Annotated in this window: 50 protein-coding genes and 1 pseudogene; 23 read left to right on the top strand and 28 right to left on the bottom strand. The window is 61.4% G+C overall.

Annotation, left to right across the window (positions count from 1 at the left end; translation table 11 throughout):
* From E8F12_RS11325 to E8F12_RS11305, 5 genes are all read left to right on the top strand, one after another.
* On the top strand, positions 1–1,353 hold a 1,353-nt coding region (locus E8F12_RS11325), incomplete at its 5' end, for a CoA-acylating methylmalonate-semialdehyde dehydrogenase (protein ID WP_280324638.1).
* Positions 1,354–1,401: 48 nt separating this feature from the next.
* Positions 1,402–2,175 (top strand): enoyl-CoA hydratase, encoded by a 774-nt coding sequence (locus tag E8F12_RS11320; protein WP_280325327.1) that lies wholly within the window; start codon positions 1,402–1,404, stop codon positions 2,173–2,175.
* Positions 2,176–2,209: 34 nt separating this feature from the next.
* Positions 2,210–3,100 (top strand): 3-hydroxyisobutyrate dehydrogenase, encoded by an 891-nt coding sequence (gene mmsB / locus E8F12_RS11315; RefSeq protein WP_280325326.1) that lies wholly within the window; start codon positions 2,210–2,212, stop codon positions 3,098–3,100.
* 2 nt (positions 3,101–3,102) lie between these two features.
* Positions 3,103–4,197, top strand: coding sequence for an enoyl-CoA hydratase/isomerase family protein (locus tag E8F12_RS11310; protein ID WP_280325325.1), 1,095 nt, complete (start codon positions 3,103–3,105; stop codon positions 4,195–4,197).
* Between the two features lie 28 nt (positions 4,198–4,225).
* A complete protein-coding gene (locus E8F12_RS11305) occupies positions 4,226–5,377 on the top strand; it encodes an acyl-CoA dehydrogenase family protein (RefSeq protein ID WP_280325324.1) in 1,152 nt (383 codons plus the stop codon).
* A gap of 611 nt (positions 5,378–5,988) precedes the next feature.
* Here E8F12_RS11305 and E8F12_RS11300 read toward each other — a convergent pair.
* Positions 5,989–6,600, bottom strand: coding sequence for a TetR/AcrR family transcriptional regulator (locus E8F12_RS11300; protein WP_280325323.1), 612 nt, complete (start codon positions 6,598–6,600; stop codon positions 5,989–5,991).
* A gap of 280 nt (positions 6,601–6,880) precedes the next feature.
* On the opposite strand from E8F12_RS11300, the gene camD reads away from it, so the two are divergent.
* The 5 genes from camD (at position 6,881) to E8F12_RS11275 (ending at position 11,200) form a co-directional block, all read left to right on the top strand.
* Positions 6,881–7,966 carry a 5-exo-hydroxycamphor dehydrogenase gene (gene camD, locus E8F12_RS11295; RefSeq protein ID WP_280325322.1) on the top strand — a complete coding sequence of 362 codons (1,086 nt, stop codon included), beginning with the start codon at positions 6,881–6,883 and terminating at the stop codon, positions 7,964–7,966.
* A 25-nt stretch (positions 7,967–7,991) separates the two neighbouring features.
* Complete coding sequence (locus E8F12_RS11290; RefSeq protein WP_280325321.1) at positions 7,992–9,239, top strand: cytochrome P450; 1,248 nt, start codon at positions 7,992–7,994, stop codon at positions 9,237–9,239.
* 19 nt (positions 9,240–9,258) lie between these two features.
* On the top strand, positions 9,259–10,527 hold the full coding sequence (locus E8F12_RS11285) for an FAD-dependent oxidoreductase (protein ID WP_280325320.1): 1,269 nt from the start codon (positions 9,259–9,261) through the stop codon (positions 10,525–10,527).
* Positions 10,528–10,591: 64 nt separating this feature from the next.
* Complete coding sequence (locus tag E8F12_RS11280) at positions 10,592–10,915, top strand: 2Fe-2S iron-sulfur cluster-binding protein (RefSeq protein ID WP_280325319.1); 324 nt, start codon at positions 10,592–10,594, stop codon at positions 10,913–10,915.
* A gap of 12 nt (positions 10,916–10,927) precedes the next feature.
* The gene (locus tag E8F12_RS11275; protein ID WP_280325318.1) at positions 10,928–11,200 is read left to right on the top strand and encodes a hypothetical protein; all 273 of its coding nucleotides are present in this window, start codon (positions 10,928–10,930) and stop codon (positions 11,198–11,200) included.
* 237 nt (positions 11,201–11,437) lie between these two features.
* On the opposite strand, the gene E8F12_RS11270 is transcribed toward E8F12_RS11275, so the two are convergent.
* From E8F12_RS11270 to E8F12_RS11250, 5 genes are all read right to left on the bottom strand, one after another.
* Positions 11,438–12,100 (bottom strand): TetR/AcrR family transcriptional regulator, encoded by a 663-nt coding sequence (locus E8F12_RS11270; RefSeq protein ID WP_280325317.1) that lies wholly within the window; start codon positions 12,098–12,100, stop codon positions 11,438–11,440.
* A 223-nt stretch (positions 12,101–12,323) separates the two neighbouring features.
* Entirely contained in the window at positions 12,324–13,172 is an 849-nt protein-coding gene (locus E8F12_RS11265) for a 3-hydroxybutyryl-CoA dehydrogenase (RefSeq protein ID WP_280325316.1), read from the bottom strand.
* Positions 13,173–13,207: 35 nt separating this feature from the next.
* Positions 13,208–14,395 carry an acetyl-CoA C-acyltransferase family protein gene (locus tag E8F12_RS11260; protein ID WP_280325315.1) on the bottom strand — a complete coding sequence of 396 codons (1,188 nt, stop codon included), beginning with the start codon at positions 14,393–14,395 and terminating at the stop codon, positions 13,208–13,210.
* A gap of 179 nt (positions 14,396–14,574) precedes the next feature.
* Positions 14,575–15,459, bottom strand: coding sequence for an SDR family oxidoreductase (locus E8F12_RS11255; protein ID WP_280325314.1), 885 nt, complete (start codon positions 15,457–15,459; stop codon positions 14,575–14,577).
* A 124-nt stretch (positions 15,460–15,583) separates the two neighbouring features.
* Positions 15,584–16,369: an enoyl-CoA hydratase-related protein gene (locus E8F12_RS11250; RefSeq protein WP_280325313.1), complete on the bottom strand. Its 786-nt coding sequence runs from the start codon at positions 16,367–16,369 to the stop codon at positions 15,584–15,586.
* 310 nt (positions 16,370–16,679) lie between these two features.
* Between E8F12_RS11250 and E8F12_RS11245 the strand changes: the two genes are divergently transcribed.
* Both E8F12_RS11245 and E8F12_RS11240 read left to right on the top strand, forming a co-directional pair.
* Complete coding sequence (locus tag E8F12_RS11245; RefSeq protein ID WP_280325312.1) at positions 16,680–17,462, top strand: SDR family oxidoreductase; 783 nt, start codon at positions 16,680–16,682, stop codon at positions 17,460–17,462.
* 204 nt (positions 17,463–17,666) lie between these two features.
* Positions 17,667–18,110 carry an NUDIX domain-containing protein gene (locus tag E8F12_RS11240; RefSeq protein WP_280325311.1) on the top strand — a complete coding sequence of 148 codons (444 nt, stop codon included), beginning with the start codon at positions 17,667–17,669 and terminating at the stop codon, positions 18,108–18,110.
* Positions 18,111–19,186: 1,076 nt separating this feature from the next.
* Here E8F12_RS11240 and E8F12_RS11235 read toward each other — a convergent pair.
* A complete protein-coding gene (locus E8F12_RS11235; protein ID WP_280325310.1) occupies positions 19,187–19,324 on the bottom strand; it encodes a hypothetical protein in 138 nt (45 codons plus the stop codon).
* A 508-nt stretch (positions 19,325–19,832) separates the two neighbouring features.
* On the opposite strand from E8F12_RS11235, the gene E8F12_RS11230 reads away from it, so the two are divergent.
* The 5 genes and pseudogenes from E8F12_RS11230 to E8F12_RS11210 all read left to right on the top strand — a co-directional run bounded on the left by E8F12_RS11230 (position 19,833) and on the right by E8F12_RS11210 (position 23,014).
* Positions 19,833–20,279: a hypothetical protein gene (locus tag E8F12_RS11230; protein WP_280325309.1), complete on the top strand. Its 447-nt coding sequence runs from the start codon at positions 19,833–19,835 to the stop codon at positions 20,277–20,279.
* 73 nt (positions 20,280–20,352) lie between these two features.
* Positions 20,353–20,647 (top strand): annotated as a pseudogene (locus E8F12_RS11225) (alcohol dehydrogenase catalytic domain-containing protein); the annotation flags it as partial.
* Between the two features lie 351 nt (positions 20,648–20,998).
* A complete protein-coding gene (locus tag E8F12_RS11220; RefSeq protein WP_280325308.1) occupies positions 20,999–21,532 on the top strand; it encodes a transposase in 534 nt (177 codons plus the stop codon).
* A gap of 113 nt (positions 21,533–21,645) precedes the next feature.
* Positions 21,646–22,074 (top strand): GNAT family N-acetyltransferase, encoded by a 429-nt coding sequence (locus tag E8F12_RS11215; RefSeq protein WP_280325307.1) that lies wholly within the window; start codon positions 21,646–21,648, stop codon positions 22,072–22,074.
* A 430-nt stretch (positions 22,075–22,504) separates the two neighbouring features.
* Positions 22,505–23,014 (top strand): BRO family protein, encoded by a 510-nt coding sequence (locus E8F12_RS11210; protein WP_280325306.1) that lies wholly within the window; start codon positions 22,505–22,507, stop codon positions 23,012–23,014.
* A 103-nt stretch (positions 23,015–23,117) separates the two neighbouring features.
* On the opposite strand, the gene E8F12_RS11205 is transcribed toward E8F12_RS11210, so the two are convergent.
* Positions 23,118–23,867: a hypothetical protein gene (locus E8F12_RS11205; RefSeq protein ID WP_280325305.1), complete on the bottom strand. Its 750-nt coding sequence runs from the start codon at positions 23,865–23,867 to the stop codon at positions 23,118–23,120.
* Positions 23,868–24,467: 600 nt separating this feature from the next.
* On the bottom strand, positions 24,468–25,451 hold the full coding sequence (locus E8F12_RS11200) for a GlxA family transcriptional regulator (protein ID WP_280325304.1): 984 nt from the start codon (positions 25,449–25,451) through the stop codon (positions 24,468–24,470).
* 261 nt (positions 25,452–25,712) lie between these two features.
* Between E8F12_RS11200 and E8F12_RS11195 the strand changes: the two genes are divergently transcribed.
* On the top strand, positions 25,713–26,501 hold the full coding sequence (locus tag E8F12_RS11195) for a cysteine hydrolase (protein WP_280325303.1): 789 nt from the start codon (positions 25,713–25,715) through the stop codon (positions 26,499–26,501).
* A 235-nt stretch (positions 26,502–26,736) separates the two neighbouring features.
* Positions 26,737–27,573 (top strand): alpha/beta hydrolase, encoded by an 837-nt coding sequence (locus E8F12_RS11190; RefSeq protein WP_280325328.1) that lies wholly within the window; start codon positions 26,737–26,739, stop codon positions 27,571–27,573.
* A 105-nt stretch (positions 27,574–27,678) separates the two neighbouring features.
* Here the strand turns inward: E8F12_RS11190 and E8F12_RS11185 are convergent, their stop codons facing one another.
* Positions 27,679–28,344 carry a twin-arginine translocation pathway signal protein gene (locus E8F12_RS11185; RefSeq protein ID WP_280325302.1) on the bottom strand — a complete coding sequence of 222 codons (666 nt, stop codon included), beginning with the start codon at positions 28,342–28,344 and terminating at the stop codon, positions 27,679–27,681.
* 466 nt (positions 28,345–28,810) lie between these two features.
* Between E8F12_RS11185 and E8F12_RS11180 the strand changes: the two genes are divergently transcribed.
* Positions 28,811–30,298, top strand: coding sequence for an FAD-dependent oxidoreductase (locus E8F12_RS11180; RefSeq protein ID WP_280325301.1), 1,488 nt, complete (start codon positions 28,811–28,813; stop codon positions 30,296–30,298).
* A 318-nt stretch (positions 30,299–30,616) separates the two neighbouring features.
* Here E8F12_RS11180 and E8F12_RS11175 read toward each other — a convergent pair whose 3' ends face one another.
* Positions 30,617–31,453 (bottom strand): enoyl-CoA hydratase/isomerase family protein, encoded by an 837-nt coding sequence (locus E8F12_RS11175; protein WP_280325300.1) that lies wholly within the window; start codon positions 31,451–31,453, stop codon positions 30,617–30,619.
* 184 nt (positions 31,454–31,637) lie between these two features.
* Complete coding sequence (locus E8F12_RS11170) at positions 31,638–32,618, bottom strand: GlxA family transcriptional regulator (protein ID WP_280325299.1); 981 nt, start codon at positions 32,616–32,618, stop codon at positions 31,638–31,640.
* An 88-nt stretch (positions 32,619–32,706) separates the two neighbouring features.
* On the opposite strand from E8F12_RS11170, the gene E8F12_RS11165 reads away from it, so the two are divergent.
* Positions 32,707–33,909, top strand: coding sequence for an NAD(P)/FAD-dependent oxidoreductase (locus tag E8F12_RS11165; RefSeq protein ID WP_280325298.1), 1,203 nt, complete (start codon positions 32,707–32,709; stop codon positions 33,907–33,909).
* A 190-nt stretch (positions 33,910–34,099) separates the two neighbouring features.
* On the opposite strand, the gene E8F12_RS11160 is transcribed toward E8F12_RS11165, so the two are convergent.
* The 6 genes from E8F12_RS11160 to E8F12_RS11135 all read right to left on the bottom strand — a co-directional run bounded on the left by E8F12_RS11160 (position 34,100) and on the right by E8F12_RS11135 (position 40,787).
* A complete protein-coding gene (locus E8F12_RS11160; RefSeq protein WP_280325297.1) occupies positions 34,100–34,858 on the bottom strand; it encodes a tetratricopeptide repeat protein in 759 nt (252 codons plus the stop codon).
* 289 nt (positions 34,859–35,147) lie between these two features.
* Positions 35,148–36,041, bottom strand: coding sequence for a polysaccharide deacetylase (locus E8F12_RS11155; RefSeq protein WP_280325296.1), 894 nt, complete (start codon positions 36,039–36,041; stop codon positions 35,148–35,150).
* Positions 36,042–36,098: 57 nt separating this feature from the next.
* Positions 36,099–37,007 (bottom strand): SDR family oxidoreductase, encoded by a 909-nt coding sequence (locus E8F12_RS11150; RefSeq protein ID WP_280325295.1) that lies wholly within the window; start codon positions 37,005–37,007, stop codon positions 36,099–36,101.
* Between the two features lie 87 nt (positions 37,008–37,094).
* Positions 37,095–37,829, bottom strand: coding sequence for a 3-oxoacyl-ACP reductase family protein (locus tag E8F12_RS11145; RefSeq protein WP_280325294.1), 735 nt, complete (start codon positions 37,827–37,829; stop codon positions 37,095–37,097).
* Positions 37,830–37,997: 168 nt separating this feature from the next.
* Positions 37,998–39,416, bottom strand: a complete 1,419-nt coding sequence (locus tag E8F12_RS11140) for an APC family permease (RefSeq protein WP_280325293.1) — start codon at positions 39,414–39,416, stop codon at positions 37,998–38,000.
* Between the two features lie 594 nt (positions 39,417–40,010).
* Positions 40,011–40,787 (bottom strand): NAD(P)H-dependent oxidoreductase, encoded by a 777-nt coding sequence (locus E8F12_RS11135; protein ID WP_280325292.1) that lies wholly within the window; start codon positions 40,785–40,787, stop codon positions 40,011–40,013.
* An 86-nt stretch (positions 40,788–40,873) separates the two neighbouring features.
* Here E8F12_RS11135 and E8F12_RS11130 point away from each other — a divergent pair, with 86 nt between their 5' ends.
* Complete coding sequence (locus E8F12_RS11130; RefSeq protein WP_280325291.1) at positions 40,874–41,767, top strand: LysR family transcriptional regulator; 894 nt, start codon at positions 40,874–40,876, stop codon at positions 41,765–41,767.
* Positions 41,768–41,799: 32 nt separating this feature from the next.
* Here E8F12_RS11130 and E8F12_RS11125 read toward each other — a convergent pair whose 3' ends face one another.
* Positions 41,800–43,266 (bottom strand): MFS transporter, encoded by a 1,467-nt coding sequence (locus E8F12_RS11125; protein WP_280325290.1) that lies wholly within the window; start codon positions 43,264–43,266, stop codon positions 41,800–41,802.
* A gap of 226 nt (positions 43,267–43,492) precedes the next feature.
* On the bottom strand, positions 43,493–44,122 hold the full coding sequence (locus E8F12_RS11120; protein WP_280325289.1) for a LysE family translocator: 630 nt from the start codon (positions 44,120–44,122) through the stop codon (positions 43,493–43,495).
* A gap of 403 nt (positions 44,123–44,525) precedes the next feature.
* Here E8F12_RS11120 and E8F12_RS11115 point away from each other — a divergent pair, with 403 nt between their 5' ends.
* Positions 44,526–44,954 carry a helix-turn-helix domain-containing protein gene (locus E8F12_RS11115; RefSeq protein WP_280325288.1) on the top strand — a complete coding sequence of 143 codons (429 nt, stop codon included), beginning with the start codon at positions 44,526–44,528 and terminating at the stop codon, positions 44,952–44,954.
* A 171-nt stretch (positions 44,955–45,125) separates the two neighbouring features.
* Here E8F12_RS11115 and E8F12_RS11110 read toward each other — a convergent pair whose 3' ends face one another.
* The 8 genes from E8F12_RS11110 to E8F12_RS11075 all read right to left on the bottom strand — a co-directional run.
* Complete coding sequence (locus tag E8F12_RS11110) at positions 45,126–45,977, bottom strand: CAP domain-containing protein (protein WP_280325287.1); 852 nt, start codon at positions 45,975–45,977, stop codon at positions 45,126–45,128.
* Between the two features lie 225 nt (positions 45,978–46,202).
* Positions 46,203–47,279: a lipocalin-like domain-containing protein gene (locus E8F12_RS11105; protein WP_280325286.1), complete on the bottom strand. Its 1,077-nt coding sequence runs from the start codon at positions 47,277–47,279 to the stop codon at positions 46,203–46,205.
* Positions 47,269–49,743, bottom strand: a complete 2,475-nt coding sequence (locus E8F12_RS11100) for an FtsX-like permease family protein (protein ID WP_280325285.1) — start codon at positions 49,741–49,743, stop codon at positions 47,269–47,271. The genes E8F12_RS11105 and E8F12_RS11100 overlap by 11 nt, the downstream gene beginning before the upstream one ends.
* Position 49,744: 1 nt before the next feature.
* The gene (locus tag E8F12_RS11095) at positions 49,745–50,413 is read right to left on the bottom strand and encodes an ABC transporter ATP-binding protein (protein WP_280325284.1); all 669 of its coding nucleotides are present in this window, start codon (positions 50,411–50,413) and stop codon (positions 49,745–49,747) included.
* 85 nt (positions 50,414–50,498) lie between these two features.
* Positions 50,499–51,248 (bottom strand): TIGR01458 family HAD-type hydrolase, encoded by a 750-nt coding sequence (locus E8F12_RS11090; protein ID WP_280325283.1) that lies wholly within the window; start codon positions 51,246–51,248, stop codon positions 50,499–50,501.
* 94 nt (positions 51,249–51,342) lie between these two features.
* Positions 51,343–53,109 carry a diguanylate cyclase gene (locus E8F12_RS11085; protein WP_280325282.1) on the bottom strand — a complete coding sequence of 589 codons (1,767 nt, stop codon included), beginning with the start codon at positions 53,107–53,109 and terminating at the stop codon, positions 51,343–51,345.
* A gap of 88 nt (positions 53,110–53,197) precedes the next feature.
* Positions 53,198–54,445 carry an organoarsenical effux MFS transporter ArsJ gene (gene arsJ / locus E8F12_RS11080; RefSeq protein WP_280325281.1) on the bottom strand — a complete coding sequence of 416 codons (1,248 nt, stop codon included), beginning with the start codon at positions 54,443–54,445 and terminating at the stop codon, positions 53,198–53,200.
* 18 nt (positions 54,446–54,463) lie between these two features.
* Positions 54,464–55,289 (bottom strand): ArsJ-associated glyceraldehyde-3-phosphate dehydrogenase (locus E8F12_RS11075; RefSeq protein WP_280325280.1); only part of this gene is annotated, 826 nt, incomplete at its 5' end.

Below are 55,289 nucleotides of genomic sequence, written 5' to 3'. Positions count from 1 at the left end.
GCCAGCGCCAAGGCCGCCTTCAAGACCTGGCGCAAGACCCCGATCGGCGCCCGTGCGCGCATCTTCCTCAAGTACCAGCAGCTGATCCGCGAGAACATGAAGGAGCTGGCCGCCCTCCTCACCGCCGAACAGGGCAAGACCCTGCCGGATGCCGAGGGCGACATCTTCCGCGGCCTGGAAGTGGTGGAGCACGCCGCCAACATCGGCACCCTGCAGATGGGCGAGCTGGCCAACAACGTGGCCGGCGGCGTGGACACCTACACCCTCAACCAGCCGCTCGGCGTATGCGCCGGCATCACCCCGTTCAACTTTCCGGCGATGATTCCGCTGTGGATGTTCCCCATGGCAATCGCCACCGGCAATACCTTCATCCTCAAGCCGTCCGAGCAGGACCCGATGGTGACCATGCGCCTGGCCGAACTGGCCATGGAAGCCGGTGTGCCGGCCGGCGTGCTCAACGTCATCCATGGTGGCGCCGATGCGGTGAACCTGCTCTGCGACCACCCGGATATCAAGGCGGTATCCTTCGTCGGTTCGACCAAGGTCGGCACCCACGTCTACAACCGCGCCACCCTGAACGGCAAGCGCGCCCAGTGCATGATGGGCGCGAAGAACCACGCCATCGTTCTGCCCGACGCCCACAAGCAGCAGACCCTGAACAACCTCGCCGGCGCCGCCTTCGGCGCGGCAGGCCAGCGCTGCATGGCGCTGTCGGTGGTGATCCTGGTCGGCGAGGCGCAAACCTGGTTGCCGGACCTGGTGGAGAAGGCCAAGAGCCTGAAGATCGGCGCAGGCGTCGAGGCCGGCACCGATGTCGGCCCGGTGGTGTCCTGCGCCGCGCTGGATCGTGTCAGCAGTCTGATCGCCGCCGGCGAGAAGGAAGGCGCACAGCTGGTGCTCGACGGCCGCGACCCTCAGGTGTCCGGCTACGCCAAGGGCAACTTTGTCGGCCCGACCATTTTCGCCGGCGTCACCCCGGAGATGACCATCTACCGCGAGGAGGTCTTCGGACCGGTGCTCTGCGTCGTGAGCGCCGCCACCCTGGACGAGGCCATCGCCTTCATCAACGCCAACCCCAATGGCAACGGCACCGCTCTGTTCACCCGCTCCGGCGCCGCCGCGCGGCACTTCCAGGAAGAGATCGACGTCGGCCAGGTGGGCATCAACGTACCGATCCCGGTACCGGTGCCGCTGTTCTCCTTCACTGGTTCGCGCGCTTCCAAGCTCGGCGACCTCGGCCCGTACGGCAAGCAGGTGGTGCAGTTCTACACCCAGACCAAGACCGTCACCTCGCGCTGGTTCGACGAGGACGAAGTCGGCGGCGCGGTGAACACCACCATCACCCTGAAATAATCAGCCGACGCCGGTGTCTCGCGCACCGGCGCAACGGGAGGCTCTGTCATGCCGTTTGAAACCTTGCTTGTAGAGATCCATGGTCGCGTGGGCCTGATCACCCTGAACCGGCCCAAGGCGCTGAATGCTCTGAACTCGCAAATGATCGATGAACTGAACCAGGCGCTCGACCGCCTGGAGCGTGATCCGGAGATCGGTTGCATGGTCATCACCGGCTCGGCCAAGGCCTTCGCCGCCGGTGCCGACATCAAGGAAATGGTCGATATGACCTACCCGCAGGTGTTCCTTGATGACTTTTTCTCCGCTGCCGACCGCATTGCCGCGCGGCGCAAACCGCTACTCGCAGCGGTAGCCGGCTACGCCTTGGGTGGCGGCTGCGAACTGGCGCTGATGTGCGACGTGATTTACGCCGCCGACACCGCCCGCTTCGGCTTGCCGGAAATCACCCTCGGCGTAATGCCGGGGATCGGCGGCACCCAGCGTCTAGCTCGCGCCATCGGCAAGACCAAGGCAATGGATATGTGCCTGAGCGGCCGACAGATGGACGCCGCCGAAGCCGAACGGACCGGCCTAGTCGCGCGCGTCCTGCCTGCCGACAGCCTGCTGGAAGAAGCCCTAAAAGCCGCCAGCGCAATCGCCGAAAAATCCCTGCCGGCGGCCATGCTGATCAAAGAATCGATCAACTGCGCCTTTGAGGGAGGCCTGGCGGAAGGCGTGCGCTTCGAGCGCCGGGTATTCCACTCGACCTTCGCCAACGCTGACCAGAAGGAAGGCATGCGTGCCTTCGTGGAAAAGCGTACAGCACACTTCAAGCACTGCTAACAGCCCCCCCGTCTCGGCACAAGAGGTCTTCATCATGCACATTGGTTTTCTGGGACTCGGTAACATGGGCGGCCCGATGGCCCTGAACCTGCTCAAGGCCGGCCACAGCCTGACCGTATTCGACCTGTCGCCCACCTCAATGGCGCGCCTGGTGGAAGCCGGAGCCACAGCGGCTGCTTCGCCGACGGCCATCGCCCAGAGCGATGCCGAACTGATCATCACCATGCTGCCGGCTGCGGCGCATGTGAAATCCGTATACCTGGGCGACGACGGTCTGCTGCCCCATGTGCGGCCCGGTGTGCTCCTGATTGACTGTTCCACCATCGATCCGATGAGCGCGCGTGAAGTGGCCAAGGCCGCTGCTGAACGCGGCAGCTCGATGCTCGATGCGCCGGTTTCCGGCGGTACCGGCGGCGCCGCAGCCGGGACTCTGACGTTCATGGTCGGCGGCGCGGCCGCCGACTTTGATCGCGCGCAACCTCTGCTCGCGGCCATGGGCAAGAACATCGTGCACTGCGGTAGCAGCGGCAACGGCCAGGTGGCCAAGGTCGCCAACAACATGCTGCTCGGTATCTCCATGATTGGCGTCGCCGAAGCCATGGCGCTCGGTGTATCGCTGGGTATGGACGCCAAGGTGCTGGCCGGCATCATCAACACCTCGAGCGGCCGCTGCTGGAGTTCGGATACCTACAACCCCTTCCCCGGCGTGCTGGACAGTACCCCCGCGGCACGCGGCTACAGCGGCGGCTTCGGCAGCGACCTGATGCTCAAGGACCTCGGCCTGGCCACCGAAGCGGCCAAGCAGGCGCGCCAGCCGGTGATACTCGGATCCGTGGCCCAGCAGCTCTACCAAGGCTTCAGCCTGCAAGGCCATGGTGGCCTGGACTTCTCCGCCATCATCAAGCTGTACTGCCAGGAGGCCTGAACATGACTGCCGCCGACGCACCCGTACACGTTGCAGTGCGCAACCGCATCGGCCACCTGACTCTCAATCGCCCGAGCGGCCTTAACGCCCTGAACCTGCCCATGGTGCGTCTGCTCCTGCAGCATCTGAATGCCTGGGAACAGGATCCGGACGTCCTCGCCGTGGTGCTGCGCGCCGCCGGGGAGAAAGCCTTCTGTGCCGGCGGCGACATCCGTATGTTGTTCGACAGCCACCAGTCAGGCGACAACCAGCATGAGATCTTCCTCGAGGAGGAATATGCCCTCGACCAATACATCCATGCCTATCCAAAACCCGTACTGGCGCTGATGGATGGCTTCGTCCTCGGCGGCGGCATGGGCCTGGTGCAAGGTGCGTCGCTGCGGGTAATCACCGAACGGGTGAAGATGGGCATGCCGGAAGTGAGCATCGGCTTTTTTCCGGATGTCGGCGGCAGTTATTTCCTGCCGCGCTTGCCCGGCGAACTAGGCATCTATCTGGGCGTCACCGGCCTGCAAGTGCGCGCCGCCGACGCGCTCTATGCGCGCCTGGCCGACTGGTGCCTGCCCAGCGAGCAGATCGCCGAACTGGATCGCTGCCTAGACCAGATGAGCTGGACCACCCACCCGCACGAGGCCCTGCGCACCCTGCTCGCCACCCTCGCCAGCAACAAGCTGCCAGGCGCCGAGCTCAAGGCCTTGCGCCCAGCTATCGATGAATACTTTGCCCTACCCGACCTGCAGACCATTCGCAACGCATTACTGGCCGAGTCCCGCCCCGAATTTCAAGACTGGGCCGAGGAAACCCTCAAGGTGCTCGACAGCCGCTCGCCGCTGGCCATGAGCGTCACCCTGGAACTACTTCGTCGCGGCCGCCAGATGCCGCTGGCCAGCTGCTTCGCCCAGGAACTGCACTTGGACTACCAGTGGTTCGCCAAGGGTGACTTCATTGAGGGAGTGCGCGCCCTGATCATCGACAAAGACAAGAACCCGCGCTGGAATCCGTCCAGCCTGGCCGAGCTTTCCCGCGAGCGGGTGCAAGACTTCTTCAGCGGCTTCAAGCCGGCGGCAGTCCAATCGCGCCGTCGCGTCCTGGCCTGAGCGCCCCACAGAACAAGAGAAACGCCCGATGCACGACCTCGAACTGAGTGAAGAACAACGCATGATCCGTGAGTTGGCCCGCGATTTCGCCCGCGGCGAAGTCGCCCCCCGCGCCCAAGCCTGGGAAAAGGCTGGATGGATCGACGATGCCCTAGTGGCGCAGATGGGCGAGTTGGGCCTGCTCGGCATGGTGGTACCAGAAGAGTGGGGCGGTAGCTACATCGACTACGTGGCCTATGCCCTGGCCGTAGAGGAAATCTCTGCCGGCGATGGCGCCCTCGGCGCGCTGATGAGCATCCACAACTCGGTCGGCTGCGGCCCGCTGCTCAAGTACGGCAGCCAGGCGCAGAAGGACCGCTGGTTGCCAGAGTTGGCCAGCGGCCGCGCCATCGGCTGCTTCTGCCTGACCGAGCCGCACGCAGGCTCCGAGGCGCATAACCTGCGCACTCGCGCCGAACTGCAGGACGGCCACTGGGTGCTCAACGGCGCCAAGCAATTTGTCAGCAACGGTAAGCGCGCCAAGCTGGCCATTGTCTTCGCCGTGACCGACCCCGAACTGGGCAAGAAGGGCCTGTCCGCCTTCCTGGTGCCCACGGATACCCCCGGCTTCGCGGTCGATCGCAGCGAGCACAAGATGGGCATCCGCGCCTCCGACACCTGTGCGGTGACCTTAAGTGACTGCCGCATTCCGCAAGAGAACCTGCTGGGCGAGCGCGGCAAGGGCCTCTCGATCGCGCTGTCCAACCTCGAAGGCGGGCGCATTGGCATCGCCGCCCAGGCCCTCGGTATCGCCCGCGCAGCCTTTGAGGCCGCCTTGGCCTATGCCCGTGAGCGCGTGCAGTTCGGCAAGCCGATCGTCGAGCACCAGAGCATCGCCAACCTGCTCGCCGACATGCACACCCGCCTCAACGCCACGCGCCTACTGATCCTGCACGCCGCGCGTCTGCGCAGTGCCGGTCAACCCTGCCTGTCGGAAGCCTCGCAGGCCAAGCTGTTCGCCTCAGAGATGGCCGAGCGCGTGTGCTCCAACGCCATGCAGATCCACGGCGGCTATGGCTACCTCGAGGACTATCCGGTGGAGCGCTACTATCGCGATGCGCGCATCACCCAGATCTACGAGGGCTCCAGCGAAATCCAGCGCCTGCTGATCGCTCGCGAGCTGGCCCACTATCCGTTGTGATTTCCTTTCGCGCAAGATCACCCTCCCCAGCCGCCCTGAGCTGATGAGATGGTTACCCCGATACCCTGCGAAGGCGACCTTCGCAGGATGTTTTATTTCCGGAGGCCATCGCGATGAGCAACGCAGCAATAGTCGACATTGATTTTGGACATCCCCAGCTCCCACCTACACGCACAGGACAGCTCAGAGTGGGAGGTGTAACGCGAGAAAGCCATCTGCCTACTGGCCAATCTATTGCCTTGTCCGGTAGTCGGTGAGGCCTGTGTCGGCGCCCATTGCCTGACGCGAGAAATCAAAGCGCTGGGGGGGCATGAAGCCAAACCTATTTCACCGCAATTCGTTCTCCCCGTCGTCCAGGGCAACAAGAACGACTTCATCGATGCGCAGGCCATCTGTGACTCCGCCTGGCGCCCTGCCATGCGCATAGTGACAGCCAAGAGCGAAGCCCGACTCCTAACGGCGTTTCCAACCTACGTAACTCAAGCTGTGGGCCGGACTTGGCCATGTCCGCGCCGAGGGTGACACCCACGCCTGGGTGCCCGCTGAATTCGGCCCGGTCGGCGAGCAGCCCTGAAGCGAACGCGAAATCAGCAGGCCGCGAATAGGCCTGCCTACTCCTTTTCAACATTGAAGAGTGCGGCCAGAGTGATCTCGAGCATGGCCCTTTGCAGGGCCAGGTCTTGTGTGTCCCCGGCCTCTTCCCGGCTGACCGTGTACGTCAGCGAGCCCAATGCCCCCATCCACAGCAACTGCGCCGTCTCCCTCGGCGGATACTTCAATAGCCCCTGCGCATGGAACTGGGCCAGGTCGTCAGCCAAGCCTCGCAGGGTATCGGCGACCAGGCTCGGTGGTTCTCCAGCCATAATCTGCTGGATCACTATGCGACACATATTCGGCTCTGAGTAAGCAAACTTCAGGAAGGTTGCCCACCCATCGCGAATCCCCTTGAGCGGCCCCTTCTCTTCGGTGCCGTCGTGATAGGCCTCGGCAACCTGCAGGTAGGTTTCGTCAATCGCAGCCTTGTGCAGCCCCTGTAGATCACCATAGTGGTGGTACAGCGTTGGCGGCGTTACGCCTACCTCCGCGCAAATCGCCCGCATGGTTGCACCGTCGCGTCCCTTGGTACTCAACAGGTGCATTGCTGCACGCAGCAAGTCCTGCTTGATATCGCCATTATCGGGGTCGATCCGACCTTTTCTTTCCAGCTGGCTGGCTGTTGTCAAAGTAACTTCCTCACTACCGTGCTCTATCCAGGGCGATCTCTGCCACTCGCCCGATCAAAGCTGCTGCGAGAAGCCGGTCCGCACAATACCAGCATGAATCACAAGTCAAAACCGCACATCAACACGCAGGTTGAATATTTTTCACCGCGCATGTTGACCACTGACTCTACCGTCAATATATTCACTATATCACCGATATACGACTCAACCTGTGCCGTTGAGCACAGCGGGACGGCTTCACTGGTCCAGCCCCAAAACACAATAAAAACGAGGTGTGAGAATGCAATATGCAAGAGCAGCTGTGATGGTCGAACAAAACCGGGTCGAGACATGGGAGGTTCCGGTTTTTGATCCTGCACCAGGTGGAGCGCTGGTACGCGTGGTTCTCGGTGGCGTGTGCGGCAGTGATGTGCACATAGTTTCCGGAGAAGCAGGCACTATGCCCTTCCCGATCATTCTCGGCCACGAGGGTGTGGGCCGCATCGAAAAACTCGGGGCCGGCGTCACCACGGATTATGCAGGCGTTCCAGTCAAGCAGGGTGACATGGTGTACTGGGCGCCCATCGCCCTGTGCCATCGCTGCCACAGCTGCACTGTGTTGGATGAAACCCCCTGCGACAACTCAACCTTTTTTGAGCATGCGGAAAAGCCCAACTGGGGCAGTTACGCCGATTTTGCCTGTCTGCCCAATGGTATGGCCTTCTACCGCCTGCCCGATCATGCCCAGCCGGAAGCACTGGCCGCACTCGGCTGCGCCCTGCCAACTGTGCTGCGCGGCTATGATCGCTGTGGCCCCGTCGGCCTGGATGATACTGTCGTCGTTCAAGGTGCTGGCCCGGTCGGACTCGCAGCCGTGCTGGTTGCTGCAGCATCGGGTGCCAAGGATATCATTGCCATTGACCACTCGCCGGTTCGCCTCGAAATGGCCCGTAGCCTCGGCGCGACCGAGACCATTTCGCTCAAGGACACAACGCGGGAAGAACGCCAACGTATTGTCAGCGATCGCTTCGGCAAGCGTGGCGCCAGCGTGGTGGTGGAAGCGGCCGGCGCCCTGCCGGCATTTCCCGAGGGCGTGGATCTGACCGGCAACCATGGTCGCTACATCATTCTCGGCCTGTGGGGCGCGATCGGTACCCAACCCATCGCCCCCCGCGACCTGACCATCAAGAACATGCATGTTTCCGGGGCTACCTTCGCCAAGCCCAAGCACTTCTATCAGGCGATGCACTTTGCCGCCCGGATGCAGGGCCGCTATCCGTTGGCCGACCTGATCACGCAGCGCTTTTCCATCAACGATGCCAACAAGGCGCTTGAACTGGTCAAGACAGGTGCACTGATCAAGCCCGTGATCGATCCGACGCTCTAGCCGCCCCCTTTTCCGGAGAACAAAAATGAGTACTGAAGCCATACAGAGCAATGCCAATCTTGCGCCCCTGCCGCCCCATGTACCTGAGCACCTGGTGTTTGACTTCGACATGTACAACCCACCGAACATATCGGAAGGCGTGCAGAAAGCCTGGGCGAGTCTGCAGGGACCGAATGTACCGAATATTGTATGGACTCGATGCAATGGCGGGCACTGGATTGCCACCCGGGGACGATTGATCCGTGAGGCCTTCGAAGATCCCGCACACTTTTCGAGCGAGTGTCCGTTCATTCCCCGCGAAGCGGGCGAGGCCTACGACTTCATTCCGACTTCGATGGATCCGCCGGAGCAGCGCCAGTTCCGTGCCCTAGCCAGCAGCGTGGTTGGCATGCCGGTAGTGGATAAAATGGAAGGTCACATCAGGGAGCTGGCGTGCTCACTGATCGACAACATTCGCCTTCAGGGTCACTGCAACTTTACCGAAGATTTTGCCGAGCCCTTCCCGATTCGGATCTTCATGCTGCTCGCGGGGCTGCCGGATAAAGACATTCCGCATCTGAAATACCTCTCGGATCAGATGACTCGCCCGGATGGCAGCATGACCTTTGCTGAAGCCAGAGACGCGCTCTATGAGTATCTGATACCAATTATCGCAGAGCGCAAACTTAAGCCAGGCACTGACGCCATAAGCGTAATCGCCAATGGCCAGGTCAAGGGGCGCCCAATCACCAGCGACGAAGCCAAGAAAATGTGTGGTCTGCTGCTGGTTGGTGGCTTGGATACCGTAGTCAATTTCCTCAGCTTCAGCATGGAGTTTCTGGCCAAAAGTCCAGAGCACCGCAAAGAGTTGATCGAGCATCCAGAGCGCATTCCGGCTGCCACCGAGGAATTGCTCCGGCGCTTTTCGCTAGTAGCTGATGGCCGAATTCTCAAGTCCGACCTTGAGTTCCATGGCGTGCTACTAAAGAAGGGCGATCAGATCCTACTGCCGCAACTACTGTCGGGACTGGATGAGCGTGAAAACGCGTGCCCGATGCACGTCGACTTTGGCCGCCAGAAGGTATCGCATACAACGTTTGGTCACGGCAGTCATCTGTGCCTGGGCCAACACCTAGCCCGCCGCGAAATCGTCACCACCTTGCAGGAATGGCTAGCCAGGATTCCTGACTTTGCCATTGCCCCTGGCGCTCAAGTGCGCCACCAGAGTGGCATTGTCAGCGGCGTGCATGCACTTCCGCTGGTCTGGGATCCGGCGGCGACCAAAGCGGTATAAACACGTGGAGGTGCGTGCAGTGAACGCAAACAAAAATCTGGTCATCGTCGGTGCCGGCCACGCAGGGGTTGAGGCTGCTTTTGGTCTTCGCGCCAATGGCTGGGAAGGCAATATCTGGCTGGTGGGGGATGCAGAGGTTCTTCCCCATCATCTGCCGCCCTTGTCCAAAGCCTATCTGGCTGGCAGGGCCACACCGGAAAGCCTGTACCTGAGAACCCCGGATGCCTACGCGGCGCAGAACATCCAATTGCTCAGCGGCACAAAGGTAACGGCCATCACCCGCGGCCGACGGCAGGTCAGTCTGTCGGATGGCCAAGTACTGGACTACGAACGATTGGTGTTGGCTACCGGCGGACGTCCGAGGCTGCTACCGGTAGCTAATGGCGCAGCCGGCAAAGCGGCCAATTTTCGATACCTACGCACACTTGAGGATGCCGAGTGTATCCGCCAACAGCTGATCCCCGGCAATCGCTTGGTGGTGATTGGCGGCGGCTATGTCGGCCTTGAAGTGGCTGCAACCGCCATCAAGGCGAACGTGCAGGTCACCCTGCTCGACACAACAGACCGTGTTCTCGCGCGGGTTACCGCCCCGCCGGTATCGGCCTTTTACGAACGCCTGCACCGTGAAGCTGGCGTTGACATACGAACCAGCACGCAGGTATGCGGATTTGAGATGTCAGCCGACCAGCAAAAAGTGACCGCCGTACTATGCGAGGACGGCACACGACTGGCAGCAGATCTGGTGGTCGCCGGGATTGGCCTGGTCCCGAACTGTGAGCTGGCCAGTGCGGCCGGACTGCAGGTCGATAACGGCATCGTGGTCAACGAGCAGATGCAGACCTCTGATCCCGTGATCATGGCAATCGGCGACTGCGCCCAGTTTCACAGCAGGATCTATGGTCGCTGGGTACGTATCGAGTCGGTGCCCAATGCATTGGAGCAGGCGCGGAAAGTTGCCGCCATCGTCTGCGGCAAGCCACCGCGCAGCGAGGCTGCCCCCTGGTTCTGGTCCGACCAGTATGAAGTCGGACTGAAAATGGTCGGGCTGTCCGAGGGATATGATCGGATCATTATTCGTGGCTCTTTGGAGCAGCCCAACTTCAGCGTTTTCTACCTGCAGGGGGACCGAGTGCTGGCGGTTGATACGGTGAACCGCCCGGTGGAATTCAACCTGTCAAAGCAGATCATCACGGATCGACTTCCGGTTGAACCAAACCTACTGGATGACGAAAGCGTGTCGTTGAAAGAAATAATCGCGGCAGCCAACGCTGAATTGAATAGTGCCTGAATTTACCCGCGACCGGTACCCGCAATAGATGACCGTTTTTCCCCAAGAGTGTGAGGACAAACAAATGCCTAAAGTAGTGTATGTGTCACATGATGGAACGCGTCGCGAGTTGGATGTCGCTGACGGAGTAAGTCTTATGCAGGCTGCAGTCTCCAATGGTATCTACGATATTGTCGGCGATTGCGGCGGTAGCGCCAGCTGCGCAACATGCCATGTGTATGTTGATAATACCTTCAAGGACAAGGTACCGACTCCCAGCGAGCGGGAAACCGGCATGCTGAGTTGTGCGGCGGCCGAAGTCAGGCCGAACAGCAGGCTCTGCTGCCAGATCTTCATGACCTCAGACCTGGACGGCATCGTGGTGGATATACCCGACAAGCAATGGTGACTCGCGGTATTGATGGACAACCACCAAGGTCTGCAGAACGGGCTGCTGTCCGGCAGCCCCTTCAATTACGCCCTGATCGCCGCCGATGCACAAGGTCGCAGGCCTTGGCGTGCACCTTATTGCGGTGCTCTGCTCGCGCCTGGACGCCAACGCCTGCAAGGCAAAGGCTTCGCTCGCCTCGATCAGTTCCTGCACGGGCAGAACTTATGGCCGCATCCATTGATTGCCCTGCAAAGAGGGTCGAGGGTGCGCTTCATGCTTAACGGCCTTTGCACGGAAGGATGACGAAAAACGCACGATATCAACGAGAAAGTGCCAGCGGGTGGGGCGAGAGAAGAGTACTGGCACCGTGTATCGAGCAGTTTCATGACCTGGGGTCGAAATGCTCTCCCCTGACGGCTACAGCCACAGAACAGCGGACCGGGATATCTGACATGGCAGATCATGAATCTGACAATTGCTACTCCCGACACCATGACCAAGTTCAGCTCGTGAACCCGCTAACTTTATACGGATGACAGGTCAGGCCTTCTGCATGCCTGTAAAGAATATCTTGCAAAAGGCATTCGCCACTTCCTCGGCCGAGAACTTGCTCTTGGGGGTGTACCAGCGATACGTCCAGTTCAGCATGCCGAAGATGGTGTTGGCTGCCAGGCTAGCGGGGATGTCATCCCGAAAGCTGCCCTCGGCCACGCCCTGCTTGATCAGAGCCAGCACCGCATGCTCGAAGCCCTTGGTTTTTTCGTGCATTTCCTGCGCCCAAGGAGTCTTAGCATCAGCGATCTTGTGCATCTCTTCCTGAATATAGAGATACATATAAGGATAGCTATCGCTGTATGACTGCATCAGTAGCTGTACCAACTGCCTGAGCTTTTCCTCGGTATCGATATCCTCGCGGGCGAGCATCTTTTCGACATTCCTGGCGTTCTGCTCAACACCACCCTTAACTGCCTCACGGAAGAATTCTTCCTTGTTGCCGACGTAATAATAGACGCTGGCGCGATCCATACCAGCATAATTAGCGATGTCATTGAGGGTCGTTGTCTGATACCCCTTTTCCTTGAAAACATCAGCTGCAAGGCGAATCAACTCATCTCTCTTGGCCTTGTACTTGGCTCCCCCGTCATTCAAAGCCGACTTGCGACGCCGGGATATATTGCTACTCGGAGGTAATGGATTAGCCATGGCGTAGGTTCTTCCTTAAATCAAATATAGTGAACCAATTGATTTGATCACTTTTCAATCAACCAATGCTAACGTTTGTCAACGCATGCGTAAAGAAGAAGATATGGCCACCGGACGGCGCCAAAGCCACATGCTGTGGCGCCTGAGCGAACTACATCCTGCCGAACCGGCGTCCAACCTGGCACAGGCCGGCCTATCGTCCATACAAGGTCTTTAGGCAGGCTCAATAGCTGTAAAAGCCCTGGCCGCTCTTGCGCCCCAAATGGCCGGCTTCGACCATCTCACGCAAAAGCGGTGCGGGGCGGTACTTGGAGTCATTGAAACTGCTATAAAACACTTCCATCACCGACAACAGGGTATCCAGGCCGATCAGGTCTGCCAGCGCCAACGGCCCGATTACATGGTTGCAGCCCAGGCGCATGCCCTCATCGATCCCCCTGGCACTGGCGATCCCTTCCTGCAGAACGAATACCGCCTCATTTATCATCGGTACCAGAATCCGATTCACGGCAAAGCCAGCGCTGTTCTTCACCGAGATCGCAGTCTTTTTGATATTTTCTACAAACTGCTCAGCAGCCTCATGGGTGGCATCATCGGTCTGCAGCCCGCGAATAAGTTCGACTAGTAGCATGACCGGCACTGGGTTGAAAAAGTGCATACCTATGAAACGGTTCGGCGCGCTACTGGCCGCTGCCAATTTGGTGATGGACATGGATGACGTATTGCTGGCAATAATCGCGTCCTTACGCACCGTTTTGTCTAGGGCCTGAATGATGGCCAGCTTGACCTTTTCCACCTCGGAGGCAGCTTCAATCACCAGATCTACATCCGCGAGATCGGTGTAATCGGTGGTGCTCTTGATGCGCTGCAGAGCAAATTCGCGCTCAGTCGGCGACAGCTTTTCTTTGTGCACTAAGCGCTCAAGACTGCCCGAAAGAGTATGGAGGCCTCGCTCCAGTGACTGCTGATCAATGTCCAGCATGACCACGCTGAGCCCCGCAGTGGCACATACCTGTGCAATACCGTTACCCATGGTACCGGCTCCGACAACACCAACCTTGCTGATCCGCATAACTGTCGTCCAACCTCTATAAAAAATGCTACCTATTACAAACGCTCATATATGGCGGCAATACCCTGCCCGCCGCCGATGCACATGGTGGCCAAGGCATAACGCCCACCCGTGCGTTGCAGCTCATAAATGGCTTTGATGGAAATAATTCCACCGGTGGCACCGACCGGGTGCCCGAGAGAAATACCCGAACCATTGGGGTTCACAATCTCCGGATTCAACCCCAACTCCTTGATCACCGCACAGGCCTGAGCGGCAAAGGCTTCGTTAGCCTCAATCACATCAATCTGGTCGAGCTTGATGCCAGTCTTCTCCAGCACCTGGCGAACCGCCGGCACTGGACCGATCCCCATGTAATCCGGATCGACACCGGCATAGGCATAGCCAACTAAGCGGGCCAGGGGGGTCAGGCCAAGCTTCTCTACTGCCTTGCCCTCCATGAGTACTAACGCCGCGGCACCGTCGTTCAGACTGGAGGCATTTCCTGCGGTAACCGTGCCATTCTCTTTGACAAAAATCGGCTTCATGGCTGACAGCTGCTCGATGGTCACCTCGGCGCGGACATTTTCGTCGCGGCTGAACTGGCTGGTGCCCTTTCGGGTCTTGAGTTCGACCGGCACGATCTGCTCGTCGAAATAGCCCTTGGAAATTGCCCGGGCAGCGCGGCGCTGACTTTCAACCGCCAGTTCATCTTGCGCGTCACGGTCAATTCGATAACGGACAGCCACATTCTCGGCGGTGACCCCCATGTGAATGCGCTTCCAAGGGTCATGCAGAATGCCGTTCATGTAATCAATGGCGTCGGTATTGCCGAGCCGCGCGCCCCAGCGCAGATTGCCCAAGATGAACGGACCGCGGCTCATGCTTTCCGCGCCGGCACCGATGGCAATATCCGTGTCGCCTAGCAGAATCGCCTGCGCGGCGGATACGATGGCCTGTAGAGCGGAGCCGCACAGGCGATTGACATTGAACGCTGGAGTCTCCTGCGGCACACCGGCATCGATGGCAGCAACACGGCTCAGGTAGGCGTCCTTTGGCTCGGTGGGGACCACATTCCCCATAACCACGTGCCCGACCTGCCCAGGCTCGATGCCGGCACGCTCAATTGCCGCCCGTACTGCTACGGTAGCCAGAGCGGAAAGCGGTAGATCCTTCAGGGAACCACCAAAACTGCCAATCGCGGTGCGTGCAGCCCCCACCACAAATACCTGACGCTGTGTCATGTGTAACCAGCCTATTCAGTAAATTGATAGTCGCGTTGGCGACATTGCCGTCCCTTATTTCAAAAAAAAGGGCCTGACTGACACTATCTGCCAGCGGCCCAAAAAGGAGCGTTGCCACCAACTAAACCGGAAGAAAGAGCTTCAGGATAATTACCAAAAGTTCTAGTTTCCCGTGTATGTCAACCATTCCTGTTCGGAAGCCAGCCGACCTTGCCGCTCTCGGTATTACCGATCCGCACGTTGAAACTCTCAACCGCCTGCGCCACTACACTGCCGATATCAAAGCCAGTTATGGAGGTTAAACCTCCGTCTACGGCAATGGACTGGCCGGTAACATGCGCAGACTCATCGGAGGCAAAGAACAGTACCGCGTCAGCAATATCCTTCGGTTTGCCGGCCCGGCCCAGCGGGATTAGCTTGCCGTAAGGCTCCTCAAGACTTTCCGTGAAGGCCGCGTAATGCTCGGGGGCCACATCGCAGGCGGTACCAATAATTGGCGTCAGGATTAGACCTGGCGCGACCACGTTAGATCTGATTTGCTTGGGCGCCAATTCATAGGAAGCTGAACGCGCCAGGTGCAGTACTGCGGCTTTAGCGGCATCGTAGGAAACCGATGACCAGCCGGCTTGGATACCGGCAATACTGGAAATCGAAACGATACTACCGCCCTGCCCTTGGGCAATCATCTGACGCGCAGCATGCTTGTGACCAAGCGCCGCGGAGCGAAGCAGCAGGGTTACCGTTTTGGTAAAACCGTCTGCATCAAGGTCGATCAGCGCGGTCTGATCGCCGAGGGCACCGGCGTTGTTAACCATGATGTCCAGGCGTCCGAAGCGTTCAACTGCATAGGCAACCAACGCCTCAATCTCGACATCGCTGGTCACATCCGTGCGCTTGAAGGCAACCACCTCCGCGCCAAGCTGCGATTCGAGTTCGGCAGCCTGATCATTGATGTCACCGACCACCACCTTCGCACCTCCGGCAACAAAGGTCTCGACAATGCACTTGCCAATACCCCGCGCGCCGCCGGTGACGATTGCTACCTTGCCCTGCAATCTCGACATGCTACCCCCTTCTTGTATTTGTGCATCTTAGGAATACTCTTGCATATAACCGCCAAAATAAACACAAGAGTTGATTTCTAATTTGAACCTGCCCCCTCCGAAGATCGAGCGGATCAACTCAGCCTTAGCGACGCCGCAAGCCTTCCAGCAGCTCTCTAAACTCGCGGGTAGCCATGCAGGCGATGATGGATTGCGCCTCGGCCTCCAGCTGTTGCTCCAACGAAACTGACGCCGATTGCCAGACCAGACGTTTTGTGCCGGACGCTGCTGTCGGGCTCAGTTCAGCCAGGCGCTCAGCGTATTCACGGGTTTTGGCTTCCAACTCGGCTAGCTCGACCACCCTGGACAACAAGCCGAGTTGACTGACCCCATCAGCGCTCAACTCCGGCTCGTCCAGAAATATCTGCAGGGCGCGTCGTGCCCCTAGAGCCTGCACCAGACCGATCGTGCCGCCGCCGTCAGGTGAAACCCCGATCTGCGCATAAGCGGGACGAAAACGGGCATTGGCCGCAGCAATGCAGAAGTCCCCCATGAAGGCCATGGAAAATCCGGCACCGGCGACCGCACCATGCACACTGGTCAGCACCAGCTTGTCCATGCGCCGCAGCACCAAAAGAAAGCGGTTGAAATGCGCCAGCAACTTACTAATCGGCAGTGCTAAGTCGTCGATATGGGAGAGAAACAGATTGACATCACCGCCGGCACAGAACGCCTTACCTGCACCGCGAATGACCAGTACCCGGACGCTGTGGTTTAGCTCGACAGTCAAGGCCAGCTGCTCCAGGCATACCGCCATATCTACATCTATTGCATTGAACGAGCCGGGACGGTTGAGCGTGATGATGGCAATCGCCCCAGCGATCTCCAGAAGGGCCGGCGCATCAGCTGACTGCGTATTTGTAAGCGTCATATGGCAGCGGAACCTGAGTTGATCAAAGGAAGCCAGGCCCGAGCGCCCGCCCGACCTGCGGTTAAGTTCAACTCATGGTTGCATCACCAACACCACCAAGTCAACGATCGCGTTGATCATTTCAGCAAAAATTCAACAAACATGTTGACCAGCGCATTCTTATAGCACCATCCTTTAAAGCGCCAGCGCTGCGCAGCAACCTGGCACGGCCATTTCCGAAATGGTCGGTAGGTTCGGCACGACTCCTTACACAACCTTAGGCTTAGGTACACAGCCCTTCGATCAATAAGACAGAGAACAGGAAGGCAACATGAAACAGCTAGAAGGTAAAAGAATCATCGTAACCGGCGGCGCACAAGGTATTGGTGCGTCCGTGGTGCGGGCCTACATTGCCGCGGGTGCAACTGTTGCTTCAATGGATATGAACGACACGCTTGGACAGCAGGTGGTTTCCGAAGCTGGCAAGGCCGATCCCGGCTGCAAATCCCGCTACTACCATTGCAACATTGCCGACCGCCCCGAAGTGGAAAGCGCCTTTGCTACAGCGGCTGAGGATATGGGAGGCTTGGATATCATGGTCAACGTGGCGGGAGTCCATCGCCACTCCCCGCCGGACGCCATAGCGGAAGACCTGTACGACATGCTATTCCGCATCAATGTACTTGGAACCATAAACACCAATGCGGTGGCCTACCGGCTGATGAAGGATCAAGGCACAGGCAATATCATCAACTTCGGTTCGGAATCGGGTCTGACTGGCGAAATCAACAATGCTCTGTATGCCGCCAGCAAAGCTGCGGTTCACACCTGGACACGAAATGTCGCCCGCCAATGGGGCCCTGACGGCATCCGCATCAACGCCGTTCTGCCCTACATGGTCACGCCGATGTACATGGACTTCCGCAATGCACTGTCACCGGAAGATCTTGCTGCCCATGATGCCGCCACCAAGATCGACATACCGCTGGGCGGAAAATTCGGCGATTCCGACAGGGATCTTGCCCCGGTAATGGTGTTCCTCGCCAGCGACGCCTCTCACTTCATGACCGGGCAGATGTTCCCGGTAGACGGCGGCCTGATCGCCGTACGCTAGGCGTCACGAAGGCTCCAGCCACCCGGTTGGAGCCCTCACCTTCGGTTTCAACCGCAAACGGCCCTCGGACAGGCTTCAGACCGGCAAATCAGAGAGCACCAGAATAAATCAACACACAAGTTGACCAGCATCGATTTGAGGCTAATCATTACTACAACGCCATTCCCCCCGCACCACCGCTTGTGCTGACTAATGGAGCACACCATGGGAAGTCAACGAGAACCAGCTGTACTACAAGCTTCCGAAAGCGTCTGCGAGATTGTTGCGGCCGTTCTTTCCCATAAGGGGGAACTAGCTCTGCTACGTCGGAGCAATATGGTTACAGGTGACGTCGGGCGCTGGAACTGTATTACCGGGTTTCTCGACCACGATCACGAGCCGCTGTCTCAGGCCCTGACCGAAGTGGAAGAAGAGGCCGGTATTTCAAAGCATCACCTGAAACTGCTCAGTAGCAGCGTGTTGCACCTGCTAGGGCAAGATGGTCGCACTTGGCGCGTTTACGCCTTTCATTTCCATAGCCGGACTCGGACACTGACACTCAACTGGGAAAATGACGCCTCTGTCTGGCTGGCACCACAAGAACTGGATCAGCTATCCACCGTCTCCTGGTTTGCACACATTCTGGATGCATGCGGTCTAACATCCTGAGGCATGACGGCCAACGCAAGCCGAAGTCTGTGGCCTTGGCTAGTTACAGGTAATCGCCCTGCTTGTTGACGCCGTTGCCACACATGAATAACCAAGTCGTATATGGACTCTGGCCTATTAGCTTTCCCTTGTTCCAAGCTCACGGAAGCTCGAAAATGAACTGTCCTTGGCGTGACCTCCATCAAGAACTTGCCAGGGCTATATGCCATGTTCAAAAGCCCCAGGAGGTCGCGCCGTGTGAAAACAGCGGAGTTCTGATTCCAAAGCAACAGACAGCATTAGATTGGATAGCAGATGGGGAATAATTCAGCAAAGCGCCTCTGAGTTTTTTGGCAGGCCGTGAGGCGAATTATAACGTCCTGGGATTGCCAGGTGCGTGAAAAGGCCCCATTCAGGCCTGTAGAACGGCCACCGCTCAGCTGATACCAAAGATACTCATCAGCCGGTTGAGGGTGTGCTCCAGTATATGGAGGCTCATCTCAGTGCTCCCCCTTGGCACTGTTTTCGTCAGGAAGTGCGTCTAACCCATCCAATGCTTGAGCGTGCCAGACAGGTGCTCAACGCTTGGCGGCGCACACCCATCAATTCGGGCTAGCGATCCGGCCACTGTTGCATAACATCGAAAACCGCCTCGTACCGCCAGCGCTTGAGTCGACGCTAGTTCCTGGACGTGCAATCGCTGAGCATCAGGCAGTGCAGACACGTCGGACTCCTGTAAACATCCACAGTGAGACTGACCTCAAATGTCGAAAAGCGCTTGATCGCCCTGGTCGGCGGAACAACGGTATTCGTCATCAGCAGGGAGGTAGACGAAGTTCCGCATACCGCAGCGACCTTCCGCCGTGCTGCGAAGGTCATGGGTTTGGGCACATAGGGCGTAATACCTGACTTCGCCCAAGACAGGATTCCGGGGCCCTTGAAGTAACCGCGATCAGCAACGACGGTGAGCCTTTCAGCCCCGGCGGCTTCGCGTCCTTGTTCGGCAATCGTGGTTAGCACCGTGTGGCCATGCCGACATGGGAGACTTCGTGGGCAATGATGAGGTGTTGCCAGGTATCGGTCGCGGTATGCACATTTTAGTCGACCATGCCGGTGCCTCTGCCGCTGGTGGCCATAGAATGTACATCGGGATCGTTCAGGGAGACCTGTCCGTCCGATGCATCACGTAGTTGCCGCTCCATCTCCTTGAGCGCCTGTATCTGCTGCTTGAGCAACTCGATCTTTTCCTGGAGGCGACAGGCCTTTGCGCCAGCGACATCGGACTGTGTTCGGTCGGAGGTGCCAGCTACCTACCCCCCTTTCAATCAGTAATTTCAGGAGGCCATACAAGCGGGCGCCTACAATCTCGGGGCTCCTGCGGGATTACTGAAACTCGACAAGGAGGTCGCTAGTCAGGCCTCGACTCTGGCTTACCTTCAAGACTTTCGCCTTATGATGTTCATTACCTTGCCCACCCTGCCACTCACGCGGCTCCTACGCGCCCGCAACAAGCACTTGCAACCTGCTCCTGCATTAGATTGAACGACCAGCAGCCCTTGCTCACTAGCGCCAGGCAAGGTTCCCCGAATATGTCGGAAAGCTATTCGCGACAACCAGCGAAAATAGGGTTTTACTGGAAGGTAGTGCCACGCTCTTACCGGTCGCTTAGCGATGACATCTGCACAACCCAAGGGAGGGAATCTCGGACACCGAATCGCCACTTCATTGAGCGGGAGGCGAGTCATGAATAGAAAACACTGTTCTAAACTGATAACAATCGCCGTTTGCCTGGCTGGCTGTACGTCGCTCCACGACCGCCAGGTGGCCAATATCCAGTTAACGCCCAGCATCCACAACGCTGGACAGATTGGGCAGGCAACCTTGGCATCGGCAGGAAAAGACACATCCATATCAATCTTCATCAGCGGTGTTCCAAGCGATACAACAAGGCCGGTTCACATCTACACCTTTATCTACTCCGGCACCTGTAATCAGCGCCCAGAAACGACGCCAGAATTTGAGATAAACCAGAACGTCCTGACGGACAAAGCTTACGCCAAACGCGGATGGACCATTTCCAGAAGCGCTCCTGTGGAACTCAGCACACTTCGAACCGGTGGCTATTCGATCGTGCTTCGCGTCGGCCCTGCCGATGGGAATCGAGAGATATTTTGCGGCGATATCACGTAGAGACTAAGCGCGTCAGTGTGAGGCGTATCTCGGCGCAGGCAAGGTCGAAGTCCAGAAGAGCGGCTATCCCAAAATGCAGGATCCGCGTGGCCGCAAGATCGAGCACGGGGTCATCCTGAAGGTGGTGTCCACCAACATCTGCGGCTCGGACCAGTACATGGTGCGTGGCCGCACCACCGCTCAAGTCGGCATGGCGCTCGGCCACGAGATCACCGTGAGGTGATCGAGAAGGGCCGTGACGTGGAAAACCTGAAGATCGGCGACCTGCTTTCCGTACCCTTCAACGTAGCCTGCGGCCGTTGCCGTTCCTGCAAGGAACATCACACCCGGTGTGCCTGACTGTTATCCCGGCACGTGCCGGCGATGCCTAACCTCCACACCGCCACGGTCCGACTGCACCTAGCGCCGTACACCATTCCGCTGTTTACCAACGCCTTGCCATAGCGCCATACGCCACGGGCTCGCAAGTGCCTAAATTGCTGCTTATGGAACTCGGAACAGACTTACATCGCTGCTGCAGATTTCGGCTCATGGTAAAACGCACCTTCCTGATTTCAGACCTCGTGAAAGCGGATTTCAACACGCGGTGAAAAGTATTTTTACAAGCACCTGTTTTTATTGGAAAGGGATTTCAGCACCAGTTGAAAAACTACGGGTGGATGGCGCTCTTCTCATCCACCACCCTCCGGGGCACCAGGCTCAAAGACTCAGGAGGAGTCATGTCCAATTACCGCCGCGCACGGATGACGGGCGGCACTTACTTCTTTACCGTCAACCTGCGCGACCGTCGTGACGACCTGCTGGTGCGCGAAATCGACCTGCTGCGCAACGTGGTCGGTTCGGTCAAACAACGCCATCCCTTCCATATCGATGCCTGGGTCGTATTGCCCGAGCACATGCACTGCCTCTGGACCCTGCCTCCCGGCGACATGGCGTATGCGAATCGCTGGAAGGCGATCAAGTTTGCCTTTTCCAAACGTTTGGCGAATGTTGAATCATGCACCGATGCCCAGCGTGGGCGTGGTGAACGCGGTATCTGGCAACGTCGCTATTGGGAACACCTGATCCGCGATGACTGCGATTACCAGCGGCATTTCGATTACATCCATTTCAACCCCGTAAAGCATGGTCATGTGTCGTGCGTGAGGGATTGGCCGTACTCGGGCTTTCACCGAGCGGTGCAGGATGGGATTTATCCGGTGGATTGGGCGGGAAATACATCGGAGAACGATGCCGGAAGCTGGGGCGAGTGAGCGAGCGAGGGTTGGCTCTGTTTGGTGGATGAAAAGAGCGTCATCCACCCTACGTATTGAGCTTGAAGGCTTCAACATATCCATATCGGTTTAAATATCTAAAGGATTAGCGAATGAGTACTCGCATCGAAATGACGGAAAACCCAGGAGAAGATGAGCGTTCGGCTATCCTCAGGCCTTTACGGGCTCATAACTTTTCGCAAGCGGGCGATCCAAAGCGAGAAACGATAGCCCTGCTAGTCCGCGATGAGCACACCAATGAAATCATTGGTGGCCTTTATGGTGAGATATTTTATCGTTGGTTATTCATCGAGTTGCTCGCCATACCTGAGCAAACGAGGGGACAAGGCACAGGCTCACGCCTGATGAACATGGCGGAAGACATTGCACGTGAAAAAGGCTGCGTCGGAATCTGGCTAGATACCTTTGATTTCCAAGCACCAGAGTTCTACCAAAAACATGGTTTCACGGAGTTCGGTCATCTCGACGACTTCCCCCCAACGCATAAGCGCTTCTTTTTCCAGAAACGATTAGCGCGGTAGCCCGGATGCTCCTATCGCTCCGTCTCACGTAGGGTGGATCGGCAAGGGTGAATGGGGCGGCGAGGACGGGTTTTGGGGAGCGAGGCTGTGAGCGGTGATTGGTGGATGAAAAAAGCGTCATCCACCCTACGCACACTTCCCTGCTATCAATCAGCCAAATCCCACGCCCCAACGGCATTGCCCCTCTCCTGCCCTGCCCATAGCCTCTGTCCCCGGCGCCTAAGAAACGCCCTAACCAGAGCGGTCCTCCGCACCCGACAGCTATGCGGCTTTTTTGTGCTCGCGGCATAATCGCGCCCGCAAAATCCTCTGCTCTGTCGGGAGTGGGCTAATACAAGACCCGAAAGGGAAATACGTCCGGCCCGTCTCTGGTGGGTTTCTTAGCTCCCGACTCCAATCACGCCCTAAGAAGCGATCAGAGGTAATGGATATGCCCGACTTCCCCCAGTTTCACCCCTACCCTCAGCCTGACGCTGAAGTCCTGATCCCCGCCCTCTTCACCCGCCACCGCCGCCAGCTTCGTGCCCTGTTGTTGGATGGCGAGCCCTGGTTCGCCGTGAGCGACCTGGCGCGGCTAATGAATCACGCACCGCTCAATGAACGGGCACAGCGCAATCTGGACGAGGACCAACTGCAAGCGGCCTGGCTGCGTAACAGCCACGGAGAATTCCAGCGGGAACTACTGATCAGTGAGTCTGGCGTCTATGCGGTGCTGATCCTCTATTACCACCCGGAGAACCGCTGCATCCGCCAGTGGATCACCCAGCACGTGATTCCGCGCCTGCGGGAAGAAGAGCGCTTCGACGCCCAACACCCCTATCGCGAAGTGATCCAGTGGCAGGAACGAGATATCGAGGTGCTGCATTGGCAGGGCAAGGCATGGCTGCCTTTGGACGATTGCCCGCGCCTGTTGCAAAGGCCGCCGCATGTGATCGGCTAGTTCGTAGGATGGGCCGGGCGGCGCTCCGCGAGCGGAGCGATACCCATCGCATCGTGGTTGATGGGTATCGCAAGCTCCACCCTTCCTACGAACTATGTCCGGTTCAGGGTGAGGGTGTCAGCACCGCAACCGCCAGCTCGTCCAGATCGACGGAGGCGCGATTGAGATAAAACTCGGCACCACCGCTGCCAGCGTTACCACCGCTCGCCACCTGCTGCAGTTGCGGACGTACAAACAGATAGCTGGCCCTGGCCTTCGACAACACCTCGGCATGCTCGGCATGGCGCGCCAGTAACGTCTCGAAACGCTGCTCGATCGTCTGGTCGAGCTCCTTTGCCTGATCTGGCGTCAGCGTCAGGCCGCCCTTCTGCGGAAGCGGGTAGAGACGAACCTGGTAGTCCAGCAACAGCGTGGCCAGGGCCTGGCTTTGCGCCTCCAGGTCGGCGGCGGCCGGATCGGGCCCGGCACTGGCATAAGCAGTGGAGGCCGCCTGCTGCAGCTGTTGCTGATGGCCGAGCAGTTGCTGGATCAGCTCCGGGTAACGCTCGCGCTCGGCCGGAGGCAGTCGATCGAGGGTTTCGAAAACTTCTTTCATGGCACGCAGCGGCTGCACCAACGCCTCGGGCTGCCCCAGCTGTACCATGTAGGTTTCCATAATATTGAGGTGCTCGAAGGTAGCGTTCAAACCTCGCGGGTCGGGTGTGCGTTCGGCCGGATTGAAATAGACCATCGCACTGGCACACATCAATTGGCTGCGACTGCGGATTTCACTCAACTTCCCGGCGCTTCGTCCATCTCCCCAGACCAGCGGGCAAATCAGGCACAACAGGAACAGCAGCGACTTCTTTTGCATGATCCATATCCTCAATTCTTGTTGTTATGTCGGGTTACAGCGCAAAACCATGCAGCCCATCCGGACGGCTCCCCAAGCGTCCAGCCTCCGGCGCAACGAGGTTCATCGTGGCTCGCCAAGCCTGTAACAACGGGGCATCAAGACTCCTGCACAGGTGAAAAGTTGGTCGGCTAGCTGGCGGATAGTAGTCGGGACCCAAAAGGCACGCATACTCCAAAAGGGGGGACAGATACATTTTTGTTACTCCAATCTCAATGACATCCCCAGCACCATCAGCGCGGAAAGGCTCCGGACACGGACCTGGAACCTTCTGCCCTACAAGCGTTACCGCGGTGCCGACGACGACTGATAGATCGCTGATGGAGTCGTGCATTCACGCCATCGGTGGACTGAACGACTTTCCATGCATCAGCGCTTCGTACAACCCTCAGGTCCCGTACGAGAAATACCGAGTGAAGCGATACCCATCACAACCGAGCTGATGGGTATCACAGGCTCAATCCATCCTAGGGGCGCGGCTCGGCATCAACCCAACGGATGGCAAAAGGGACGCTCATCAGTAGCCGCATCATCAAGCCCTGGTGCCTTTGCAAGTGCTGGCTATTGATCTGCCTTTCTCCCCGACCCGCCATCTCTGTCGGCCTGGCGAGCGCTCCGGCGCAGTTCTTGTGGCGTCCGCCCAACGACTCGGACGAAGCAGCGCAGCATGTGATCGGCATCGCCGAATCCGACGCCCCTGGCGATCTCCTCGAACGTCTGATGCCCGTCCTCAACCAGCGGCCTCGCTGCCTCGATGCGAAGGCGCTCGACAGCTTTCGCCGGCGTCACCCCGATGGATGCCGCGAACACGCGGCCAAACTGGCGTACGCTCATATGCGCGACGTCCGCCAAGCGCTCAACGGTCAGATCATCACGCAGATGATCGCGCGCATAACTCAGCACCGTACGGATGCGATCTGAGCCAGGGTCGAAATCCAGCAGCGACGAGAACTGATCTTGGCCACCTGGTCGCCGATAGTAGACAACCAGCATGCGTGCGGCGAAGCGCGCCACCTCCTTGCCCAGGTCCTGCTCGATCATGGCCAGGGCCATGTCGATGCCCGCCGACATGCCTGCGGACGTCCATACGTTCTCATCCTCGGTCCAGATTCGATCCCCGTCCACGCGCAGCGCCGGATAGCGTGCTTGCAATTGCGGCGCGTAGTTCCAATGCGTGGTCGCGACACGACCGTCGAGCAGGCCACTCTCGGCTAGCACGAAGGCGCCAGTACAGACGCTGGCGGTACGGCGAGAGCGCAAGGACATGTGCCGGATCGCAGCCGCCATCGGCATCATCAAGTCACCCATCGGAACGGCTGGCGCGCCGACGATGATGAGCGTGTCGACGCGGTCGACAACCTGCAATGGTTCGGTCGCGACCTGCAGTCCGCCCGAGGTGAGGATCAGTCCGCCCTCAAGCGAAGCGACTGTGAATCGATAGCCCGAAGGGTGCGCACGATTGGCGTTGGAGAAGGCTTCGAGCGGGCCACTCAGATCCAGCAACACGAAGCCCGAGTAGACCAAGAAACAGACGTGACGCGGCATGACCTGAACGCCAAGAGCCTGGCAGAAGCGTCATTAGACGCCCCTCCTGTTTGGCAGGTCAACGGGTGCGACGACGGGGTTCGGCCCTTGCCTGATGGCGAGTCCCGGCCATGCGCCGGGAAGCGGTCGACTGGCCATCCGGGCACACCCGCCTCACTCACCTTGGCTGCGCTTGTCGGCCGAAATCCAAGGATATATGTCCCATTCGTACGTTCTCCTCGCCGTACCGTAGACGCACCACCCCACTTCGAGGACATGCACATGACCTTCAACAGCACCCATCCCAGGAGAATGCTCCAAGCCACCTTGCTGGGCGCCATCCTGATGGCGCCCGGCATCGGCTTCGCCGCTGAGAACCCCTATGCCGATCCGGTCAAGCCCGCGCTCCCGGCCTCCACCTTTGAATGGGATCTGAGTCGAACCGCTCTGGTCGTGATCGACCCGCAGATCGACTTCATGAGCCCAGAGGGTGCGGGCTGGCCGGTCTTCGGTGAGAGCGTTACCGAACAAAAGCTGGTCCCGAATCTGCGCCGGCTTTTCGCGGCGTTCAAGAAGTCCGGAACGACCGTCGCGATCTCGCCGCACTACTACTATCCCCACGATCACAAATGGGAGTACGAGGCCCCGGCGGAAACCGTGCAGCACAAGCTTGGCCTCTTCGATCGCAAGGGCGCCTTGACCCTGGATGGATTCCGCAACTCGGGCGCCGACTTCATGCCGGAGTTCAAGCCCTTCATCGAAGACGGCAAGACCATCGTCGCCTCACCGCACAAGTTGTATGGCCCGCAAAGCAACGACCTGATGCTGCAGCTGCATAAGCAGCGAATCGACAAGATCGTCCTGGCCGGCATGGCCTCCAACCTGTGCGTCGAATCGCACCTTCGCGAGTTCCTGGAGCGCGGTTTCGAGGTGGTCGTCGTGCGTGACGCCGTCGCCGGCCCGAAGCTTCCTGACGGCGACGGATACGGTAGCGCACTGGTCGACTTCCGCTACATCGCCAACGATGTGGTGACCACCGACGAGGTCGTGGACAAGCTCGAAGGGCGCTGACAATGGGTAGGACCAATCTACCGACCAGACACGGGAGCCCTTGTGGCTCCCGTACTAGCTGCCTGACGCGGAGTCACGCATGAGCAATAGCAAAAGCTTCGGGCCTGCCAGCCCGGATCGGCGAGATTTTCTGGTGTTCGGCTTGAGTGCCGCGGCCCTGGCTGCCGTTTCCCCGGCGTCCTTCGCGGCACTCTCGTCCGTCCATTCTCCTTCCATCGACCGCGGAATCATGACCATGAGCACAGTGACCACCCAGGATGGCGTTGAGATCTTCTACAAGGACTGGGGGCCGAAGGACGCCCAGCCGATCGTGTTCCACCATGGCTGGCCGCTCAGCGGTGACGACTGGGATAGCCAGGCCCTGTTCTTCGTTGGCCTGGGCTATCGCGTCATCGCGCACGATCGGCGCGGTCACGGCCGGTCCGCTCAGGTGAGCGACGGCCACGACATGGACCACTACGCTGCGGACGTCGCGGCCTTGGTTCAGCACCTGGATCTGCGCAACACCGTGCATATTGGCCATTCGACCGGTGGCGGCGAGGCGACGCGCTATGTCGCCCGGTATGGGCAGGTTCAGCGGCGCGTGGCCAAGCTGGTTCTGATCGGCGCGGTGCCGCCCATCATGCTGAAGACCCCAGCCAATCCAGGTGGCCTTCCCATCGAGGTTTTCGACGACTTCCGAAAGCAACTGGCCGCCAACCGGGCGCAGTTCTATCTGGATATTGCCAGTGGCCCGTTCTACGGCTTCAACCGCCCAGGCGCCGTTGTTTCGCAAGGCATGATCCAGAACTGGTGGCGGCAAGGCATGGCCGGCGCGGCAAAAGCCCACTATGACTGCATCAAGGCCTTCTCCGAGACCGATTTCACCGATGACCTGCGGGCGATCAGCGTACCGACCCTGGTCATGCACGGTGACGACGACCAGATCGTTCCCATCGCCGACTCCGCGCTGCTGTCGAGCAAGCTGCTGAAGCATGGAACCCTGAAAGTGTTCGAGAAGTACCCGCACGGGATGTGCGCGACGCACGCCGAAGTGGTCAATCAGGAACTGTTGAAGTTCATTCGCGGCTAACGTGGACCAGTCATGGCCCTGCTCCTGCTGGCGGGCCACGGCTGGCCGCACTACTCACCGCACGCCTGCAACCAGGTGATGGATTAGCCGCCCACTAGGGCGAGCTCACTGGAAACCCCGGGCAAGCACGATGTCGAACACGCCACGACGCAGCTCACCATCCTGCTGCAGTTCGATGGTGTTGGTGGTTCGTTCAGCCGCCCAGGGGTCGCCGGCAATGAAAGGGTCGCCCTTGAAGTAGAGCTGCAGGGTCACGGGCACGTGGAGCGACTCCATCACACGGAAATGAATATGCGCGGGGCGCATCAGCCCCCCGTACTTTTCCAGACCGGGCAGGTTTGGCGGGACGGGGTAGCGACCCGGCATGACGGTCTCGATGCGGTACTTGCCCTGCTCATCGGTGTAGAGCATTCCGCGTAGGCGGAACTTGCCCTTGTCGGTGAAGTTGCCCGGCGTTTCGGTGTCGTAGAGGCCGGCGCCGTTGGCCTGCCAAATTTCGACCAGGGCACCCGGAACCGGAGTGCGGCAGTCCGAACTGAATACGGTGCCGGTCACTACCAGGCGCTCGCCCGGTTCCTCGGGCCCGGCCAGCCGCGACAGGAATGGCGCGCCGAACCGGTAGTAGGGACCGAGAATGTCGCCTTGAGTAAGCGGGCAACCCTGCTGAGCGAAGGCCCGCCCGGCCAACAGGCCGCCTCCCAGGAGGACTGCGCTTCCACCCAGGAAATGACGTCGAGATAGGCATGCTTCCTTCATTCGCTGCTTGTCCACGTCCGCCCCTCCCCGGTACAGGACCCGGTCGTAGTGATGACGGCACGCCAGACTTCCCGCCGTCAGCGAAGACGACGAGGCGTGTGCCTGATGAGTCTAGGCACTGGCCAGAATCCCGTCAGGCCGGCCCGCCAATTCAGTGTTTCGCTGAGATATGACAGTGAGAAAGAGACAGGCTCGATTCTGCGACGAGCGAGGGGCAGGCGTACCTGTCGTTCCCGTGTCGAGAAACCCAACCTCCCCTTCTTCGCTGCAACTCCACTGCCCCCCATTTGCATTCGATGTGACCAAACCTCCACAGCGTGGGAGCGCCGCCATTCGCACCTGAAATACATGCGCAAAGTGCCCGTGGGGGAAAAGCGTCAGATAGTCCATGTGGACGAGGTGGAGGATTTCCGGCTGCTTGTACTTTGAGCGCGCAAATGCAAGCCGCTCCCGCATGACAAAACCAACAAGGACCACATGCATGACAGCCGACTTCTCCGCCTCTCGTCCCTGCCGTATCCATCAGGTTCCCCAATGGGATCACGAGACCGATGTCCTCATCGTTGGATTTGGCGCTGCAGGTGCAAGTGCCGCCATTGAGGCCGCCAGCGCAGGAGCGGCTGTGACCCTGCTGGAGGCCACTTCCGGCAACGGTGGCACCAGCGCCATGTCGGGGGGCGAGATCTACCTGGGGGGCAGTGGAGGCACTCCTGCCCAGCGCGAGGCAGGCTTCAGCGACGACACCGAGGATCTGTTTCGCTACCTGATGATGGCTGGCGGTGCCGACGCGGACCAAGCGAAGGTGCGCCTTTACGCGCAGAGCAGCCTTGCCCACTATGAATGGCTGGTGGCACAGGGCGTCAGATACAAGAACACCTTCCTGCCGGAAAAAATGATGGAGCCGGTGACGGATGACTGCCTGATCTGGTCCGGTAGTGAAGAGGCCTGGCCATTCGTTGAGCAGGCCAAGCCCTGCCCTCGCGGGCACACCCCACAGTGGGTCGGCTGGGGCGGAGGACGCATGCTCATGGATGCCCTGGCCGCTCGCGTCGAAGCGCTCGGCGTGGATATTCGATACGACAGCCGAGTGCTCACGCTGATAGCAGATGACGCCAATGCCGTGCATGGCGTGGTGGTCCGCAGCGATGGCCAGATCCGTTTCATACGCGCTCGCAACGGTGTGATCCTGTGTGCCGGTGGCTTTGCGATGAACCGCGACATGGTCAGGCGCTACGCACCGCATCTGCTGCGCTCCGACGACCCCATCGGGACACCTGGCGACGATGGAACCGGCATCCTCCTGGGCAGGAGCGTGGGGGGCGCCGCCATCCATATGAACGAGGCCTTTGTCAGTCTGCCCTTCTACGCGCCGGAGTCGCTGGTGAAGGGAATCTTCGTCAATGAACGCGGCCAACGCTTCATCAATGAGGACTGCTATCACGGGCGCATCGGCCATCACATCATGCAGCAATCCGGTGACCGCATTTACCTGCTGGCTGACAACGCGATTTTCGAACGGCCGGCGGAATTCACCCGCATCGATATAGCGGCAGTCGGCGAAACCTGGGAAGAGGTCGAGCTGGAACTCGGGCTGCCGGAAGGCGCCCTGACCGACACGGTGGAAATGTATAACCGCCATGCCGCCGACGGCCGCGATCCCTTGTTCCATAAAGCCGGGAAATGGCTCAAGCCACTCAATGAGCCGCCCTTTGTCGCGCTGGATTGCCGAATCGGCTATGCGTTTTATCCCCATTTCACGCTCGGCGGCCTGGATACCCTGCCGACTGGCCAGGTCGTCACGGAGAAGCGAGAGCCGATCGGTGGCCTGTATGCGGCCGGACGTACCTCGTGTGGCTTGCCGCGCTGGAGCGGCGGCTACAGCTCGGGCCTGTCGCTGGCCGATGCCACTTTCTTCGGGCGACAGGCGGGGTTGAACGCCGCGAAAGCTGCGATCGAAACAAGTCATTAAAGACGGCCTGCCGCGCCCCTCCCCGGCTCAGAAGCTGTCGAGGGACGTGGTCATGCGTCATCGGCTCTGCCTTGAATGCTCCAGGAGTCTCTGTAGGTGCGAGGGGGACGCCGAGTCCGGTGGTGAGCCAGGCGCAGAGGTCATGTGCCGAGCGCGCGGGAACCCAATAGGGACTGACAAGGAAGGACCTGATATCCACGGCGGAGACAGGTCCTGTCCTGCACCTGTGCAATCGGCCCGATCGCGGCGACTATTGCCCTTGTTTCCATGACAAAGCGGGCCAAGCGATTCCAGAGAATGCCCGGCTGCCGTGCGTCGTCATTCACCCGGCGATTGTGAAAAGCGGCCAAGTCTATCGCCGAGGTTGCGCTCCATATCACCATCAGACTGCCCACCCTGCCCGAGCATCCAACGCACTCGACTGATCGTTTCCTGTTCATTCATGCCAGGGACAAAGCGCTGTGATTCGTCGATGAGCGCCTTTTCCGACGCCGCGCTGACGTCATCCACTACAGCCTTGATGTGGGCTATCCCACTGCCGGGGAACCCGGCGATACGGCGCGCCAGGTCGTTGCAGAAGCCGCTGAGTTGGCTCTCGGGCAGTGCGCGATTAATCCAGCCATAGCGCTCGGCGGTGCTCGCGTCGAAATCTTCGCCGCCGAGGCACACTTCCAATGCCCGCGCGCGTCCCAGCATCTGCGTGAGTCGTACTGTCCCGCCGGCCCCCGGAAGCAGTCCTACTGCGACCTCCGGTTGGCCCAGCACCGCAGTTTCAAGGGCGGCGAAACGCATATCCAGGGCCAATAGGAACTCGCTGCCGGCGCCCCGCGCGCGGCCACGCAGCTCGCCAATCGTTACCTGGTGGAGCCGGCTGAAACGTGTGAACAAGACACTGAGCGGGCTGGCTGTTCCGGGCAGCAAGGTCATTGGCGGTTGGTCGAGTTGGCTACCCAAGTCGAAGTGAGCCAGGAAGAACTCCGGATTGGCGCTTCGAAATATCACCACCCGGGTTTGAACGTCATTCTCAAGGTCTCTCACCAGCCGCATCAGGTCGATCACCATTGCGCGGTCAACCAGGTTGATCGGTGGGTGATCGAAACTCACGATTGCCACACCAGCATGATCTTGACGGGTAAAAGTCTGAAATTCGGTCATGGTCGCAAACTCGAGTTGGAAGTACCCCAGATTGCAGAGAGGCGCCCTCTTCCCCCAAGCACTATGCGTTTGGAGAATGGCGTTACCAACATCTCGCCTCATCTGGCTTCAGGATGGGCGTGGCGCATGGTCTGATCCAGGGCTGTGGACTCAGTCGACAGCAGCAAGAAGCCATCCGAATCGGTCAGCGCGAAAACCGTTTGCGATAGTCCCTCGGAGAAATAGCCAGATGCCGCTGAAAGGTCGCCCGCATCCGCTCCTCATCCCCGAAGCCGCATTGCCGGGCGATCTGTTCGATATTGCGTCCCGAGTCTTCCAGCAGTCGTCGTGCGGCTTCCAATCGGAAGATCTCGACAGCTTTTGCTGGTGAGCGGCCGGTCTTCTGTTTGTACAGGCGGGAGAAGTTTCGTGGACTCATGCGGCAACGTTCGGCCAGGGCCTCCACGCTGAGGTCTGGCTGGTCGAGGTTGCTGGCGAGCCAGCGGTGCAGTTCGTCGAAGGCGGCGGAGTCCTTGGCCTGGGCTTGCAGCAGCTGGCTGAACTGAGCCTGGCCGCCCGGCCGTTTCAGGAACACCACCAGTTCCCGCGCCACCTGCATTGCCACCTCGCGGTCACAGTCCGCTTCCACCAGGGCCAGCGCGAGGTCGATGCCGGCACTGACGCCGGCAGAGGTCCAGACCGATTCCTGCTCGACGAAGATGGCATCGTTGTCGACGTCAATCGATGGAAAACGCGCCTTGAGCATCTCGCACATGGCCCAGTGGGTGGCAGCGCGCTTGCCTTCCAGCAGTCCGGCCTCAGCCAGCAGGAAGGTGCCGCTGCAGACCGAGGCGGTGCGGCGGACCTTATGTGCGGTTTCGGTTAGCCAGGCGATCAGCTCCCCCGACTCGGCCACCGCCCGCTCGATTTCCGGTGATCCGGGCACGATCAGGGTGTCGACAGTCGCGATGTCGATGCTGTGCAGCGGCTGGGTATCCACCACCAGGCCTTCGGCCGTAGGCACCAGACCGCCGTGCAGGCTGGCAGTGAGTCGTTGGTAGCCGGGCAGGTTGCGCTCCTGCATCGCCTTGGATGCCGCCCAGAACACCGTCTGGGAGCCGGTCAGGTCAAGCAGGCCTACTTGCGGGTAGGCGATGAAGAGAATGGTACGAGGATGACTTGGCATGATTTCCGGGTTTTGTGTCGTATGAGCCGTAGTCTTCCTCTCCTAGCATGGGCCCGTCAAACGATTCCCCAAAAGCCAGGAGTACCAAATGAAACGAGAAATCCTGATTGTCGGTGGTGGTTTTGCCGGGGTCTGGAGCGCGTTGAGCGCCATGCGCCTGCTCGATCGACATGGACGAACGGATATCGCGGTGACCCTGCTCGCGCCGCAGCCGGAGCTGCACATCCGCCCCCGTTTCTATGAACCCGACGTGCAGAGCATGAAGGCACCGCTGCTGGAGCTGTTCGCGGCGGTGGGCATCCACTATGTGCAGGGCACGGCACGGCTGATCGACCCGGAGAACCAGCGGGTCGCGTACCGGGATGCGGAAGGCAACAAGGCTTCCCTGGGCTACGACCGCCTGGTGCTGGCCTCGGGCAGCCGCCTGACTCGCCCTTCAATGGCGGGCATTGACGAGCACGCCTTCGACGTGGACCAGATCGAGCAGGCGGTTCGCCTGGAGCGGCATCTCGAGGGGCTCGCCCGACGGCCGGCGTCGGCGGCGCGCAACACGGTGGTTGTGGCGGGCGGTGGCTTCACCGGCATCGAGACGGCCACGGAAATGCCTGCCCGGCTCCGGGCCGTACTGGGGGATGACGCGCCGATCAAGGTGGTGGTGGTCGACCGGGGGGCGCAGATCGCTGCCACGCTGGGCGATGGCATCCGCCCGGCGATCACCGAGGCGTCTGCCGAACTGGGCATCGAATGGCGCCTGGGCAACTCGGTCGCCGCGGTCGATGCCGGCGGCGTGGAGCTGGCCGATGGTCAGCGTATCGAGGCGAACACGGTGATCTGGACCGTGGGCTTCCGCGCCAGTGACCTGACCGAGCAGATCGCCGCTCCGCGTGATGCCCAGGGCCGTCTGCTGGTGGACCCGTATCTCAAGGTCAACGGGCAGGCCGCTGTCTATGCCGCCGGCGATACCGCCCGCGCGGCAACCGATGATGCCGGCAACTTCACGCTGATGTCCTGCCAGCACGCCATCGCCCTGGGCCGGCATGCCGGCAACAACGCCGCGGCCGATCTCATCGGCGTGGCGCCCACGACCTACAGCCAGCCCAAGTATGTGACCTGCGTCGATCTTGGGGCCTGGGGCGCGGTGTTCTCCGAAGGCTGGGACCGCCAGGTGAAACTGGTGGGCGACGAGGCCAAGGAGCTGAAACGGCAGATCAACACCCAGTGGATCTATCCCCCGGTGGCCGATCGTGCCGTCGCCCTGGCCGCTGCCGATCCGGCAATTCCCGTGGCCTGACCTTGAAGGCACGCGCCGTGACCGGCTCGTGCCTTTTTCCACCTGGGCTGGTGCGTCCTGAACCGGCGCCCAGCCCGCGTTCGAAATGGGCCGGCCGGGTGGCTGAAGCGCGGGTCCCAGGCGCCCGCTCCAGCGGCGACGGTGCACGAATAAGCGGCCGGCCGGAGCGCTCCGTGGCCAGGGTCAGGCCTCAACCCCGAACGAGATAGGCGCCTTGGGGAATCCGATTCTGCAGCTTCTTGCATTTGTCGGGCTTTGGTTGCTGTCCTGCCGGACGGTCAGGAAACCAGATCCGGCATTTGCCACGCGGCGGCATCTGGCCAAGGGGGATGCGCAGTTCTTCCTCCGCAGGCAACGTCTGCAAAGACGCGGTTTGCAAACCACCTACCTCACGGGGTTGCCGGTCAGCCGTTGGCAACTCCGTTGCGAGCGTTTCATTGGCGAGTGCGCCGAGCTGCTCAGCATTTGCGGGCGAGTCAGCCAGATCGGCCGCGGCGATTCCTGCCTCACGCCCCCTTTCCACGTCCTTGTCCAGGCCCACCCGGATATCAGCCGGCTCATCCACCTCCGCCATCGACCCGTATGCCACGCCCGGCCCCATGGCCTGCCGGGCCGTCTGGATCAGCTGGAGATTGCGCTTACGCAACTCGGCGTCGTTGCGCGCGCGCGCATTGGACCGAGTGGCCAGGGCGACGGCCTGCTCATACTGTCCCTGCTGGAGACGCACCTGCCCCAGATAATGCAAGGTCGCGGGATTGTTCGGTTCGATGCGCAAGGCACGCTCCAGCGTGTCGCCAGCCTGTTCCACCTCACCAAATTCCAGTTGCAGCGCCGCCGCTTCCAACATCGCAGCCGACGCGCTGTTGTTCTGCTGGGCGGCCATTGCCGGCAACGAAGCGGCCGTGCAAATGGCCAGCATCAGGACTGACATAAAGCTCTTGGCTTGCATCGAGGGCGTTTTCATCTGGATTCAGACCGAAATCTCAATACTGCGGGTGATGGGGCTTGCTGATTGTCCGCCGTAGCCCGGTTTCACACGCGGGAACAAAGGACCTGGAACGGCGGTGAACTCCGACCCGCAGGGCCACCCGAAGTTCCTGCAGAGCCGCAGCCAGCCATCGGCAACGAAAAATCTCCAAAAAATTGGGGACAGGCGACGATTCTCACTCCTTGCAGAGCAGCAGAATCGCGGTCTGTCCCCGCTATTGAATAGTGATCCCGATATTGATCAGGGTTGGTTATTTACTCGCCTTAACCGGCCCTTGATAGTAAGGCAAGCTGTCAATCCGTGGTTTGTAGAGACCATCCGAGACACTGTTCCTGACATGCGCGGCAATCTCATCAAGACGAGCGAACCAGACGTCGCCCTTTTCCATCATGTATTCAATCAGTTTTGTGACCTCATGCCATCGCGCCAGGCGACCGGACAGGAAGGGGTGCCAAACCGGTATGAAAAGGCCGCCGTATTCCCATGCCGCATCAAATTCTGCCTTGAACACTTCAACAGCCCGTTGAGGCGATTGAATCGGCATCTGAAAATCAAGATCGATGCTGTGCATATACTGAGGCCAGTCATCCAGAGCCCAGCTCGAGGGCAGTTCCACCAGCTCCCCGACAGAGGTACGCAACAGATAAGGAACATCGTCCCCCATCAATGATGCGTCATAGCTGAAGCCTCGTTCGATCAGCAAGTCAGCGGAGTGCTCCGACATGTTGTAGAGGGGCGCTCGCCATCCCCGTGGGGCCTGACCGGTGAAGCGCTTGATGGTCTCGCAACCGCGATCGAGCCAATACGCCTCCTCTTCTCTGCTCAACTCGTTCGGGTGCTCGTGTATATAGCCGTGATGGCCAATCTCGTGGCCGCCTTCGACAATCGCCTCAATGGCCTTTGGATATTGCTCGATGCACCAGGCCGGAATGAAAAACGTCTGCTTGATCTGGAAGCGCCTGTAGGTTTCCACAATTCTCGGGACCGCTACGTCAGGTCCGTATTGCAGCATCGAGATACTGGCAACGCGTGTCGCCGAGTCTTTAGGGTGTGCCACATGAAGGATGCTGTCGGCATCCATGTCAAAGGTAAAAGCTACTGCACAACGTGCGCCATTTGGCCAGGAAATAGGATTGCTAATCATGCTTGATCACTCCAGATCGAATAGATTTGCTCGCAAAGACAGCGGCCAGGAAAACCATCAATATTCGTGATCGATCAACCAATTGGAATAATGTTCCAACCCTTTCTCCAGGCTCCATTCCGCTCGATACCCCAACTCCCGCTCCGCAGCACTGAGATCCCACTCCCCCTGTCGATCCAGATGCCAGTAACCGCCACCGATTTCGATATCGGCGCCCGGGATCAGTTTCTTGACTACATCTACGGCCTCATGCAATTTCCAAGGACGATCGCCAGCAATATTGAACACACTTCCTTTGATATCCTTTGCCTGCGCCGCCATCAACACCGCACGCACAACGTCTTCAACATGGACATAGTGGAATCGGTGGTCGCCGCCGGAGGGGAGGAAAAATTTATCGCCACGCTGAACGGTTTTAAGGATATCCCTGAGAACCTGCGGCATCTTGTTTTCAGGACCGTACACTTCTGCAATGCGCAGGGAGACGACCTCCATGCCATAGAGTTCGTTATAGACCCGACCAAAATGTTCAGTGGCCAGTTTGGTGACACCGTAAGGCGTGGTCGGATTAACCGGAGCTTGTTCGTTGACCACACCCTCGACATGCCCATATACGGTTTCAGAGGAGAAATTGACGAGCTTCTTGATTCCCGCCAATCGCATCGCCTCAAGCAAATGGACGGTGCCATCGATATTTGCCGCCACCGTCGTAATCGGCAGATCTATGGACAGATCGGGATGCGACATTGCCGCCGTATGAATTACACGATCGATTTCAAACTCGCGAATGGTCTTTACGATCCGCGGGATGTCATATAGCTCTCCCTGCACGGGAGTCATGAATTCCGACTTTGCCTCGGAGTAGTCACGGTTGTAACTAACGACCTGGACGCCCTGTTCACTAAGCTTTTTGGTCAGGTATCGGCCGACGTATCCAAGGCCGCCGGTAATCATCACAGCGCTCATCGTATTTTCCTTTCTTATTGGTCGAATTAGAGCAATTCAGTTTTTGAGAATGGCTGACTCAATCAATTGCAGTCTCGACGAATCGGCTCAGATCGCGGCTCCGCCATTAGGACTGACAATCTGCCCAACCATGTAATCACCAGCCGGCCCCGCCAGGGCTTCAACCATGGCCGCGATCTCTTCGGCTTTACCGAAACGCTTCAATGGCAGCGCCTCACGCGTCGCATCGTTGTATTCGATGGTGTCTTTGATCAGCATGTCGGTCTCGATCGGGCCAGGGGCCACCGAGTTCACCAGGACACCGGACGGGGCAACCTCTTTGGCAACCGCTTTTGTCAGGGCGATCACCCCACCCTTGGAGGCGCAGTAAGCTGCGTATGTCGGAAATCCAATCAGACCCAACTCGGAACTGATATTGATGATTCGCCCTTCACGGCGAGCGAGCATGCCCGGCAAAACCGCCTGCATGCAGACCCAGGTCCCCCCGAGGTTGGTACTGATCATCTGCTGCCACTGTGCCCAGGTCGTCTCCGCCACTGTGGCCGACACCAGTCTCCCGGCATTGTTTACAAGGATGTCGACCCGACCATAGCGACTCTCCGCCTCACGTATGATTCCGGTTGCTTCTTCGGGATCGCTGATATCAGCTTGAACAGTAATTGCGTCTCCACCGTTTTCCCGGGCAATAGGTATCACTGCGTCAAGCTGATCACTGGAATCGAAATAATTGAGCACCAGATAGTCTCCAGCCATGGCAAAGCGCTTGGCTATCGCCAGACCGATACCCTTTCCAGCACCGGTAATTACTACAACACGCTTCATTAGTTCACCTTTTCCTGATTAAAGGCCGAGCAAATCTCCGACGCCTCACGTGGACTCCGTAGAGGCATCATCTGCGTGGATATTTGATAGCGCGGTAAAGCCGTTACGGTCAGCCCAGGCGGGCTCTGATATGAAAGGCTTACCGCACTTTCAGAATCACGACCGTACTTAAACTTGAGAAAGTTCGGCTCGCCTGGATGCGCGCGATCGCAATAGCAGGATCATTACGCCGGACAGGATCGTCAGCGCGCCAAGGTACCAGGCGGTGTACATGTCCTCCGGAGATACAGGATTCGCCCCAGCGGTATATCCAATGTACCCAAGAACAGAGATTGCGAGTGATGCGGGGATCGAGAGAGTCAACGACACCCAGAAACTTTGGCGTCGCCAGGTCATGGCAATGAACGCGGCGATAGCGGCCATGTAGGACATCACCAAGGTAATGGTCACCACATCGTAGTACCAGAGGATCTTGTCCAGTGGTTTCCACCAGAGCAGCGCAATGGCGACGGCCGAAACAATGACGCTGGCCAGCCAAGGTGATTTGGTTTTGTTTACCGACTTGAGCGCTGTTGGAAGATGCCCTTCCTCACTCATCCTGTAGAGCGTACGGGCAGCCGCGCTGGAGGAGATCTGCAGTCCCGCGCAGGCGGAGGTGATCACCACGAATAACGCGATCCAGGCCATGGCAGGCGGCAGGTAGACATTCGCTACGGCTGCGATCGGTCCACCGTTGCCATCCTCGATGATTGCAGCCAGTTCTTCTACCGGCACTGCAAACTGCCAGCCGATGGCCGCGAGGCTGTAGATGATGAATGCCGAGGTCAGTACGAGCAGCATCGAGCGTTGCACCGTCCGAATCGGAACACGCGACTCTTCGATGTAGTTGATCGCTGAATCGAAGTTGGCGAGCATCCATACACCGAACAGCACGGCTGGCCCAATGGCGGACAAGCCACCTGCCCCCTCCAGGGAGTACATGGAGGTGATCGACAGATTTTGAACCTGGGGATTGATGAGCCCCATCAGGCCCAGTCCAGCCACGACGCTTATTTCGAAAATCAGGAAGACGCTGGCTACCTTGGCTGTCGCATTGACTCCGTTACAGGAAATGACCAGGAAGCTCAGGACCATCCCGGTCCCAATCAGTTTGGCGTTCAGCGGGCCGGCCAATGCCGGGATCAGTGCCTGGACATACTCGGCGCCAATGACGGCGCACATTGCCATTACGGCCGTGCACGCAACCGCGTACGCCCAGCCGAGGACGGTTCCCATACCGGGATGCAGAAATCGCGACGTAAATGTGAAAACCCCACCGGCTGACGGCGCCTGCCGAGTGAGCGCGATCATGCAGAAGGCCATCACTAGCATCGGAAAGAAGTACGCAATCAAAATCGCCAGCGGAGCATGGTGGCCAGATATCGAGTAAAGAATCGACATCGAAGATGCAGCGATCCAACCTGGCGCATTGAAACCGAGCGCCGAAAAAGTTACATCTCTGGTATTTAGAGTCCCCTTGTTGAGGGCGGTATCCAGTTCACGAACAGCTCCATGTCGATCATAACCCAGGATTTCGTGTAGTTTCATTTTTCAGGCTCTGATTACTAGCTTCAGGAGATATTGTCGCGCCGCATGGATTGAATCCAATTGAGCGCATTTCTTGTAACCCAGCTAAACAGAATGCGAACACTTCAAACCCGAACAACTAAAAGCAAGATAACTTTCCGATAACTCGCCTTACGCAGTCTCTCCAATCTACTTTATCGCCGATACGCTCAACGCCGCGTGAAAAAGACACTCCACCCCGAGACATCCGCATGCCTTATCGAAAGTCTCGAACGAGTTGGCTCTGCAAAGGAAATATCAGGCGGTAATATTAATTGAGCGACTATCCAGAGTTAGACAGGGCTCGATCAGTCGCGGCACCCAACCCATCTGAAAGGGGAGTGGCCGAGTATAGGAGCGGAAAAAATCAACGTACCATCAACAATGGTCGATGCTTATATCGGAGCAAGCGAAGTAGAGGGTTCAATGAATAGGCGAACCAACAGGTCGCCTATTCATTGCGGCAAACAGGGATTCACCACCCCAGTGAACTGCGGCCTTAAGGTCCCGCGCACAAACCGGATGGACATCTGCAAAGCCGACGCAGGAAACCTGGCTGCAAGCTCAAACAGCCGTTCAGGCGATATGCGCCGCGAAGCCGACCCTCTCCGGCGCCACCTCGGGTTTCAGCGTGAGCGCGGGTATCTCGTATTCACCGGCGTTCTGCGGCCGGAACGGAATCGGTGCGGTCTGCCAGAGGTCGTCGAGGCGTTGGCCGAGCTCGTCGCGGATGGCCGCGAAGCGGGACTCGTCGATGCGGCTGGTGCGATGGACCACGAATGGCGGCAGCACGTCGAAGCCGGGGTAATAGAGGATGCCGTGGTGGATCGGGAACAGCACGTCATCCATGGGCCCGTTGATGCCCCGGGCACTGTAGTGGGACTCCCAGCCGCCGGTGGTGACCATCAGCATCGCCCGCTTGCCGGCCATCGAGCCTTCGCCATAGCGGCTGCCCCAGCGGACGTCGGAGTGCTCCCCCACCCCGTATGCGAAGCCATAGGCGTAGACGCGCTCCACCCAGCCCTTGAGGATCGCCGGCATTGAGAACCACCAGAGGGGAAACTGCAGGATCAGCGCATCCGCCCAGCGCAGCTTGTCCTGTTCCTGGGCGATGTCTGCGCTCTGCCGGCCGTTGGCGAACGCCCGCTTGGAGTCCAGGGATGGGTCGAAGCGCGCACCGGGCTCGTAGTCCAGGCTGTCGCCGGCGTCGAGCGGGGCTTTCCAGTTCATCGCATACAGGTCCGAGACCTGGACGGCGTGCCCCGCCGCCTGGAGGCGCTCGACCGCGAAGTCCTTCAGTGCGCCATTGAGCGAGCCGGGTTCGGGATGGGCGTGGACGATCAGTACATTCATGGTGGAAACCTCCGTTGCAAGATGGGCGCAGGATGGATTCCCCCCAGGTATATTGGAAATGAATATCCAATATTCCAGGTATACGGATGAATAATCTCAGACGTTTGGATCTCAACCTGCTGGTGACGCTGGACGTGTTGCTCTCGGAGCACAACGTGACCCGCGCGGCGGAGCGCCTGAACTTCTCCCAGCCGGCGGTGAGCGTCCACCTCGCCAAGCTGCGCGAACTCTTCGACGACCCGCTGTTGCTGCCGGGCCCCAGGGGCATGCGCCCGACCGCGCGGGCCGAGGAGCTGCGCGAACCGCTGCGCCAGGCGCTCAAGGCCCTGGAAAGCGCCGTCTCCCCGGCCAGCCCGTTCGACCCGGCCGAGGCCCGTCATACCTGGCGCATCGCTGCCACCGACTACGGCGAATCGGCGATCCTGCTGCCCGCGCTGGACGGGCTGCGCGCGGCGGCGCCGGGCACCCGGTTGGCCGTGGTCGAGATGGTGCCGTCACGCATCGCCAGGCAGGCGGAACAGGGCGAGATCGACCTCGCCTTCCATACCAGCGAGGGCTCGCCACCCGGCCTGCGCCACCGCACGCTGTTCACCGAGCGCTATGTGCTGGCCGCCCGTGCCGGCCATCCGCGCCTAAAGAGGCGCCCGACCCTGGCGCAGTTCTGCAAGCTCGACCAGGTGATCGTCTCGCCGGATGGCGGCGGGTTCCGCGGCATCACCGATGAAGCCTTGGCGGAGCGCGGCCTGGAGCGCCGGGTGGTGCTGTCGGTGCCGCACTTCCTGTTCCTGCGCGCGGTGCTGGAGAGCACCGACCTGGTGGCGATGCTGCCCGAGCGCCTGGTACGCGATAACGGCAACCTGCGCGTGGTGGACGCGCCGATCGAGGTGCCGGGCTACGAGATGGCCATGCTATGGCATGAGCGCTCCCATCGCGACCCCGCCCACCAGTGGCTGCGCGAGCAGATCGTTCGTTCGCTGTGAGGTGCGGGACGGTAAGCCCGATCACACGCCGCTCATGCGCCGGGGCCCTCCTCCCGCCCGTTGCCTGACGGAACGCAACGCAGCGCGCGGGCACGGCTCGCTAGGGAGATGACCAGGGCGACGATGATCAACACGGCGGCAACGGCGAAGGTGACGTGCATGCCGGCCGCAACCGCCTGGGGATGCTCCGGATTGAGGGCGGTCGCCGCCGCCCCGAGGGCGAACACCGCGCCCATGGCCGATGCGCCGGTGATGAGCCCGAGATTACGCGACAGGTTGAGCAGGCCCGAAACGACGCCCCGCTGGTCCGGCCGAGCATCCGCCATCACGGCGGTGTTGTTGGCTGCCTGGAACAGGGCATAGCCGGCGGTGATGACGACGAGCGGGGCGATGTAGCCGAACACGCCGAGGCTGGCCGGCAGCATGGGCAGGGTGGACGAGCCGGCCGTCATGGCGATGAGCCCGGCGCCAACCATGCGCTGGGCACCGAAACGGTCCACCAGACGCCCGGCCGGCACGCCCGCCAGCGCGGCGACTACAGGGCCGGTCGACATGGCGAGGCCGACGCCCGCCGCGTCCAGCGCCAGCGCGCCGGAGAGGTAGAACGGGCCGACCACCAGCGTCGCCATCATCACCGTCATGACCAGGGCGCTCATGGCGAAGCCTCCGCTGAGCACGGGATTGCGGAACATCTCCAACCGCACCAGGGGCGACTCGGCTTTCTTCTCGGCCAGCACGAAGAGGCCCACGCCTGCCGCGGCCGCGATCAACAGCGCGGCATTGAGCGGGCCGAAATCGCCGCGTCCCATGGTCATGGCGAGCGCATAGGCAGCCAGCGTCAAGGCGAGCAGCAAGGTTCCCAGATGGTCGAGCCGGACGCGATCAGCCTTGGCGATCCGGCGATCGGCGGGCAGGTAGCGCCAGGCCAGGAACGCCGCCAGCAGGCCCAGCGGCAAGTTGATGAAGAAGATCGCACGCCAGCCCGGGCCGGCGATCAGGAGGCCACCAAGGGTGGGGCCGAGCGCGGTGCCGAGCGCCGACAGGGTGCCGAGCAGGCCCATGGCACTTCCGGTCTTCTCCTTCGGCACCGTGTCACCCACGAAGGCCATCGTCAGCGCCATCATGATGGCGGCGCCGAGCCCCTGTACCGCACGGGCGGCGATCAGCAGCCATAGCGTCGGGGCCACGCCGCAGAGGAGCGATGCGGCCATAAACAGGACGACGCCTGCCAGCAGCAGCCGCCGGCGTCCGACCCTGTCACCGAGGCGCCCGACGCTGACCACCAGTGTGGTGATGGCAAGGAGGTAGGCAAGGACGATCCACTGCACGTCCTGGAAGGAAGCGTTGAACGCCTGGGCCATGGTCGGCAACGCGACATTGGCGATGCTGGTGCCCAGCGAGGACAGCAGCATGGTGAGCGCAAGGGCGGCCAGCGCCCATCCTGGCGCCAGCTCGCCTCTGCCAATTCCGATCACCCGCGGGATTATTGTGCCTTTCATGTTTTTCCCCTTTGACCTGCTCTGAAGGGCCGTTTTCAACAGCCTGCCAGTTCAAGTCGACTTGAGGTCAAGCATGAAAGAGATGGGGATTGGAAAATCGTCGCGGTGGTCCGATCTCCCTCTGCCAGTGGTTGCGGTGCGACAGGTCAGAAGCTATCGGATAGCGCGACTCAGGCCGGCCGCCTTGGACCGAACGGCCATTCCGGGAAGCCAATGGAGCCCGCTGTCAGTTCGGACGAGACATCACTACCAAGCGGATTGCCAACAGCCCGAAGACGCTCGCCAGCCCCCATTTCTGCACGCTGAAAAACCTGCCACGACCAGCAATGGCTCGGCCTACCGTGCCGCCGAAGAACCCGAGGCCCGCATGAAAGATGAATGCCAACAACGTCAGCACGCCGCCTAGCAGCAGGAGTTGTTCCGCGATCATGCCTTTGGCAGGCGTTACAAACTGCGGGAGAAAGACGATGAAGAACAGTAGCGCCTTGGGGTTGAGCAGGCTGTTCAGCGTGGCGCTGATAAACACGGCCTTCAACGGGGCTTTTTCACAGGTAGCCTTTTCAGGCATGCCGTTGCTCTTGAGCGTCCTGTACGCCATCCACAGCAAATAGACCGCGCCGCAGTATCGAATGATGTCGAAGGATGGCGGCCAAGCGGCAATCAGCCCGGTAACACCCGCAACGGTGAGCAAGGTCAGGAGCAGGTCCGCCAAACTGATCCCCAGCGCGGCGGCCAAACCTCCACGCCAGCCGTAATGCATGCCGTGGCTCAAGACAAAAACCATGTTGGGCCCCGGCGAAATCAGCAGCAGGACGACGGCACCGGCAAACACCACGAGCATTTCAGGATCGACCATTTTCGACGTCTCGGTTGAAGTCCCCGGGCCAGGTTCGGACTACCCCGCAAGCGCAGCCCCACTCACCTGAACAGTAATCAAGGGCTGGCCGAAACTTGCGCTACAGCTGTGCTGTTTTTTGCAGGTGCACTCTGTCGAGACCCCGCATCGAAACGATGCCGTAGTCGGGGGCCGGACAGACCTGTGCAGTCGACAAGGGGCCAAAGCGTAAACAGGCTTGCGATGAGGGGCGTCCATTCACGAACAACTGCGCTCCCTCCGGTGCCATCCGCGTGGTTGCCGGCCCGGGTCCCCGTCCCCAGTGTCGCGCCAACGTCGATCCCGATCACATGCAAAGCCACCTCGACTATCATGCAAGGCGCTTTTCGCCTGCCTGCCAGTTCAAGTCGACTTGAGGCCAAACATGAAAGAGATGGATATCGGACAAGTGTCGCGGTGGTCCGGTTTGCCGGCCTCCACGCTGCGCTATTACGAGGAGAAGGGGCTGATTCGCTCCATCGGCCGCCATGGGCTCAAGCGAGTGTTCAATGAGTCGGTGATCCAGCGCTTGTCGTTGATCGCACTCGGACGGACCGCCGGATTTTCCCTCGACGCTATCGCCGAGATGCTGGTGGCCGAGGGTGGGCCGGCCATCGATAGGGCCCGGCTGCAGGAGAAGGCGGATGAGGTGGATCGCACCATCAAGCAACTGTGCGCGATACGCGATGGCCTGCGCCACGCGGCGTCCTGCCCCGAAGCCAACCACCTGGACTGCCCGAAGTTCCAGCGGCTGATGGGGATCGCGGCCAGGAATGCCGCCAAGCACAAGCATCGCTTGCCGAAGGAGATCTAGGGCGACGTTCGGCCGGTATCAGGCCAATTGACGGCGCTGCCTCAGTCCCATGCAGTTGCCCCACGGGTCCTTGACCTGGCAAATACGGTCCCCGCCATCGATAACCAGCGGGCCACGAAACAGGAAAGATCTGCATGCTGCGCAGGTTGGGGCGCGCGATACACCGGCCCTTCACTGCGCGCCGAACAGCGCTGTCCAGTAGATGCCAGCATCGCTCTTCGGGTCGATCGCATAGGCCGCGCCCAGTTCGCGGAACTGCGGGTTCATCAGGTTGGCGCAGTGGCCGGGGCTGGCCAGCCAGCCGTCGAGCACCTTGCGAACGGTGTCCTGCCCGGCGGCGATATTCTCGCCGATCTGCAGGCCGACATAGCCGGCCAGTTCTGCCCGGTCGCTCGGGGTCCGGCCATCGCGGTCCCGGTGGCCGAAGTAGTTCTGATTGGCCATCGCCCGGGTGTGGGTTTCCGCCGCCGTGGCCAGTGTGTCGTTCCAGGTCAGCGGCGGCGCAGCTGCGAGGGACTGGGCGCCGCACTGGCGCGATTGCGCGCGGGCGGCGTTGATCTGCTCCAGCAACTTCTGCCCTTCCGTCTGCCAGGTGCCCAGGCCCCTGGTCAGCAGCGGGCGGGCCAGCACGATGCGCCAGTCGAGCCCCTCGCGGCTCACGCCGATATCGACGAATTGCGGATCGAGCACGACCTGGCAAAAGCTTTCCTGCAATGCCTTCATGGCCGCCTGCGCATCTCGCGGCCCGGTCAGGCTGATTGCCTGGACGTTGACCATTGGATAAGCCGAGCGCGCCAGCGCTTCCTGCAAGTCCCCCATGCCACTGGCCTGCAGGATCAGGCGAGGATCGGCCGACAGCGGCGGCAGCTCCTCGGACGCCTGGGCCCCACAGCGCTGCACCTGGCTGCGATAGGCGTTGATCGATTCGATCAGCTGCGTTTCCTCGGTCGCCATGGCGACGGTGGCGAGCACCAGCCCCAGCGACAATGCGGCAAGACGCACAACGAATGACAGAACGCGCATGGCAACCTCCCTTGAGCCGAATGCACCCATGATGCGCGATTCGACCCCATCCTGTGCAATGCCGTTCGACTTCGCGTTTCAACCGCAGGGCTTATTCGAACTTGAGAAACCAGATCCTTGGGACCTGTCCGACTCTATTGGTTACGACTCGGAGCGACTGGAGTCGCCGAGGAACCAAGTGCCTGCCCAGGAATGGGGAGTCCTCCCCTTCGACTTATCCCCAGTTCAATACCCCGTCAGCTCCAGATAACCCACGCCCTGGTGGCTGCCGCTGAACCGTATCGGCCCTTCCCAGTACGGGAAGCGGGTGTCCATCCAAGCCATCTCCTGCACTGGCTCGCTGGTGATGTCGAAGCCCTCTTTGGCGATGCGCAGCGACCACCGGGTCGGCAGCTCGCGGCCGGCGACGCGGCTGTACTGCAAGGGGGTCATGACGATGTCCTCGTTGCCCAACGCACGGGGCTCGCCGGTAGCGCTGATCCAGGTGCCGGCGCGGTAGTGCTGGCCGTCGGCATGGCGCAACTGGAACAGCATGAGCTTCTCGCCGCTGGCCAGGTGCAGGGAAAACCAGTCCCAGCCGTGCTGGTCGGGCGCCAGGGGCTGGCTGCTCCATTCGCGATCCAGCCAGGCCTGGCCCTTGACCTGGTAGGCCTGGCCCTCCAGCCGCACCGAGCCCTGGGCCTGGAAGAACGGCTGGCTGTAATAGTAGGAGGCCTGCCCCTGGGCGGATTTGCGGCTGAAACCCTGCTCGCCATGCAGCACCAGGGGGCGGTTGCTGGTCAGCTGCAGGCGATAGCCGAAGCTGCCGCCGTTGGCCTGCAGCTCCAGGTCGTCCAGCCCCGCGTTCGCCGGTGTTCGGCTGCTGAAGCGCCAGTCGTCGATCCAGGCCTTGAAGGGCAAGGCGTCGACGCCGGCCTGGCCGATGCCGCCACGGGCCAGGCGCTCCGCCGAACGGTGGCCATGGGGGCCCGTCAAGGCGGCGTGGCCCATCCACAGGTTCTGGTTGCTCCAGCCCGCTTTCCTGGAGCCGGGCTGCAGCGCACTGCGGAACAGGGTCCATTGCAGGCCCCAGGCGCGGCCCTGTTCGTCTTCCAGGTTGGCAGTGACGTACCACCATTCGATGCGGTAGTCCGGGTGCGCACCGTGGTCGGCCGGAAAGCTGAAGGCCTTGCCCGGCGTCACTTGGGCAAAGCGCGCCGAGGCTTCGCCCAGCCCGGCGAAGCCCTCCGCCGAGGGCGGCTCGGCATCGCAGCCCACCAGCAGCAATGCTGCGAACACCACCACCCGCACGCTAGGGCTCATGGGTAAAAGTCCTCAGCAACTCGGCCGGGGTGCAGCGGCGCAGCTTCCACAATGGCCAGACAGCCGCCAGCAGCGTGACGAACAGGGCCATGGCCGACAGTTGCAGCAGCTGCCAGGGAAAGACATGCAGCGGCAGGCGCCAACCGAACGCGCGTACGTTGATCACCGCCACCAGGCACCAGGCCAGCAGCAGCCCCAGGGGCACCGCGAGCAGCAGGGTGAGCAGGGCCAGCAGCAGGGTCTGGCCGAGGCTGAGCAGCGTCAGCTGCGGCCGCCCCACTCCCAGCGCCCAGAGCGGCGCCAACTGGCTGAGGCGCGTCTGGCCGAGGGTCAGCAGGCTGATGAACAACGCCACGCCAGCCACACCCAGGGTCAGGCTGTTGAGTGCGGCGGTGGCGGCGAAGGTGCGCTCGAAGACTCGGGTCGACCAGGCCTTGAGCTCGCTCTGGTCGATGAGCCGGCCGCTGCCCAGGGCGAACTCCGCGTGCACCGCCTGCATCAGCGTGGAAACCTCGGCGGCAGGCAGGTGCAGGCTGTAGCTGGCGGGCTCGATCCCCGGCCAGTGACGCTGAAATCCCGCGACATTGACCAGCAGGTGACCTTTCGGATTGCCGTAATCGGCATAGATACCGACGATTTCCAGCGGCCATTCACCCTGGGGCGTGGCCAGGTTCAGGCGCTGCCCCAGGCGCAGCTTCAGCCGGCGCGCCAGTTGCTCGCTGAGCATCACCGCATCCTGCCGGGCCAACCGGCTCCAGGCATCGGGGCTGGCGCTGAGCAGCGGCCAGTGGGCGCGATAGGCCGGGTGATCGAGTACGCCGCTGAGCTGCGCCGGCCAGCCCTGCAGCCGCAGCTCGACGCGCCAGCTCGGCAGCACGGCGCGGATCTGCGGCTGGCGGCTCAGCCAGGTCCCCATGGCAGCCGACTGCTGCGGGTCCCGCGGAGTCAGGTAGAGCTCGGCGGCCAGGCGCTGGTCGAGCCAGCCGGAGAAGGTTCTGCGAAAACCTTCGGTCATGCTGCCGACGCCGATATTCGCCGCCAGCGCCAGAAGCAAGGCCATCAGCGCCAATGCCAGGCCGGGCAGCTGCTGGCGGCTGTCGGCGATGAACCAGTGCGCCAAGGGCCCGCGACAGTGGGGCAACAGGCACTCCAGCAACAGGTTCAGGCACAGCGGCAGGCACAGGGCTGCGGCCAGCAGCATGGCGGCGAGCAGGACGAAGCCGGCGATCAGACTGTCACCGACGTTCAGGGCGATCACCGCAAGCACGCCGAGCGCGCCGGCGAACACGGCCTGCCGACGCAACCAGAGGGCCTGGGCGCGATGCCAGGCCTCGGGCTGGGCCAGGGCCAGCAGCGGCAACTGCGCGGCCCTGGCCAGGCTGCTGGCGCCGGCGAGCAAGGCACCCAGCAGGCTGATGGCCAGGCCGCCCAGCCACCACGTAGGGCCGAGGCGTAGCTGCCCGGCCACCTCGGCGCCATACAGGCCGCGCAGGCTGGCCACCACATCGGGCAGCAGCAGGCTGGCCAGCCAGTAGCCGCTGAGCACGCCGGCCAGGCCGCCGAGCAGGGCCAGGGCACCGAGCTCCAGGGCCAGGGCCGCAATCAGCAGGCGCAGGCTCACCCCGCAGGCCCGCAGGGTGCGCAACAGGGCGCGGCGCTGTTCCAGGGCCAGGCCGATGGAGGCGTGGACGATGAACAGCCCGACGACGAAGGCCAGCAGGCCGAGGGCGGTGAGGTTGAGGTGGAAGCTCTCGCTGAGCCGGGCCAGGTCGGTGCCCTCGCTACGGCGCTCGAGCACCAGCTGTGTGGCCAGCGGTGGCGGCAGGCGCGGCTCACCGCGGGCGAAGTCGCCGGGCAGCAGCAGCCAAGAGAGTTTTTCCGACGCGTCGAGCAACCGTTGCGCAACACCTATGTCCACCAGCAGCACGCCGGGCGCCACTTGCTGGCGCACCTCCAGCGGCGGCAAGGCCTGCCCGGACTCGTTCAGCGGCTGCGCGCCGACGGCGAGGCCGAGGTCCGCCAGGGTGTCGGCGGCGATCCAGGTGCGTCCTGGCTGGCCGAGAAAGCCTGGCAGGTCCAGGGCTTCCAGCGTCTGCCCGGCCAGCGCGGTGCCGGCCGGCAGGGTCAGGGGCTCGATACCGACCAGTCGCAGGCGTTGCCCGCCCTGCCCTTGCAGGCTCAACCGGCCCTGCAGGATCGGCGATACCGGCCAGCCGGCCTGCCGCAGCTCGATAAAGGTGCGCTGTTCGATCAGCCCGCCATTGCGGGGGACGAGCAGGTACTGCTCCTCGCCGAACAGGTGGCCGACCCGCGCATAGCTTTCCCGTGCCTGGCTGTTCAGCGCCTGCACGCCGGTCCAGAGCGCGGTGGCCAGCCACAGGCCGGTCAGCACACTGAAGAACTGCACGGGATGCCGGCGCCAGTGACTGACCAGGCTGTGCAGGGTCCAGCGGAATACCTGCATATCAGGCCTCGCCCCGCTCCAGCAGACGGCCGCCGTGCAAGGTCATGCGCCGTTCCAGGCGCGTAGCCATGCGCGGGCTGTGGGTCACCATCAGGAGGCTGGTCGGGCTGCCGTCGAGCAGGTGCAGGAGCAGCTCCAGCACCTCGTCGCTGCTGGCTTCGTCGAGGCTGCCGGTGGGTTCGTCAGCCAGCAGCAAGGGGGGCCTGGCAGCCAGTGCCCGGCCCAGGGCCACCCGCTGCTGCTGCCCGCAGGAGAGCTGTTCAGGATAGCGCTGCAGCAGTTCGCCCAGGCCGAGCCGCCGGACCAGTTCGGCCTGCCAGCGCGGATCATGACGGCCGGCCAGGCGGGCTTGGAAAGCCAGGTTGTCCTCGATACGCAGGCTGGGAATCAGGTTGAACTGCTGGAAGACCAGGCCGATGCCCATGCGCCGCCAAGCCGCCAGCTGGTGCTCGTCGAGCGCGGCCAGTGAGCGCCCGCCAACCTGGATACTGCCGGCGTCGAAGCGGTCGAGCCCTGCCACCAGGTGCAGCAGGGTGCTCTTGCCGCTGCCAGACTCGCCCATCAGCGCCAGGCTGTGACCCTCCTCCAGTTCGAGGTCGATGCCGCGCAGTACCGCCAGCGGCCCTTGGGGCGTCGGGTAACTCTTGTGCAAGCCCTGGATCTTCAGCATCGGCGTGCGCCCTTCGCGGCGGTGACAGCGATGGTTGCGGCAAAGGGCCGAACCAGCACACCTGGCACGGCCGGATCCCCTCGACTCAGCAGTAGCGCGCCACCGCTTCGGCCAGATCCGCGGCCTGCCAGGCGGTGGGCGCCTGCAACTCGTCGCCGGCGCGGTACTTGCCGGTCCGTACCAGGCAGGCCAGCAGGCCGGCCGCCTGGGCGCCCTGAATATCGGCGGCCACGTCGTCACCAATCATCAGTGTGGAGTCCGCGCTGGCGCCGAGGTCGTCCAGGGCGCTGGCGAAGAAGGCTGCGGACGGTTTGCCGAGCACCAGCGCCGAAGTGCCCGCGGCGTATTCCAGGGCGCGGACGAAGGGGCCGGCGTCCAGGTGCAGCTTGCCCTCGCCACGGAAGTAGCGGTTGTCCCCCATGGCGATCAAGGGCGCGCCTTCGATCAGCAGCTGGAAGGCACGGTCGAGGTGCGCATAGTCGAAACGCCCTTCCGCATCGCCGAGCACCACGGCATTGGGCTCCGGCTCATCGAGCAGCCCGGCGAACTCCTCTTCCAGCCCCGGGTGGATCAGGCAATAGGGCCTTAGACCTTGCGCCCGCACATGGCGCAGCACGGCCTGCGGCGCACTGAATATCTGCTCGGGCTGCACGGCGAAGCCCATGGCGGTCAATTTTCGGTGGATGGCCGCCTTGCCCTGGCGCGAGGTATTGGTGACCAGGCGCAGGGGCAAGCCCTTGTCCTGCAGCAGGCGCACCGCTTGCAGCGCGCCCGGCAAGGGCCGGTCGTCCTCGTAGAGCACTCCACTGATATCGAGCAGCACTGCCCGCAGCATGGCCGACTCCTCCGCAGCGCGAACCGGACTCCCTCTACCCTAGGCCCTGTCCGGCCGCATGCAAGGTTGCGCTATCGGATCCTTCGCTCCCGGCTCAGTGGCATTCGATGCGGTTGCGGCCGCCTCGCTTGGCGCGGTACAGGGCCATGTCGCTTCGCGACAGGGTGGCCTCGGCGGTCTGATCGGTGGCATGGATGGCGGCGATGCCGACGCTGACGGCCAGGGGAATGTGCTCATCGGCGTGCAGCACCGGCGCCCTGGCGAGCTCGCCCTGGATGCGCCGGGCGAAGTTGATGGCCTGATCAAGGGTGGTATCGCTCAGCACCACCGCAAACTCCTCGCCGCCCATGCGCCCGGCGGCGTCGGTCTTGCGCAGCCCGGCACAGAGGATAGCCGCGAAATGCCGCAGCGCCTGGTCGCCCACGGAATGGCCCCAACGGTCGTTGATCGCCTTGAAGTAGTCCAGGTCGAACATCAGGATTGTCGCGCAATGGCTCGCAGAGCGCTGCACCCGCGCCAACTCGGTTTCGAGCTGCTGCATGAAGTGCCGACGGTTGGACAGCTGGGTCAGGGAGTCGGTGGTGGCGAAGACCTGCAGCTCGGCTTCGATCTGCTTGCGCTCGGTGATATCGGTAATGAAGCCGTGCCACAGCACGCTGCCATCATCCAGCCGCCGCGGGCGTGCATCGCCCTGGCGCCAGGAGATCCCGCGCTCCGGCAGCTGCACTCGGTACTCCAGGTGCCAGGGCCGCAGGTCGCGCGCGCAGGCGTCGAGGGAAGCGAGGTACGGGGCCAGGTCGTCCGGGTGGATGATCGCGTGCAGCGTATCCGTGTTCGCCATCAGTTGCTCCGGGGTGAGCCCGTAGATATCCCGCACCCCGGCGCTGGCGTAAGTGAAGAACGACCTGCCGTACGCCAGGTGCCGGTACTGGAAGACCATGCCGGGAATCTCGTTGGTCAGGTCGGTCATGAGTTCGGCGGTCTGCTTCACCTGCTCGGACATGACGCGCATGGCGGTGATGTCCGTGGTGGTCCCGATCATGCGCAGCGGCATGCCGGCGGCATCGCGCTCGACCACCTTGCCGCGGCTGCAGACCCACTTGTAGCTGCCGTCCCGGCAACGCAGGCGATGCTCCACCTCGTACGCCGCGGTTCGCTGCTCGAAGTGGGCCTGGATGGTTGCCTTGACATAGCCCAGGTCCGCCGGATGGACCCGGGTGTAGCTCTCCTCGATACGATTGCCGACTTCGTGCTCGGCATAACCCAGCAGCGCTTTCCAGCCCTTGGAGTAGTGCATCTCGCCGGTGGCCACGTTGCGGTCCCAGATGCCGGTGCCGCTGCCGTCGATGGCCAGTGCCATGCGGCTTTCGGACTCGCGCAGCGTATCCAGATCGCGCCGCAGGCGGGCGTCCGCCTCCTCCCGCGCCAGCAGGCCGGCCGCAACCTCGGCCAGCTCTCGCAACACATGCTGTTGAGTCAGGTCCAGGTCGCGCGGTTGGTCGTGCAGCAGGTACAGCATGCCGAACACCGCGCCATCCGGTGCCAGCAGCGGGCAGGCGGCCAGAAAGCGCACATGGGGCGCGGCGACCACCAGGTCGTGATCACGGAAACGCTCGTCGCAATGCACATCGGGCACCACCAGCAGCGCTTCGGCGCCGCCCCGGGGTTCGCCGAAGCTGCCGAGCCGCAGGGTATTGCCGGCCGCCAGACCGTCGCAGGTGCGGACCTGCTGCCGGTCCTCGGTACCCGTCGTCACCAGGGCGGCCATGACACCGAAGTGTCGCCTGGCCAGGCGGGCGAGACCATCGAATCGCTCATCGTTGGCGCTCTCTGGCGCCTGGAGAGAACACAGCGGCTGCATTTGGACTCCGCCTCGCCAGGACTGAAGACGGCACCTGGCGTTGATCGGCCATAGGGAATTGCAGTCTACCCATAATGGCAATCTGGCGTCACACCCCCCGGCGCAACGAAGGGGGGCTCATCGCTTCGGCATGCCTCGGCAAGGCGATGGAGATGAAGGCGGCCAGCGATACCAATGCCGTCGACACCCACAGACAGGCCTCCAGCCCATGGACCTGGAAGATCCAGCCGGACAGCAGCGTGCCGAGCAAACGGCCGAGGGCGTTGGACATGTAGTAGAAGCCCACGTCCAGCGACACCCCGTCCTCCTTGGCATAGGAGACGATCAGGTAGCTGTGCAGGGAGGAGTTCACCGCGAACAGCACGCCGAACAGCGTCAGCCCGCCCACCAGCACCCGCTGAGCCGGCCACCCCGCCCAGAGGCCGAGGGCGATGGCCGCCGGCAGCAGCGCCAGCAGGCCGGCCCAGAAGAAGGCGGCGCGGCCATCCGGCAGGCGTCCGCTGCGCTTGCCGGTGATGGCGGGCGCGACGGACTGGACGATGCCGTAGCCGATGACCCAGGCCGCGAGAAAGCCGCCCACCAGCCAGAAGTCCCAGCCGAACACCGTGCTCAGGTAGACCGGCAGCGCCACCACGAACCAGACGTCGCGGGCGCCGAAGAGGAACAACCGCGCCGCCGAAAGGATGTTGATCGCCCGGCTCTTGGAGAGGATGTCGCGGAACTTCGGCTTGGCCTTGGCCTTGCCCAGGTCCTTCTTCAGCAGCGCCAGGCTGCCGAGCCAGATCAGCGCCAGCACCGCCGCCATGGCGAGTACCGCCCCGGTGAACCCCAGCGAGGCGAGCAAGGCGCCGCCGAGGAAGAAGCCCACGCCCTTGAGCGCGTTCTTCGACCCGGTGAGGATGGCCACCCACTGGTACAGGGTGCCCTGCTGGCTGTCGGGCACCAGGAGCTTGATCGAGCTCTTGGCGCTCATCTTGTTGAGGTCCTTGGCGATGCCCGACAGCGCCTGGGCGCCCATCACCCAGGGGATGGTCAACCAGGCCGCCGGCACCGCGAGCATCAGCAGCGCGGCGACCTGCAGGCCGAGGCCGATGTTCATGGTGCGGTTGAGGCCCAGGCGCGCACCCAGGTAACCGCCCACCAGGTTGGTGATGACGCCGAAGAATTCGTAGAACAGGAACAGCGCGGCGATCTGCAGCGGCGTGTAGCCCAGGCTGTGGAAGTGCAGTACCACCAGCATGCGCAAGGCGCCGTCGGTGAGGGTGAAGGCCCAGTAGTTGCTGGTCACCAGCAGGTACTGGCGCACTGACGGGGAGAGGGCTGACAACGCGTTCATGATCGCGGCGCGTCCCTGTCAGCCCGCCAGGCCGACCAGCCGCGCCAGCTCGACGGTGCGGTTGGCGTAGCCCCACTCGTTGTCGTACCAGGCGTAGAGCTTCACCTGGGTGCCGTTGACCACCAGGGTCGACAGCGCATCGATGATCGAGGAGCGCGGATCGGTGCGGTAGTCGATGGACACCAGCGGGCGCTCCTCATAACCGAGGATGCCCTTCAGTTCGTTCTCGGCAGCCGCCTTGAGCAGTGCATTGACCTCGTCAGCCGTGGTCGTGCGCTCCACTTCGAACACGCAGTCGGTCAAGGAGGCGTTGGCCAGCGGCACCCGCACCGCATGGCCATTCAGCCGTCCGCGCAGCTCGGGGAAGATTTCCGCGATGGCGGTGGCCGAGCCGGTGGTGGTGGGGATCAGGCTCATGCCCGAGGCACGGGCGCGGCGCAGATCCTTGTGCGGCTGGTCGAGGATGCTCTGGGTGTTGGTCAGGTCATGAATGGTGGTGATCGAACCATGGCGGATACCCAGGTTCTCGTGGATCACCTTGACCACCGGCGCCAGGCAGTTGGTGGTGCAGGACGCAGCGGTGACGATGCGATGCTGCGCCGGGTCGAACAGCTGCTGGTTGACGCCCATGACGATGTTCAGCGCGCCCTGCTCCTTGACCGGCGCGCTGACCACCACGCGCTTCACGCCCTGGTCCAGGTAGGCCTGCAGCACGGCGACCGTCTTCATCCTGCCGCTGGCCTCGATCACCAGGTCGCAGCCCGACCAGTCGGTGTCCGCGATGGCCTTGTTGGCGGTGACCTGGATGCGCTTGCCGCCGATCACCACGCAGTCGCCCTCGGCA

It is taken from the genome of Pseudomonas sp. BN102 (assembly GCF_029871245.1).
Taxonomy (GTDB): Bacteria; Pseudomonadota; Gammaproteobacteria; order Pseudomonadales; family Pseudomonadaceae; genus Metapseudomonas.
This window is presented reverse-complemented; position numbering and strand designations above follow the sequence as displayed.

Bases quoted from the DNA above. Each gene is read 5' to 3' on its own strand.
- E8F12_RS11320 (WP_280325327.1), top strand. From the start codon at position 1,402: ATGCCGTTTGAAACCTTGCTTGTAGAGATCCATGGTCGCGTGGGCCTG.
- mmsB (WP_280325326.1), top strand. From the start codon at position 2,210: ATGCACATTGGTTTTCTGGGACTCGGTAACATGGGCGGCCCGATGGCC.
- E8F12_RS11310 (WP_280325325.1), top strand. From the start codon at position 3,103: ATGACTGCCGCCGACGCACCCGTACACGTTGCAGTGCGCAACCGCATC.
- E8F12_RS11305 (WP_280325324.1), top strand. From the start codon at position 4,226: ATGCACGACCTCGAACTGAGTGAAGAACAACGCATGATCCGTGAGTTG.
- camD (WP_280325322.1), top strand. From the start codon at position 6,881: ATGCAATATGCAAGAGCAGCTGTGATGGTCGAACAAAACCGGGTCGAG.
- E8F12_RS11290 (WP_280325321.1), top strand. From the start codon at position 7,992: ATGAGTACTGAAGCCATACAGAGCAATGCCAATCTTGCGCCCCTGCCG.
- E8F12_RS11280 (WP_280325319.1), top strand. From the start codon at position 10,592: ATGCCTAAAGTAGTGTATGTGTCACATGATGGAACGCGTCGCGAGTTG.
- E8F12_RS11275 (WP_280325318.1), top strand. From the start codon at position 10,928: ATGGACAACCACCAAGGTCTGCAGAACGGGCTGCTGTCCGGCAGCCCC.
- E8F12_RS11270 (WP_280325317.1), bottom strand. From the start codon at position 12,100: ATGGCTAATCCATTACCTCCGAGTAGCAATATATCCCGGCGTCGCAAG.
- E8F12_RS11265 (WP_280325316.1), bottom strand. From the start codon at position 13,172: ATGCGGATCAGCAAGGTTGGTGTTGTCGGAGCCGGTACCATGGGTAAC.
- E8F12_RS11260 (WP_280325315.1), bottom strand. From the start codon at position 14,395: ATGACACAGCGTCAGGTATTTGTGGTGGGGGCTGCACGCACCGCGATT.
- E8F12_RS11255 (WP_280325314.1), bottom strand. From the start codon at position 15,459: ATGTCGAGATTGCAGGGCAAGGTAGCAATCGTCACCGGCGGCGCGCGG.
- E8F12_RS11250 (WP_280325313.1), bottom strand. From the start codon at position 16,369: ATGACGCTTACAAATACGCAGTCAGCTGATGCGCCGGCCCTTCTGGAG.
- E8F12_RS11245 (WP_280325312.1), top strand. From the start codon at position 16,680: ATGAAACAGCTAGAAGGTAAAAGAATCATCGTAACCGGCGGCGCACAA.
- E8F12_RS11240 (WP_280325311.1), top strand. From the start codon at position 17,667: ATGGGAAGTCAACGAGAACCAGCTGTACTACAAGCTTCCGAAAGCGTC.
- E8F12_RS11230 (WP_280325309.1), top strand. From the start codon at position 19,833: ATGAATAGAAAACACTGTTCTAAACTGATAACAATCGCCGTTTGCCTG.
- E8F12_RS11220 (WP_280325308.1), top strand. From the start codon at position 20,999: ATGTCCAATTACCGCCGCGCACGGATGACGGGCGGCACTTACTTCTTT.
- E8F12_RS11215 (WP_280325307.1), top strand. From the start codon at position 21,646: ATGAGTACTCGCATCGAAATGACGGAAAACCCAGGAGAAGATGAGCGT.
- E8F12_RS11210 (WP_280325306.1), top strand. From the start codon at position 22,505: ATGCCCGACTTCCCCCAGTTTCACCCCTACCCTCAGCCTGACGCTGAA.
- E8F12_RS11205 (WP_280325305.1), bottom strand. From the start codon at position 23,867: ATGCAAAAGAAGTCGCTGCTGTTCCTGTTGTGCCTGATTTGCCCGCTG.
- E8F12_RS11200 (WP_280325304.1), bottom strand. From the start codon at position 25,451: ATGCCGCGTCACGTCTGTTTCTTGGTCTACTCGGGCTTCGTGTTGCTG.
- E8F12_RS11195 (WP_280325303.1), top strand. From the start codon at position 25,713: ATGACCTTCAACAGCACCCATCCCAGGAGAATGCTCCAAGCCACCTTG.
- E8F12_RS11190 (WP_280325328.1), top strand. From the start codon at position 26,737: ATGAGCACAGTGACCACCCAGGATGGCGTTGAGATCTTCTACAAGGAC.
- E8F12_RS11180 (WP_280325301.1), top strand. From the start codon at position 28,811: ATGACAGCCGACTTCTCCGCCTCTCGTCCCTGCCGTATCCATCAGGTT.
- E8F12_RS11175 (WP_280325300.1), bottom strand. From the start codon at position 31,453: ATGACCGAATTTCAGACTTTTACCCGTCAAGATCATGCTGGTGTGGCA.
- E8F12_RS11170 (WP_280325299.1), bottom strand. From the start codon at position 32,618: ATGCCAAGTCATCCTCGTACCATTCTCTTCATCGCCTACCCGCAAGTA.
- E8F12_RS11165 (WP_280325298.1), top strand. From the start codon at position 32,707: ATGAAACGAGAAATCCTGATTGTCGGTGGTGGTTTTGCCGGGGTCTGG.
- E8F12_RS11160 (WP_280325297.1), bottom strand. From the start codon at position 34,858: ATGCAAGCCAAGAGCTTTATGTCAGTCCTGATGCTGGCCATTTGCACG.
- E8F12_RS11155 (WP_280325296.1), bottom strand. From the start codon at position 36,041: ATGATTAGCAATCCTATTTCCTGGCCAAATGGCGCACGTTGTGCAGTA.
- E8F12_RS11150 (WP_280325295.1), bottom strand. From the start codon at position 37,007: ATGAGCGCTGTGATGATTACCGGCGGCCTTGGATACGTCGGCCGATAC.
- E8F12_RS11145 (WP_280325294.1), bottom strand. From the start codon at position 37,829: ATGAAGCGTGTTGTAGTAATTACCGGTGCTGGAAAGGGTATCGGTCTG.
- E8F12_RS11140 (WP_280325293.1), bottom strand. From the start codon at position 39,416: ATGAAACTACACGAAATCCTGGGTTATGATCGACATGGAGCTGTTCGT.
- E8F12_RS11135 (WP_280325292.1), bottom strand. From the start codon at position 40,787: ATGAATGTACTGATCGTCCACGCCCATCCCGAACCCGGCTCGCTCAAT.
- E8F12_RS11130 (WP_280325291.1), top strand. From the start codon at position 40,874: ATGAATAATCTCAGACGTTTGGATCTCAACCTGCTGGTGACGCTGGAC.
- E8F12_RS11125 (WP_280325290.1), bottom strand. From the start codon at position 43,266: ATGAAAGGCACAATAATCCCGCGGGTGATCGGAATTGGCAGAGGCGAG.
- E8F12_RS11120 (WP_280325289.1), bottom strand. From the start codon at position 44,122: ATGGTCGATCCTGAAATGCTCGTGGTGTTTGCCGGTGCCGTCGTCCTG.
- E8F12_RS11115 (WP_280325288.1), top strand. From the start codon at position 44,526: ATGAAAGAGATGGATATCGGACAAGTGTCGCGGTGGTCCGGTTTGCCG.
- E8F12_RS11110 (WP_280325287.1), bottom strand. From the start codon at position 45,977: ATGCGCGTTCTGTCATTCGTTGTGCGTCTTGCCGCATTGTCGCTGGGG.
- E8F12_RS11105 (WP_280325286.1), bottom strand. From the start codon at position 47,279: ATGAGCCCTAGCGTGCGGGTGGTGGTGTTCGCAGCATTGCTGCTGGTG.
- E8F12_RS11100 (WP_280325285.1), bottom strand. From the start codon at position 49,743: ATGCAGGTATTCCGCTGGACCCTGCACAGCCTGGTCAGTCACTGGCGC.
- E8F12_RS11095 (WP_280325284.1), bottom strand. From the start codon at position 50,413: ATGCTGAAGATCCAGGGCTTGCACAAGAGTTACCCGACGCCCCAAGGG.
- E8F12_RS11090 (WP_280325283.1), bottom strand. From the start codon at position 51,248: ATGCTGCGGGCAGTGCTGCTCGATATCAGTGGAGTGCTCTACGAGGAC.
- E8F12_RS11085 (WP_280325282.1), bottom strand. From the start codon at position 53,109: ATGCAGCCGCTGTGTTCTCTCCAGGCGCCAGAGAGCGCCAACGATGAG.
- arsJ (WP_280325281.1), bottom strand. From the start codon at position 54,445: ATGAACGCGTTGTCAGCCCTCTCCCCGTCAGTGCGCCAGTACCTGCTG.